The 56,475-nt window shown below is 57.7% G+C and carries 53 protein-coding genes and 3 pseudogenes (1 of these 56 only partly in view); 30 read left to right on the top strand and 26 right to left on the bottom strand.

The features are described from left to right. Positions 1-175 precede the first annotated feature (175 nt). Positions 176-451, bottom strand: a complete 276-nt coding sequence (locus CKW14_RS25735) for a DUF2798 domain-containing protein (RefSeq protein WP_095126385.1) — start codon at positions 449-451, stop codon at positions 176-178. A 124-nt stretch (positions 452-575) separates the two neighbouring features. Here CKW14_RS25735 and CKW14_RS25740 point away from each other — a divergent pair, with 124 nt between their 5' ends. The 7 genes from CKW14_RS25740 to CKW14_RS25770 all read left to right on the top strand — a co-directional run bounded on the left by CKW14_RS25740 (position 576) and on the right by CKW14_RS25770 (position 8,253). After that, positions 576-1,502 carry a LysR family transcriptional regulator gene (locus CKW14_RS25740; RefSeq protein ID WP_095049962.1) on the top strand — a complete coding sequence of 309 codons (927 nt, stop codon included), beginning with the start codon at positions 576-578 and terminating at the stop codon, positions 1,500-1,502. 88 nt (positions 1,503-1,590) lie between these two features. Next, complete coding sequence (locus CKW14_RS25745) at positions 1,591-2,667, top strand: alpha/beta fold hydrolase (protein WP_095126386.1); 1,077 nt, start codon at positions 1,591-1,593, stop codon at positions 2,665-2,667. A gap of 2 nt (positions 2,668-2,669) precedes the next feature. Then, positions 2,670-3,080, top strand: coding sequence for a GFA family protein (locus CKW14_RS25750; RefSeq protein WP_095049960.1), 411 nt, complete (start codon positions 2,670-2,672; stop codon positions 3,078-3,080). A gap of 48 nt (positions 3,081-3,128) precedes the next feature. Continuing rightward, positions 3,129-3,512, top strand: coding sequence for a hypothetical protein (locus tag CKW14_RS25755; RefSeq protein ID WP_095049959.1), 384 nt, complete (start codon positions 3,129-3,131; stop codon positions 3,510-3,512). Between the two features lie 106 nt (positions 3,513-3,618). Beyond that, the gene (gene yghU, locus CKW14_RS25760; RefSeq protein ID WP_095049958.1) at positions 3,619-4,458 is read left to right on the top strand and encodes a glutathione-dependent disulfide-bond oxidoreductase; all 840 of its coding nucleotides are present in this window, start codon (positions 3,619-3,621) and stop codon (positions 4,456-4,458) included. A 286-nt stretch (positions 4,459-4,744) separates the two neighbouring features. After that, positions 4,745-6,922: a TonB-dependent siderophore receptor gene (locus CKW14_RS25765; RefSeq protein ID WP_095126387.1), complete on the top strand. Its 2,178-nt coding sequence runs from the start codon at positions 4,745-4,747 to the stop codon at positions 6,920-6,922. 137 nt (positions 6,923-7,059) lie between these two features. Then, entirely contained in the window at positions 7,060-8,253 is a 1,194-nt protein-coding gene (locus CKW14_RS25770; protein WP_095049956.1) for a GAF domain-containing sensor histidine kinase, read from the top strand. Here the strand turns inward: CKW14_RS25770 and CKW14_RS25775 are convergent. From CKW14_RS25775 to CKW14_RS25785, 3 genes are all read right to left on the bottom strand, one after another. Further along, positions 8,250-8,891, bottom strand: a complete 642-nt coding sequence (locus CKW14_RS25775; protein WP_095049955.1) for a LysE family translocator — start codon at positions 8,889-8,891, stop codon at positions 8,250-8,252. The two genes, CKW14_RS25770 and CKW14_RS25775, sit on opposite strands and share 4 nt — an antisense overlap. Positions 8,892-9,633: 742 nt before the next feature. Then, on the bottom strand, positions 9,634-9,975 hold the full coding sequence (locus CKW14_RS25780; protein WP_095126388.1) for a hypothetical protein: 342 nt from the start codon (positions 9,973-9,975) through the stop codon (positions 9,634-9,636). Positions 9,976-10,061: 86 nt separating this feature from the next. Then, positions 10,062-10,706 carry an ATPase gene (locus CKW14_RS25785; protein WP_095126389.1) on the bottom strand — a complete coding sequence of 215 codons (645 nt, stop codon included), beginning with the start codon at positions 10,704-10,706 and terminating at the stop codon, positions 10,062-10,064. 171 nt (positions 10,707-10,877) lie between these two features. Here CKW14_RS25785 and CKW14_RS25790 point away from each other — a divergent pair, with 171 nt between their 5' ends. The 3 genes from CKW14_RS25790 to CKW14_RS25800 all read left to right on the top strand — a co-directional run bounded on the left by CKW14_RS25790 (position 10,878) and on the right by CKW14_RS25800 (position 12,955). After that, entirely contained in the window at positions 10,878-11,126 is a 249-nt protein-coding gene (locus CKW14_RS25790; protein WP_093433206.1) for a hypothetical protein, read from the top strand. A gap of 147 nt (positions 11,127-11,273) precedes the next feature. After that, positions 11,274-12,431 carry a GGDEF domain-containing protein gene (locus CKW14_RS25795; protein ID WP_095126455.1) on the top strand — a complete coding sequence of 386 codons (1,158 nt, stop codon included), beginning with the start codon at positions 11,274-11,276 and terminating at the stop codon, positions 12,429-12,431. Between the two features lie 8 nt (positions 12,432-12,439). Continuing rightward, complete coding sequence (locus CKW14_RS25800) at positions 12,440-12,955, top strand: PaaI family thioesterase (RefSeq protein ID WP_095126390.1); 516 nt, start codon at positions 12,440-12,442, stop codon at positions 12,953-12,955. A 283-nt stretch (positions 12,956-13,238) separates the two neighbouring features. Here CKW14_RS25800 and CKW14_RS25805 read toward each other — a convergent pair whose 3' ends face one another. Beyond that, positions 13,239-15,437, bottom strand: coding sequence for an OsmC domain/YcaO domain-containing protein (locus CKW14_RS25805; RefSeq protein WP_095126391.1), 2,199 nt, complete (start codon positions 15,435-15,437; stop codon positions 13,239-13,241). Between the two features lie 221 nt (positions 15,438-15,658). Here CKW14_RS25805 and CKW14_RS25810 point away from each other — a divergent pair, with 221 nt between their 5' ends. Then, positions 15,659-18,271, top strand: a complete 2,613-nt coding sequence (locus tag CKW14_RS25810) for an EAL domain-containing protein (protein ID WP_095126392.1) — start codon at positions 15,659-15,661, stop codon at positions 18,269-18,271. 44 nt (positions 18,272-18,315) lie between these two features. Here CKW14_RS25810 and CKW14_RS25815 read toward each other — a convergent pair whose 3' ends face one another. After that, positions 18,316-18,531 carry a hypothetical protein gene (locus tag CKW14_RS25815; RefSeq protein ID WP_095126393.1) on the bottom strand — a complete coding sequence of 72 codons (216 nt, stop codon included), beginning with the start codon at positions 18,529-18,531 and terminating at the stop codon, positions 18,316-18,318. A 211-nt stretch (positions 18,532-18,742) separates the two neighbouring features. Next, a complete protein-coding gene (gene ppk2, locus CKW14_RS25820) occupies positions 18,743-19,558 on the bottom strand; it encodes a polyphosphate kinase 2 (protein WP_095126394.1) in 816 nt (271 codons plus the stop codon). 189 nt (positions 19,559-19,747) lie between these two features. On the opposite strand from ppk2, the gene CKW14_RS25825 reads away from it, so the two are divergent. Together CKW14_RS25825 and sseB are read left to right on the top strand one after the other, a co-directional pair. Next, on the top strand, positions 19,748-21,874 hold the full coding sequence (locus tag CKW14_RS25825) for a TonB-dependent receptor domain-containing protein (RefSeq protein ID WP_095126395.1): 2,127 nt from the start codon (positions 19,748-19,750) through the stop codon (positions 21,872-21,874). 236 nt (positions 21,875-22,110) lie between these two features. Then, the gene (gene sseB / locus CKW14_RS25830) at positions 22,111-22,902 is read left to right on the top strand and encodes an enhanced serine sensitivity protein SseB (RefSeq protein WP_176471340.1); all 792 of its coding nucleotides are present in this window, start codon (positions 22,111-22,113) and stop codon (positions 22,900-22,902) included. A gap of 114 nt (positions 22,903-23,016) precedes the next feature. Here sseB and CKW14_RS25835 read toward each other — a convergent pair whose 3' ends face one another. From CKW14_RS25835 to CKW14_RS25845, 3 genes are read right to left on the bottom strand one after another with little or no spacing between them, the layout of a single operon-like run. Beyond that, positions 23,017-23,994 (bottom strand): hypothetical protein, encoded by a 978-nt coding sequence (locus tag CKW14_RS25835; RefSeq protein ID WP_095126397.1) that lies wholly within the window; start codon positions 23,992-23,994, stop codon positions 23,017-23,019. Between the two features lie 48 nt (positions 23,995-24,042). Continuing rightward, entirely contained in the window at positions 24,043-24,912 is an 870-nt protein-coding gene (locus CKW14_RS25840) for a hypothetical protein (protein ID WP_095049946.1), read from the bottom strand. Beyond that, positions 24,905-25,318: a hypothetical protein gene (locus CKW14_RS25845; RefSeq protein ID WP_095049945.1), complete on the bottom strand. Its 414-nt coding sequence runs from the start codon at positions 25,316-25,318 to the stop codon at positions 24,905-24,907. The genes CKW14_RS25840 and CKW14_RS25845 overlap by 8 nt, the downstream gene beginning before the upstream one ends. Positions 25,319-25,609: 291 nt before the next feature. Here CKW14_RS25845 and CKW14_RS25850 point away from each other — a divergent pair. Beyond that, a pseudogene (locus CKW14_RS25850) lies at positions 25,610-26,116 on the top strand (TetR/AcrR family transcriptional regulator); the annotation flags it as partial. On the opposite strand, the gene msrA reads toward CKW14_RS25850, so the two are convergent. From msrA to CKW14_RS30270, 4 genes are all read right to left on the bottom strand, one after another. After that, complete coding sequence (msrA, locus tag CKW14_RS25855; RefSeq protein ID WP_095118586.1) at positions 26,079-26,585, bottom strand: peptide-methionine (S)-S-oxide reductase MsrA; 507 nt, start codon at positions 26,583-26,585, stop codon at positions 26,079-26,081. The pseudogene CKW14_RS25850 and the gene msrA sit on opposite strands and share 38 nt — an antisense overlap. A gap of 85 nt (positions 26,586-26,670) precedes the next feature. Further along, positions 26,671-26,964 carry a hypothetical protein gene (locus CKW14_RS25860; RefSeq protein WP_095126398.1) on the bottom strand — a complete coding sequence of 98 codons (294 nt, stop codon included), beginning with the start codon at positions 26,962-26,964 and terminating at the stop codon, positions 26,671-26,673. A gap of 174 nt (positions 26,965-27,138) precedes the next feature. Next, complete coding sequence (locus tag CKW14_RS25865) at positions 27,139-27,393, bottom strand: hypothetical protein (RefSeq protein ID WP_095126399.1); 255 nt, start codon at positions 27,391-27,393, stop codon at positions 27,139-27,141. Between the two features lie 140 nt (positions 27,394-27,533). After that, positions 27,534-27,914, bottom strand: a complete 381-nt coding sequence (locus CKW14_RS30270) for a hypothetical protein (RefSeq protein ID WP_095126400.1) — start codon at positions 27,912-27,914, stop codon at positions 27,534-27,536. 157 nt (positions 27,915-28,071) lie between these two features. On the opposite strand from CKW14_RS30270, the gene CKW14_RS25875 reads away from it, so the two are divergent. Genes CKW14_RS25875 through CKW14_RS25885 form a run of 3 tightly spaced genes read left to right on the top strand, consistent with a single transcriptional unit; the run spans position 28,072 to position 29,970 of the window. Continuing rightward, complete coding sequence (locus tag CKW14_RS25875) at positions 28,072-28,521, top strand: hypothetical protein (RefSeq protein WP_095126401.1); 450 nt, start codon at positions 28,072-28,074, stop codon at positions 28,519-28,521. 46 nt (positions 28,522-28,567) lie between these two features. Next, entirely contained in the window at positions 28,568-29,365 is a 798-nt protein-coding gene (locus tag CKW14_RS25880; RefSeq protein WP_095126402.1) for an enhanced serine sensitivity protein SseB C-terminal domain-containing protein, read from the top strand. Further along, positions 29,362-29,970, top strand: coding sequence for a hypothetical protein (locus CKW14_RS25885; protein WP_095126403.1), 609 nt, complete (start codon positions 29,362-29,364; stop codon positions 29,968-29,970). The genes CKW14_RS25880 and CKW14_RS25885 overlap by 4 nt, the downstream gene beginning before the upstream one ends. A 31-nt stretch (positions 29,971-30,001) precedes the next feature. Here CKW14_RS25885 and CKW14_RS25890 read toward each other — a convergent pair whose 3' ends face one another. Further along, positions 30,002-30,865, bottom strand: a complete 864-nt coding sequence (locus CKW14_RS25890) for a M24 family metallopeptidase (RefSeq protein WP_256587306.1) — start codon at positions 30,863-30,865, stop codon at positions 30,002-30,004. Between the two features lie 569 nt (positions 30,866-31,434). Here CKW14_RS25890 and CKW14_RS30275 point away from each other — a divergent pair. The 4 genes and pseudogenes from CKW14_RS30275 to CKW14_RS25910 form a co-directional block, all read left to right on the top strand. Further along, positions 31,435-32,007, top strand: a pseudogene (locus CKW14_RS30275) (fimbria/pilus outer membrane usher protein); the annotation flags it as partial. After that, the gene (locus tag CKW14_RS30280) at positions 31,984-32,286 is read left to right on the top strand and encodes a FimD/PapC C-terminal domain-containing protein (RefSeq protein WP_371857764.1); all 303 of its coding nucleotides are present in this window, start codon (positions 31,984-31,986) and stop codon (positions 32,284-32,286) included. The pseudogene CKW14_RS30275 and the gene CKW14_RS30280, both read left to right, overlap by 24 nt. A gap of 413 nt (positions 32,287-32,699) precedes the next feature. Further along, complete coding sequence (locus tag CKW14_RS25900) at positions 32,700-33,062, top strand: DUF6124 family protein (protein ID WP_095118579.1); 363 nt, start codon at positions 32,700-32,702, stop codon at positions 33,060-33,062. 711 nt (positions 33,063-33,773) lie between these two features. Beyond that, positions 33,774-34,487, top strand: coding sequence for an NYN domain-containing protein (locus tag CKW14_RS25910; protein WP_095126404.1), 714 nt, complete (start codon positions 33,774-33,776; stop codon positions 34,485-34,487). A 71-nt stretch (positions 34,488-34,558) separates the two neighbouring features. Here CKW14_RS25910 and CKW14_RS25915 read toward each other — a convergent pair whose 3' ends face one another. Beyond that, on the bottom strand, positions 34,559-34,855 hold the full coding sequence (locus tag CKW14_RS25915; protein ID WP_176471341.1) for a hypothetical protein: 297 nt from the start codon (positions 34,853-34,855) through the stop codon (positions 34,559-34,561). Between the two features lie 272 nt (positions 34,856-35,127). Next, complete coding sequence (locus CKW14_RS25920; protein WP_095126406.1) at positions 35,128-35,931, bottom strand: 2OG-Fe(II) oxygenase; 804 nt, start codon at positions 35,929-35,931, stop codon at positions 35,128-35,130. A gap of 267 nt (positions 35,932-36,198) precedes the next feature. Between CKW14_RS25920 and CKW14_RS25925 the strand changes: the two genes are divergently transcribed. Then, on the top strand, positions 36,199-37,170 hold the full coding sequence (locus CKW14_RS25925) for an AraC family transcriptional regulator (RefSeq protein WP_095126407.1): 972 nt from the start codon (positions 36,199-36,201) through the stop codon (positions 37,168-37,170). Positions 37,171-37,879: 709 nt separating this feature from the next. On the opposite strand, the gene CKW14_RS25930 is transcribed toward CKW14_RS25925, so the two are convergent. Then, the gene (locus CKW14_RS25930) at positions 37,880-39,799 is read right to left on the bottom strand and encodes a tyrosine-protein phosphatase (protein WP_095126408.1); all 1,920 of its coding nucleotides are present in this window, start codon (positions 39,797-39,799) and stop codon (positions 37,880-37,882) included. Between the two features lie 484 nt (positions 39,800-40,283). On the opposite strand from CKW14_RS25930, the gene CKW14_RS25935 reads away from it, so the two are divergent. Beyond that, positions 40,284-41,867 carry an EAL domain-containing protein gene (locus CKW14_RS25935; protein ID WP_095126409.1) on the top strand — a complete coding sequence of 528 codons (1,584 nt, stop codon included), beginning with the start codon at positions 40,284-40,286 and terminating at the stop codon, positions 41,865-41,867. A gap of 63 nt (positions 41,868-41,930) precedes the next feature. On the opposite strand, the gene CKW14_RS25940 is transcribed toward CKW14_RS25935, so the two are convergent. Further along, complete coding sequence (locus CKW14_RS25940; protein ID WP_095126410.1) at positions 41,931-42,197, bottom strand: hypothetical protein; 267 nt, start codon at positions 42,195-42,197, stop codon at positions 41,931-41,933. Positions 42,198-42,339: 142 nt separating this feature from the next. Between CKW14_RS25940 and CKW14_RS25945 the strand changes: the two genes are divergently transcribed. Next, positions 42,340-42,780, top strand: coding sequence for a TspO/MBR family protein (locus CKW14_RS25945; protein WP_095049923.1), 441 nt, complete (start codon positions 42,340-42,342; stop codon positions 42,778-42,780). Further along, positions 42,780-43,781, top strand: a complete 1,002-nt coding sequence (locus tag CKW14_RS25950) for an alpha/beta hydrolase (protein WP_095126411.1) — start codon at positions 42,780-42,782, stop codon at positions 43,779-43,781. The genes CKW14_RS25945 and CKW14_RS25950 overlap by 1 nt, the downstream gene beginning before the upstream one ends. A 299-nt stretch (positions 43,782-44,080) precedes the next feature. On the opposite strand, the gene CKW14_RS25960 is transcribed toward CKW14_RS25950, so the two are convergent. Beyond that, positions 44,081-44,389, bottom strand: a complete 309-nt coding sequence (locus CKW14_RS25960; protein WP_095126413.1) for a hypothetical protein — start codon at positions 44,387-44,389, stop codon at positions 44,081-44,083. A gap of 41 nt (positions 44,390-44,430) precedes the next feature. Next, positions 44,431-44,625: a hypothetical protein gene (locus CKW14_RS25965; RefSeq protein ID WP_093433302.1), complete on the bottom strand. Its 195-nt coding sequence runs from the start codon at positions 44,623-44,625 to the stop codon at positions 44,431-44,433. 235 nt (positions 44,626-44,860) lie between these two features. Between CKW14_RS25965 and CKW14_RS25970 the strand changes: the two genes are divergently transcribed. After that, positions 44,861-46,720 carry an ABC transporter ATP-binding protein gene (locus CKW14_RS25970; RefSeq protein ID WP_095126457.1) on the top strand — a complete coding sequence of 620 codons (1,860 nt, stop codon included), beginning with the start codon at positions 44,861-44,863 and terminating at the stop codon, positions 46,718-46,720. A 284-nt stretch (positions 46,721-47,004) separates the two neighbouring features. On the opposite strand, the gene CKW14_RS25975 is transcribed toward CKW14_RS25970, so the two are convergent. Then, positions 47,005-50,088 carry an autotransporter outer membrane beta-barrel domain-containing protein gene (locus tag CKW14_RS25975; protein WP_176471342.1) on the bottom strand — a complete coding sequence of 1,028 codons (3,084 nt, stop codon included), beginning with the start codon at positions 50,086-50,088 and terminating at the stop codon, positions 47,005-47,007. A 275-nt stretch (positions 50,089-50,363) separates the two neighbouring features. Here CKW14_RS25975 and CKW14_RS25980 point away from each other — a divergent pair, with 275 nt between their 5' ends. Continuing rightward, positions 50,364-50,549, top strand: coding sequence for a hypothetical protein (locus CKW14_RS25980; RefSeq protein ID WP_095049917.1), 186 nt, complete (start codon positions 50,364-50,366; stop codon positions 50,547-50,549). A 175-nt stretch (positions 50,550-50,724) separates the two neighbouring features. Here CKW14_RS25980 and CKW14_RS25985 read toward each other — a convergent pair whose 3' ends face one another. From CKW14_RS25985 to gabP, 3 genes are all read right to left on the bottom strand, one after another. Next, entirely contained in the window at positions 50,725-51,138 is a 414-nt protein-coding gene (locus CKW14_RS25985; RefSeq protein ID WP_095049916.1) for a PaaI family thioesterase, read from the bottom strand. A 134-nt stretch (positions 51,139-51,272) separates the two neighbouring features. Then, positions 51,273-52,373: a GlxA family transcriptional regulator gene (locus CKW14_RS25990; RefSeq protein ID WP_095049986.1), complete on the bottom strand. Its 1,101-nt coding sequence runs from the start codon at positions 52,371-52,373 to the stop codon at positions 51,273-51,275. Positions 52,374-52,461: 88 nt separating this feature from the next. Next, complete coding sequence (gene gabP, locus CKW14_RS25995) at positions 52,462-53,862, bottom strand: GABA permease (protein ID WP_095126415.1); 1,401 nt, start codon at positions 53,860-53,862, stop codon at positions 52,462-52,464. 303 nt (positions 53,863-54,165) lie between these two features. On the opposite strand from gabP, the pseudogene CKW14_RS26000 reads away from it, so the two are divergent. The 3 genes and pseudogenes from CKW14_RS26000 to CKW14_RS26010 all read left to right on the top strand — a co-directional run. Beyond that, positions 54,166-54,402 (top strand): annotated as a pseudogene (locus tag CKW14_RS26000) (MBL fold metallo-hydrolase); the annotation flags it as partial. 129 nt (positions 54,403-54,531) lie between these two features. Further along, positions 54,532-55,584, top strand: coding sequence for a hypothetical protein (locus CKW14_RS26005; RefSeq protein ID WP_141231829.1), 1,053 nt, complete (start codon positions 54,532-54,534; stop codon positions 55,582-55,584). A 252-nt stretch (positions 55,585-55,836) separates the two neighbouring features. Continuing rightward, entirely contained in the window at positions 55,837-56,085 is a 249-nt protein-coding gene (locus CKW14_RS26010; RefSeq protein WP_077572547.1) for a DUF6555 family protein, read from the top strand. Between the two features lie 137 nt (positions 56,086-56,222). Here CKW14_RS26010 and CKW14_RS26015 read toward each other — a convergent pair whose 3' ends face one another. After that, on the bottom strand, positions 56,223-56,475 hold the 3' portion of the coding sequence (locus CKW14_RS26015; protein ID WP_095049913.1) for a hypothetical protein. It continues 65 nt past the right edge of the window; the window shows 253 of its 318 coding nt (coding positions 66-318); its start codon lies off the right edge, out of view; the stop codon is at positions 56,223-56,225.

Below are 56,475 nucleotides of genomic sequence, written 5' to 3' on the forward strand. Positions count from 1 at the left end.
CAGATGCATTCTTTATCGGCGCTTGGGTGAAAGGAGGAGGGGCGAAATCTCCCACGGTCTGTGCTGCGTCAACAGTCAGAATCGAGCCTTGTCCCTCCTCCTCCCTTCAAGTCCTACCATACAAGCGAGCCTGCTCGCGAAGGCGCCAGAACAGTCACTGCTGAGGCGGGGCCTTTCAACGATGCGGATGCACCGTCCATGCGACCAGTTTGATCACGATCGGCCGCACGACCAGGATGCACAGGAACGCCACCGGCATCGCCAACTTATAGGCGTGCAAGGCATTACTCAGGTAGTTGTTATCAATGCCCGAATTGGCAGCGGTGATCACCAACGACATCAGGAATGCCATGATCGTCGCCATGTACAACGCAAACACATACGGCGTGGCGCGCGGCGACAGCTTGCGTCGGCTAAGGATCAGGGCTTCGGAGCTTGTCGGTTGATTCATAAGGCGTTTCCATCCATTGACAGGGAGACCGCACGTTAGCAAAGCCGGTCTGCCGCAACTAGACGCTCAGCCGCAGGTACTTTATAAAGCAGAACTTACGAATCAACCCACGACGGGACGATGAATGAATCTGTTAGCGGCGATTGCCAGTTTTATCAAAGTGGTCGAAGCCGGCTCGATTGTCGGCGCCGCCAAGACCCTCGGCGTCAGTGCGGCAGCGGTCAGCCAAACGCTCAATCGGCTAGAAGCACACCTAGGTGTACGGCTGTTGCAACGCACCACGCGCAGCATGGCACTGACCGAAAACGGCGCGGTGTACTACGAGAAAGTCCGCCGGATTGCGGCGGATCTGGAATCGGCGCAAAGCTTGATCAGCAGCGATGAAACCGAGTTGCAGGGCCGGCTGAGCATCGCCTCGACATCTGCTTTTGGCCGCCATGTGCTGGCGTCGCTGATTGCCGGCTTCACCGCACAGCACCCGCGCCTGCTCATCGAACTGTCGACCACCAATGGCAAGATCAACCACATTCAGGACGGTATCGACCTGAGCCTGCGGATCAAGCCGCAACTGGAGGACGGCATCGTCGCGCGCAAGATCGTTTCGCTGCCCTTCATCATGTGCGCCGCGCCGGCCTATCTTCAGCGCGCCGGGTGGCCGCAATCGCCGGATGATTTGCAAAACCATGCCTGCCTGGCCTTTCGTTATCCCCTGGACGGGCGTTTTCTGCGCTGGAGCTTTATCCGCGACGGGCAGCGTTTCGACGCCAATATCAACGCCACCGCCATCAGTGATGACATTGATGCACTGGCGCAAATGGCGGTTCACGGCGCCGGGGTCACCCGGCTGGCGGAGTTTGTCGCAGCGCCTTATCTGGCGAGCGGGCAATTGGTGCCGCTGTTTGAACACAGCGACGCCACCCACTCCGTTGTCGAGCCGATGGACATCTACGCCTGCGTGCAGGAACGTGCGGCGATGACGCCGAAGGTCAAAGCCTTTCTGGATTATTTGACAGCGCATCTGGCCACGCGCTGGCCGATGGAAAATGTTTAAGATTCTGGGTCCAAAGAGGCTCGCTGAAGCGCGCGAAATCGGGCAAAGTCCACCTCGCCCAATCGGCCCATCACGGAAGATAACAACAATGAAAAAAACGCTCACTGCCCTGCTACTGATCTGCTTGAGCAGCCACGCCTTCGCTGACGCCCAACCCGTTGGTTTCCAGTACGCTACGCTGGCGGATCCGCGCAATGAGCGCCCGGTAGAAATGGTCGTCTGGTACCCGAGTGCGACCACCGCTGTGACGCCACAATTGTTCGGCGACAACCCGGTCTTCGTCGGTGCGCCTGCGGTGCTCGACGCCCCGGCCGCCAAGGGCGAGCATCCATTGGTAGTGCTGTCCCACGGCAATGGCGGTAGCTGGATCAACCAGACATGGCTGGCCAGTGCACTGGCCCATCAAGGTTACATCGTCGCGGCGGTCAACCACCCCGGCACCACCAGTCGCGACCGCAGCCCGCAAGCAGCGGCGCAGCTGTGGCAACGCCCCGTTGACCTCAGCCGCGCCATCGATGCCGTGACGGCTCAGCCAGAAAAATTCGGCGCAGTGACCAAGGATCGAATTGCTGTTGTGGGCCATTCTCTCGGCGGCTGGACAGTGCTCGAAACCGGCGGCGCGCGCTTCGACCCCGAACGATTTGCCGAAGACTGCAAGGTCCACACGCAACTCGCCAGTTGCACCGCCTACCAACAAATGAACACTGCAAACACTGCGCAAGCGAAAGCTCAATTGGCCGCCGACTGGCGTGACAAGCGCGTCACTGCCGTGGTTTCACTGGATCTGGGCCTGTCGCGCGGGATGACCGACGCCAGCCTCGCGGCCTACCCCGTGCCGATCCTGGTGATCGCTGCCGGCGTGCCGTCGAAAGAACTGCCCGCTGAACTGGAGTCCGTCGACCTCGCCAAACGTCTGCCAAAAACCTCATCGCATTTCGTCGAGATCAGCGACGCCAGTCACTTCAGTTTCATGGCAATCTGCAAACCTGGCGCCGTGGCCATGCTCGACGAGGATGTACCGGGCGACAGCATCATCTGCACCGATGGCGACGGTGGTCGTCCGCGTGCGGTCATTCAGCAACAGGTGATTTCCCTGATCAGCGGGTTTCTGGCGCCGTCACCTGCCCCCTTGAAACAAGCCATTACCTACAAGGATTCGCAATAACAATGCTCACGCCCTCCCCTCAGACCTTCCGGGGCAGTTGCCTGTGCGGAGCGGTGAAATACCAGATCCGTTCGCGGCCCAAGGCGCTTTCGCATTGCCATTGCAGCCAGTGCCGCAAAAGCCACGGCGCGGCGTTTGCCAGCTATGGCAGCGTGCAGCGCCAGAACCTGGAATTGCTGGAAGGTGCTGACCAGCTGAAGTCGTATCAATCGTCTGAATCGGTACAACGCCAGTTCTGCACGCACTGCGGCTCGTCGCTGTTCTGGGCAAGCAATCAAGGGGAATTCAACGGCTGGATCTCGGTTGCGCTGGGCACGCTCGACACGACGTTCACCACTGAAAAACAGCAACATGTGGAAGTCACTTCGAAGGCGCCGTGGTTTGAAATCAAGGATCAATGGCCGCAGCGCTGAGGCTGAAAGATTCATTTATCAGACGTTGCTTCACCCGTTGGAGATCAGATGAAACGCTCAAAAATTGCGGCGTTGGCTGCGCTGGTAATGGCCGCAATAACTGTCATTTCACTGCAGATGTTTCTGTACGACGCCGAGATAACCATGGCTCAGGCATCCATGGGCAGCGTGCCTGTCCAATTGGTCGCACAAATCCTGATCACCATCGCCACTCATCTGTTCGTCGTCCTGATGGTGCCAACGCTCTTGATCGCCTACAGGAAGTACCTCGCCGGCTATGCGGTGCTTGCCCTGTCCCTCGCGGCCTACGCCCAGATGACCACAGGGCTGGGCGTGATCGGGCCGATGATCGCGGTCATCGCCGTCTCGATCCTGGGTTTTTATGGCTTCAGAAAAGCCAGCGAATGGGTTCGCTACCTGCGCGCGAAATGACTGATGCGACCGATCAATCGCGCTCTGGTACAGGAAGCGGGTTCTGTGGTGTCCTGTCTATGATCAGCGAGGTATTTTTTCCACTTGCCAAGATGAGGCCCCTTAGATGAGCAAAGCGCCGTACGTTCCGCCCCAGGTCTGGAAAAACGAAGCCCCGTCCGGTGGCCAGTTCGCCAGCATCAATCGGCCGATTGCTGGCCCTACCCATGACAAAACGCTGCCAGTCGGCAAGCATCCATTGCAGCTGTACTCGCTGGCCACGCCCAACGGCGTCAAAGTGACGATTCTGCTGGAAGAGCTGCTGGCGTTGGGGCACAGCGCTGCCGAGTACGATGCGTGGCTGATCCGCATTGGCGAGGGCGATCAGTTCTCCAGCGGGTTTGTCGAGATCAACCCCAATTCGAAAATCCCGGCGCTGCTCGATCGCAGTGTCGAGCCGCCCATTCGCGTATTCGAATCGGGTTCGATCCTGCTGTACCTGGCGGAAAAATTCGGCGCATTCCTGCCGAAGGATCCGGCGGGCCGTACCGAAACCTTGAACTGGCTGTTCTGGCAAATGGGCTCGGCGCCCTACTTGGGCGGCGGTTTCGGGCACTTCTATGCCTATGCGCCGGAGAAGATGGAGTACCCGATCAACCGCTTCACCATGGAAGCCAAGCGGCAACTGGACGTGCTCGACCGGCGTCTGGCCGAAAGCGCCTATCTGGCCGGCGACAGCTACACCATCGCTGACATCGCAGTCTGGCCGTGGTACGGGCAATTGGTGCGCAACAATGTCTACTCAGCCGCCGAGTTTCTAGCGGCCCACGAATACACGCACGTGCAGCGCTGGGCAGAGGAGATCGCCAAACGGCCGGCCGTCATTCGCGGACAACGCGTCAATCGCACTTGGGGCGATGAAGCGACTCAAGTGCCCGAGCGGCACCAGGCCGAAGATCTGAACTGAGCCCTCCTCGCCTCACGCTCATCCGCTGAGCGTGCCCCCATCAGCAGCGCCGGCGCAGTTTCTTGTGCCGGGCCGCTGCGCCCTGATTTGCCCCTCGCACGCCCCCGAACCCTCACACGTTCCTGCCAATCCCCCGCGGTAGAGCCTCCGGTCAATTGTGAAAAATTCGTTAACTAACTGAGCCGTACGGCTTTCTTCACCCGGAATGATCTGACACACTAATGCGAATAATTCCTACACGCACTCGCACTGGATTCGTTTTCGTATCATTTGGGGAAGCAGATTGATGTCGTTTCGCACTATTCACCGCCGCTCAAACCGTTCACCAAACCTGTTGGCACTCGCCATCTGCATGGCCAGCATCGCACCGGCACTGGCCGACGAGACAACGCCCGCCACGCCTGAAAAAACCGCGCCGACCACACTGGAACTGGACGCGACTGAAATCGGCGCAACCCAGATGAGCAGCACCACCGAAGACACCCAGTCCTACACCACTGGCCCGATGCGGACGGCGACCAAGCTGTCGCTGACCATGCGCGAAACGCCCCAAGCGGTAACGGTGATCACCCGTCAGCGCATGGACGACCAGAATATGACCAGCATCAACGACGTGGTGAAAGGTACGCCGGGACTGTTCCTCAGTCAGGCCAGCGGCCCGGGTCGGCAGACTTACAGTTCGCGCGGTTTCGACATCGACACCATCATGTACGACGGCCTGCCGAGTTCCTACTCGCCGTTCTCGATGGCGGTGCAACCGAACCTGGCAATGTTCGACCGCGTCGAAATTGTCCGTGGCGCGACCGGCCTGGTCACCGGTGCCGGCAACCCTTCGGCGGCGATCAACCTGGTGCGCAAACGCCCGACGGCCGATCAGCGTGTAACCCTCACCGGCGCCGCCGGCAGTTGGGATGACTACCGTGGCGAGATCGACGCCTCCAGCCCGTTGAACGAAAGCGGCACCCTGCGTGGCCGGGTGGTCAGTTCCTATCAAGGCGCCGACAGCTTCCGCGACAAGGAAGAAAACGACCATGGCCTGTTCTACGCCATCGGTGAAGCCGACCTCAGCGACAGCACCACCGCGACCCTCGGCTTCTCGCGTCAGAACGAACAGACCAACTATTTCTGGGGCGGCCTGCCGATCGGCACCAACGGCCACCACCTCGACCTGCCCCGCTCCACCTACCCGGGCACCGACTGGGAAAACCGCAAGCTGCAGATCGATACTGTGTTCGGCGAGGTCGAGCATCGTTTCGACAACGACTGGAAACTGCACGTCGCCGGCTCATCCTCGACCCTCGACGGCGAGTTCTCCGGGACTTACCTGTCGCGTTACGCCGGCCCGCTGGAAACCACGGCCTATCAATCCCATCACACCGACAAGCAGCGCTCGCTCGACGTGTTCGCCAGTGGTCCGTTCGAAGCGTTTGGCCGCAGCCACGAACTGGTGGTCGGGGCCAGCAACCGGGTGTATGACGCGACCACCAAGGAATACGATCCGTACACCACGGCCTGGCCGATTGGCGCACCCAAGCCTGATTTTGTACGGGACGGCAAAACCCGCAACGTCACCACCCAGGACGCGGTGTACCTGACCACTCGCCTGAGCCTGGCCGATCCGCTGACGCTGATCCTCGGCGGCCGTCTCGACTGGTACGACTACGATGACCGCACGGCCGATGGCGACTACAAAGTCACGCGCAACCTCACCCGTTATGCCGGCCTGATCTACAAACTTGACGACCATCACTCGGTGTACGCCAGCTACACCGACATCTTCACCCCGCAAACCCAGAAGGATCTCGGCGGCAAGGTGCTCGAACCGATCGTCGGCGAAAACTACGAGGTGGGCATCAAGGGCGAGTACTTTGACGGCGCCCTCAACGCCAGTCTGGCGGTGTTCCAGATGGACCAGACCGGCCGCGCCACCCAGGCCGACAATCAGTTCGGCTGCCCGGTCCTGACCTGCTACGGCTCATCGGGCAAGGTACGCAGCCAGGGCGTGGACATGGAACTGCAAGGCGCGCTGACCGACAACTGGCAGGTCGGCGCTGGCTATACCTATACCCGCGCGCACTACATCAAGGACGAAAACCCGGCCAACAACAATCAACGTTTCGAAACTGACACGCCGGAGCATCTGTTCAAGGTGTCCACCGTCTATCGCTTCCAGGGTCCGCTGCAACACCTGCGCGTGGGCGGCAACGTTTACTGGCAAAGCCGCATGTACAACGACGTCGCTCTGGCCAATAACGGTAGCTACCGCCTTGAACAGGGCGGCTATGCGGTCACCGACCTGATGGCCGGGTACGAGGTCAACAAACACCTGGATCTGCAGGTCAACGCGAACAATATCTTTGATCGCGTCTACTACTCCGCCATCGGCTCCAATGTTACGTGGGGCTCCAACGACAACTACGGCAACCCGCGCAGCTATATGCTGACGGCGAAGTACAAGTTCTGAGTCGCTGACCTTCTAATCAGTAACAAACAAGGGCGCCGGGGAAAGCCACGGCGCCCTTGTACTTTCTGGCCTCTTCATTAGTCATGAGCAGCAATAACCGTTAGTCTCTGAGCGAACTCTTCACGAAGCATCGCGCCATGACCAATCCGGCCTTTACCCCTGATATCGACGCGATCCGCAGCATTGACGCGGTGCCAGTCATCCTGAGCATGGTCAAACACCTCACCGGCATGCGTTTCGCCGCAGTCGCGCGGGTCACCGAAAGCAACTGGGTGGCATGCGCTGTCGATGACTCCATTGATTTCGGGCTCAAACCCGGTGGCGAACTGGTACTTGAATCGACCATCTGCCACGAGATCCGCCAACATAAGCAGCCGGTGATCTTCGGGCACGCCAGCGCGCACCCGGTCTTTTCGTTGCACCACACGCCGAAAACCTATGGGCTGGAAAGCTACATCTCCATTCCCATCGTCAAAGCCAATGGCGACTTCTTCGGCACGCTGTGCGCCATCGACTCGGTCCCGGCCAATATCGACGAACCGGCCATCACCAAAACACTGACCCTGTTCGCTCAATTGATCGCCATGAACCTGGACACGCAACGCCATCTGGAAGCGACCCAGATCGAGCTGAACAACGCCAATGAACTCGGGCGCCTGCGCGAGCAATTCATCGCCGTTCTCGGCCACGACTTGCGCACACCACTGAGCGCGGTGCGCATGAGCGCCGACTTGCTGGAAAGCAAAACCGAAGACAAGCGTTCGCTCAACCTGATTGCGGCGATTCGCAACAGCTCGGTGCGCATGGGCGTGTTGATCGAAAACATCCTCGACTTTGCCCGAGGACGTCTGGGTGGCGGGATTCCGGTGCAGCGCAAGTTGGTGGACGACTTGCAGCACACCCTGCAATTGACCCTCGCCGAGGTACAAGCATCCCATCCCCAAGCGGTGTTTATCCATGAACTGGATGTGCCGGCGGGCATTTATTGCGATGCGCTGCGCATCAGCCAATTGCTTTCCAATCTGCTGGGTAACGCGGCCACCCATGGCTCGAACAGCGCGCCAATCGTCCTCAAGGCGTATGCGGAAAATGACGAGATCGTGATCTCCCTGACCAACCAGGGCACACCGATTCCAGCGCAACTGATGCCACTGCTGTTTGAACCGTTCTCCCGGGCCGAGGCCGGGCAACGTTGCGAGGGTTTGGGGCTGGGGCTGTATATCGCCTCGCAGATCGCGATGGCGCACAACGGTACCTTGAGCGTGACCTCAAGCGCCGAGTCGGGAACCTGCTTCGTGGCGAGATTCCCGGCCCGGTACAAATGGCTTTAAGCCGCCTGCCGCCGCATTGTCAGAATCGCCGCGCCAAAACCGATAAAGGTCGAACCAACCACACGACTGACCCAACGGGACAACGCCGGACGGGTCAGCACGCCCTTCGCGCGCGAAGCCAGCGCGGCATAGACACTCAGTGACGACACCGACAACGCCATGAAGATCGAGGTCAGGATCAGAAACTGCGGCAGCAGCGTCGCGCCCTGATCAATGAACTGCGGAAACAACGCAGTAAAAAACATCGTCGCCTTGGGATTGGTCACCGCCGTCAGGAACGCCGACTTGTACAGCTTGCCGCGAGTCGGTCGCACTCTGCCCGCCTCACCTTCAATCCCATCCGGCAGCATCGGCCCCTTTTTGAACAATTGCTTGACCCCGAGGTAGAACAGATACCCGGCCCCGATGATCTTCACCGCGTTAAACAACACTTCAGAACTAGCCAACAACGCCCCCAGCCCCAACATCGCCGCCGCCGACAGACAGAACAGACCGCTGGCATTACCCAGCGACGACCAGATCGTGCTGCGCTGCCCGTGAGCCAGACTGTTATTGATCGCCATCAACGTCGCAGGCCCCGGGCTGGCGATAGCAATCGCCGCGACCACAGTGAAGGTCAATATCGAGTGAGAATCCATTTTCGCTGCTCGCCTAAGTGAAGTCGCCGCATGTTACAGCAACCGGCTGCATAGCCCAGATCAAAAGCCCCTCACCCTAGCCCTCCCGAAACGTCGGACCGCCCGTAGGGAGAGGGAACTGACGGTGGTGTTTGGGAGAGTTACACCGACGTGCGATACCGCGTTGAACTCAGGCTGTGAAAAGCCCACAGATCGGCCCCCTCTCCCTCGGGAGAGGGCTGGGGTGAGGGGAAGCACCACCACAAATCCAAAGCCGACCACGCCCCGCTCTTCACCACTCAATAGGCCGAGTGTCAGCTCGCCTGCTTTTGATCTTGATCTGTAAGGCGACGTCGGAAGGCTGAGTGGAGGGATTGATCCGGGGGTGGGAGCGTAGCGACCGTTTGGCGCAGCCAAACACAGCGAGAGGAGGTGCAGCGAAGCAAACCGTAGGCGCTGCGCCCGGATCGATCCCGCAGCGAAGGAACCCCGAGCCCCAGCGAGCGGGCCGCACGTAGGAGCAAGCGTTTTTTGCTTACTTTTTTTGGCGTTTGAAAACAAGTGAGTCGCCGTAAGGGCGAAACCGTAATAAGCCATCACCGCAGCAACGGATATTCACAAAGAACACCCCGAGCATGGTCGGCCCAAAGGCCGCCAAGCCCAAACAAAAAAAAGCCCCGCAGCCACATAAGGGCGCGAGGCAAAAAATTGGTTGGTTGCGGCCAACCAAAGGAGCTCAGTCAAATCCGTACAAAAGCCAAAATCAGATGCAATCCTGCGCCGCCCGCTCAAAACTCGAAGGCAAAAGATTCGAAGCCAACAAATGGCGCTCATAGATAAACACCTTGCCGCCATTACCGGCTTTATAAGCCTCCAGCACGTTGTCAGCAGAAATCTTGCTCGGCACCACAATCCGATAACTACGCTGAGTCTGCGAAACCGTCGGGTTCAACGCACTGCCCTGCAACTTCGGCACTACACAATCGGCGTACTGCGCAGGCGTCTTACTGGTCTGCAGCGTCAGGCTCGGATTGTTCGGCGCCGAAGCGCAACCGGCGAGCAGCAAAGAGGCAACGGCCAGAGCTGGCACAAATAAAAGACGCATCGGTGTCATCCTGAAAATAAAGGTTCGGTTCAACCGGCAACGGTTCAGCCTCACGGAGCCGCCGTTGCCATTTATGTTTTAAGTGTTCAGCTCGACGCCACCAACGCCTTGAGCGACACATCGAATTGCTTCAAGGCGTTGAGTTGCAAGTCACGCTGTTTATCGATCTGCGCAGCGATGGCCGGTGCCGCCTGGTTATGCACCCAGACCGATGGCAACTGTTTCTCGACAGCACCTTCAGCCTTGCCGATGTATTGCAGGTCGGCGTCGTAGAAACGCGCGGTAAAGCGTGCTTCGACCAGGCTGTTTTGCTGCGTCAGCAAGCGATTGAAGGTGTCGAGTTTCACCACCACGTCGGGATGCGCCTGCACCAATGCATCGAGGTTGTCGTAAACGGTCACCGACAAGAACTGTTGTTGCAGCGAACTCACCAGCCAGTCGATGGCCAGTTCCGGATCGGAACTGCTGACAAAGGCTTCACGAATTCGCGAGTCGAGCGCATCTTTCGCGCCGTTGACCGCCATGTCGTGGTAACGCTCAAGGTATTGCAGGTTGTCCAGGGTGTTCTCGCTGAGCAACACGCCGACGGTTTGCGAATGCTGCAATGTCGCGCTGCTGCCGGTGAGGGTCTGGAAGTGACACGACCCGGCATCGGCTGCGTAAGTCGGTGCAGTGAAGAGTGCTCCGCCCGTCAGCAGGGCGACCAAAGCCAGTCGGGTCAGGGTGTTCATCGCGCAAATTCCTTGAGCTGCGTGTTCGATGGAAGCGATTTTCCGCCGATTGCCGACAAAGCAGAACTTGCGTTTCGTGATGGTCACTATTACTTCTAGCAATAGTTGCGTGACGTGCAGACTGATACACACTCAACCACAACGAGAAAAACAGCCCATAAGGAGTTCGCCTTGAGAACGTTTGACCTGATCCGTGACGCCGTTCTGCCCGATTTTCGCGAGCGTGTGGCCGAATATCTGGTTCAGTACGAAAGCGTATTGCTGGACAAAGGCATTACCGACCCGCAGCTCATCCAAGACACCGCCAACCAGTTGCGCGGTTACCTGCGCGGGCTTAACACCACCCGGGTGCTGGGCATGGCCTATTGGGAAGAGCTGGATCGCCGAGTCGTCGACACCTGGCTTGAGCCCAAGCCATGACCGATCGGCACGGCGGTCAGGGTGGCGGCGAGCGACCGCGCCTTCCCCGCTGCCAATGATCTGCGCGGCAACACGACCTCTGCGAAAAAGCCGCCCGAACGCTTACAATCGCCGGTCAAACTGCCACTCAGACAGGCTCATCAAGAAATGCCGCTCGACCCACCTACGATGCTGACCCTTTCCATCGCCCTCGCAGCCGCCGCAGCGCTGTACCTGGCGATCGAATGGCGCAGCATTCGTGAGCCTTCGCTGCTGTTCTGGAGCGCCGGTTTTGCCACCATCACCGTCGGCTCCACCCTGGCCCCGCTGCGCAGCAGCGGCTTTTTGCTGATCGGCATCTGGTTCGCCAACGGCCTGCTGGTGACCGCGCATTTCCTGTTTCTGCTCGGCGTGGCGCGCTTCACCCAGATACGCTTGTCGACGGCCTGGTACCTGATCTTTGTCACCTGGCTGGTCTTGCTGCTGTTGCCGGAGGGGCCGCTGTGGTCGAAGGTCATGCTGGCGGCCAATTCGTTGCTGGTGGCGCTGTCGACCCTCAAGGCCAGCTCGCTGCTGCGCCCCCATGGCAAATCGTTGAGCGTCGGCGCGGTGCAGTTGCGCTATGTGCTGCTCGGTCACGGGCTTTTCTACGTGGCCAAAGCCTTGACCGTGGTGATCCCCGGCACGCTGATCGATCTGGCGGTGTTTCGCGGCGAGATCATTCAGATTTCCCTGGTCGAGGGTGCGATGGCAATCATGTTGATCGCCCTGTCGATGACCGGCACCGAGCGTTATCGCCGCGAAAAACAGATCGCCCGCCTCGCCGAGCGCGACCCGCTGACCGCTTTGTATAACCGCCGCGCCCTGGAAAAACGCGCGCCGCGCCTGCTTGAACAGGTTTCGCCGGCGCATCCCGGCGCCTTGCTGCTGATCGACATCGACAACTTCAAACTGGTCAACGACCAATACGGCCACACCGCTGGCGATCGTTTGCTGATCGCCTTGAGCGAGATGATCCGCTCGGTGCTGCCGCGCAATGCGCTGACCGCACGCCTGGGCGGTGATGAGTTTGTCATTTTGCTCAGCAGCACCTCGGGTGAGCGCGTCATGGAACTGGGCAACGCGTTGCGTGAGCAGTTTCTGAGCATGACCTCCCAGACGTTCCCGACCACGGCTGCGGTGACCCTGAGCATCGGCGCCAGCCTGTTCGACAAGCCGCCCGCGCACCTGACGGCGCTGATCGAACAAGGCGACGCCGCTCTCTACGAATCGAAACGCGGCGGACGCAACCGCTTGCGCCTGACCGGACTCAACCCTCCAGGATAATAAAAACCATGTCCAGCCTCGTTACCCCTTTGCAAGACCTCGCCGCACCTGAAGGCGTCTGCTACGGCTGCGGTGGCCGTAACCCGCACGGTCTGCACGTCAAAAGCCGCTGGCACGAAGACGGCGTTCACGTGATCGCCGAACACCTGCCCGACGCCAAGTACTGCGGCTGGCCGGACCTGGTCTACGGCGGCCTGCTCGCGATGCTGGTCGACTGCCATTCCAACTGGACGGCCATGGCCTACCACTACCGCGCTGAAAACCGCGAACCCGGCAGCCTGCCACGCATCGACTGCGTCACCGGCAACCTCGGCATCAAGTTCATCAAACCGACGCCGATGGGCGTGCCGTTGACTCTGCGCGCGAAAGTCGAGGGTGACGTCGGGCGCAAGACCCGGGTGATCTGTGAGGTGTTTGCCGGGGATGTGCTGACGGCCGTGGGCGATTCGGTGTTTGTGCGAGTGGATACCGGGCAACTGGCGAATGCGGCGCATGGGCGGAAAAACCAAAGCCCCTTACCCTAGCCCTCTCCCAGAGGTAGAGGGAACTGACCGAGGTGTCTGGTTGAAATACGCCGACCTGAGATATCGAATCGAACTCTGGATTCGAAAAACCCTCACCCCTGCCCTCTCCTTGGAGAGAAAAGACTGACCGAGTTGTCTGGTTGAAATACGCCGACCTGAGATATCGAGTCGAACTCTGGTGTTGAAAAGCCCACAGATCGGCTCCCTCTCCCTGGGGAGAGGGCTGGGCGGGCGGCGTTCCGATGAGGGGTGAATTCACCACCGAACCCGATGTGAAACCGGCTTAGACCTGTTTCACATTCGCCCGCGCCGTATGCAGCTTTTTATAGCTCTCAATCAAGCGCAAATGCCGATCCAGCCCTTCCAGCTTCATGCTGGTCGGCGTCAACCCGTAGAAACGCACGCTACCGTTGACCGAACCAATCGCCGCATCCATACGCTCGTCACCGAACATCCGGCGGAAGTTGGCTTCGTAGTCTTCCAGTTGCAGATCCTCGTCCAGCTCCATCTCCAACACCACGTTGACCGCTTGATAGAACAAGCCGCGCTCGACGGTGTTGTCGTTGTATTGCAGGAACGCTTCGACCAGGTCTTTAGCCTGTTCGTACTTCTGCAGCGCGAGGCAGATCAGCAGGCGCAGTTCCAGAATGGTCAACTTGCCCCACGGCGTGTTGTCGTCGAACTCGACGCCGATCAGTGTGGTGATCTCGGTGTAATCGTCCTGCTCGCTGTTTTCCAGGCCTTGGGCGAGGTTGCGCAGACCGACCTTGCTCAGGGTGTGCAGGTTGAGGATGTCGGCGCGGAATTCCAGGGCTTTGTTGGTGTTGTCCCAGATCAGGTCTTCGACCGGGTAGATCTCCGAGTAGTCCGGCACCAGGATGCGGCAAGCCTTGGCGCCGATGTGCTCGTAGACCGCCATGTAGACTTCTTTGCCCATGTCTTCGAGGATACCGAACAGCGTCGCAGCTTCTTCGACGTTAGAGTTTTCGCCTTGGCCTGAGAAGTCCCACTCGACGAATTCGAAGTCCGGTTTGGCACTGAAGAAGCGCCACGACACCACACCGCTGGAATCGATGAAGTGCTCGACAAAGTTGTTCGGCTCGGTCACGGCCTGGCCGGAGAACGTCGGCTGCGGCAAGTCGTTCAAACCTTCAAAACTGCGGCCCTGCAACAGCTCGGTGAGGCTGCGCTCCAGCGCCACTTCCAGGCTCGGGTGCGCGCCGAACGAGGCGAACACGCCGCCAGTGCGCGGATTCATCAGGGTCACGCACATCACCGGGAATTCACCACCCAGCGACGCATCCTTGACCAGAACCGGGAAGCCCTGCTCTTCCAGGCCTTTGATGCCGGCGAGGATGCTCGGGTATTTCTCCAGTACTTCTTGCGGCACGTCTGGCAGGGCCATTTCGCCTTCAAGGATTTCGCGCTTGACCGCGCGTTCGAAGATTTCCGACAGGCACTGCACCTGCGCTTCGGCCAGGGTATTGCCGGCGCTCATACCGTTGCTGAGGTAAAGGTTTTCGATCAGGTTGGACGGGAAGTACACCACTTCGTTGTCGGACTGGCGCACAAACGGCAGCGAGCAGATGCCACGCTGGGTGTTGCCGGAGTTGGTGTCGAACAGGTTCGAGCCACGCAATTCGCCGTCACGGTTGTAAATCTTCAGGGTGTATTCGTCGAGAATTTCGCTCGGCAACTCGTCCTTAGGGCCTGGCTTGAACCACTTCTCGTCCGGGTAATGCACGAACTCGGCGTTAGCGATTTCTTCGCCCCAGAACTGGTCGTTGTAGAAGAAATTGCAGTTCAGGCGCTCGATGAACTCGCCCAGCGCCGAGGCCAGTGCGCCCTCTTTGGTCGCGCCCTTGCCGTTGGTGAAGCACATTGGCGAATGCGCATCGCGAATGTGCAGCGACCAGACGTTGGGCACGATGTTGCGCCACGAGGCGATTTCAATCTTCATGCCGAGGTCGGCGAGGATGCCCGACATGTTGGCGATGGTCTGCTCCAGCGGCAGGTCTTTGCCGGCGATGAAGGTGCCTGCGTCCGAACCGCCCACCGGCATCAACAAGGCCTGGGCATCGGCGTCGAGGTTTTCGACTTCTTCGATGATGAATTCCGGCCCAGTCTGCACGACCTTCTTCACCGTGCAGCGATCGATGGAACGCAGGATGCCCAGGCGATCTTTCTCGGAGATGTCCGCCGGTAATTCCACCTGGATCTTGAAGATCTGGTTGTAGCGGTTTTCCGGGTCGACGATGTTGTTCTGCGACAGGCGAATGTTTTCCGTCGGGATGCTGCGCGTGTCGCAGTACAACTTCACAAAGTACGCCGCACACAACGCCGACGACGCCAGAAAGTAGTCGAACGGCCCCGGTGCCGAACCATCGCCCTTGTAGCGGATGGGCTGATCGGCGATCACCGTGAAGTCGTCGAACTTGGCTTCAAGTCGAAGGTTGTCGAGAAAATTGACCTTGATTTCCATGCGGGATTACCAGAATACGGCTAAACGAATGGCCGCCATTATCCGGTTTTTGCGCGGGAAGTCTTGCCCTTTCGGGATTGGCCGCTGATCGGCGCGCTGCACTTGGGGAGGCAAATCACGCGGGTTTCACTACGCTTTCAATGCAGTCCCCCAGAAGAATCTGAACATTGCGCCCGCGCCGTGGTTCTAGATTCAGAAGACAGCGGATCAAGGACGAGCACATGGACCTTTCCAGCTTTGCAGCCCCGCTTCCACCGCGCCAGAGCGCCGTCACCCGCCGCCTGGCCTTCGCGGTCGGTGCGCTGTTTGTCAGTGGCGTGATTGCCGCCGCCGTGGCCTTGCTCGGCATTGCCGAACGCCTCGACAACGACGAGATCAACAAAACCCGCTTCTATTCCGCTCGCGCGCTGGAAAACCGCATCACCGCCTCGAAAAACTACATCACCAGCTACGCCTACTGGACCACGGCCTACGAGCATTTGAGCGGTCAGGTCGACACCGACTGGGCCTACACCGAGCAGAACCTCGGCAAGACCCTGTTCACCACCGACGGTTATGACGGCGTGTTCGTGCTCAACCGTGAAGGCACCCGCTACGCGGTGGTGCGCGGGCAAATGGTCGATGCCGAGCTGTCCGCGTTCGTTCAGGTGAGCGCCACGGAGTTACTCGATCAAGCGTTGGGCCAAGGTGATCTGACCAAGCCGGTCAGCCGCTATTCACTGTTCGAAGGCTGGCCGGCGCTGGTCTCGGCGGCAGCGATTATTCCCAACGATGAGCGACCACTCGGCGACCCGCAGAAAACTTCGGTGCTGGTGTTCGTCGACAAACTCACGCCGACCAAATTGCGTCTGATCGGCAGCGGTTACGGCTTGAATAACCTGACCCTGGCGCCGGACGAGACCATCGACCCGCAGCGCCCTCGGGTGCCACTGGACAACACCGGTTACAGCCTGATCGCCGATCTGGAGCGGCCCGGCCAACATTTATTGTGGTCACTGTTGCCACCACTCGGCGCGACGATAGTGGTGCTAATGCTGCTGACCGCGTACTTCTTCCGCCACGCGTTGCGGTCATCGCAGTACGTCGATCAGAGTTTTGCTGTCATGCAAACTTCCAATCACGCACTGGAGAACGCCAACCGCGAACTGGAAGCCAGCGAAGAACGCTTTCGCGCGGTGGCCGAAGCCGCGTCGGACTGGATCTGGGAAGTCGACCGCACCCTGGCACTGACCTACCTTTCGGCACGTTTTAGCGAGGTAACCGGTTACCCGCAAACCCTGTGGCTGGGGCAAGACATCGGTCAACTGCTGTTGTGCGACACCACGCCTCTGGAACTGTGGCTGAGGAATCTCACCGAGCAAGACAGCGCCAGTGACTTGCGTTGCACCTACCGTGACCACGCCGGCCAGCATCGCCACTGTCGGCTCTCCGCCCGGCCGATCTTCGACAAGCACGCGGTTATCGGCTATCGCGGCACCGCCAGCGACATCACCGACGAAGTCGCCGCCCATGCGCAGATCCAGCATTTGTCGATGCACGACGCCCTCACCGGCCTGCCCAATCGCAATAAACTCGCGCGTTATCTGGATGAAGCGCTGCTGCTCAAGGAGCACGCGCCGCCGCTGTCGCTGCTGATGATCGACCTCGACAACTTCAAACCGATCAACGATTCGCTCGGCCATCCGGCCGGTGATGCCGTGCTGCAGGAAGTTGCCGTACGCCTGCGTGAATGCACACGCGAACTGGACATCGTCGCGCGTCTGGGCGGCGATGAATTCATCGTGGTGCTTAATGGCATGGACAGCCATCACGAAATCGACAAGTTCTGCACCCGCCTGATCGCCAGCCTGCATCAACCGGTGGTCTTCGAGCAGCATCCGCTGCACATCGGCGCCAGCATTGGCATCGCGCTCAGCCGGCGCCACAGTTATGTGCCCAGCGACCTGATCCGTTACGCCGACATTGCCCTGTATCAGGCCAAATCCGAGGGCAAGAACACCTGGTGCTATTTCGAAGCGCACATGAGCGATCAGATCCAGACCCGCCGACAACTTGAGGATGACCTGCGCCATGCGCTCAAGCACAACGAATTCATCCTGCACTATCAGCCGCGCTACAAGATCGATGGCAAGCACATCGTTTCGGTCGAAGCGCTGGTGCGCTGGCAACATCCGACCAAAGGCCTGCTCGGCCCTGACCTGTTCATTCCGTTGGCGGAGCAAACCGATCTGATCGTTCCGCTGGGTCGCTGGGTATTGCGCGAAGCCTGCGAAACCGCGCTCGGCTGGCCGGAAGACATCCTGCTGTCGGTCAATCTGTCGCCGGCGCAATTTGCCCTCAGCGATGTGGTCGAGGATGTTCGCGAAGTGCTGGTACAGACCCGTTTCCCGGCCAGTCGCCTGGAACTGGAGATCACCGAGAACGTGATGCTCAACGACACCGACTGCGCGCTGACCACCATGAATGCCCTGAAGGAATTGGGTGTGCGCCTGAACATGGACGACTTCGGCACCGGTTACTCATCGCTCGGTTACCTGCGCGCTTACCCGTTTGACGGGATCAAGATCGACAAGCGCTTTATCGCCTCGATCAGCAGCGGCACTAACGATCGCGCGGTGGTGCAGGCGATCATCGGCCTGGGCAAGGCCATGGGCCTGACCGTGACTGCCGAAGGGGTCGAAACTGAAGAACAGCTGGATATTCTCGGGGTCGATCAATGCAATGAGGTGCAGGGTTACTTCATGAGCCGGCCGATCGACAAAGCAGCGTTTGCGCGGTTGCTGCAGGATTCCAGAGGTGCACAGTTGAAAGCGAAGACAGGTCGAGTGACCTGAACGGCTACAGGGCGGATCCATCGCTGTAGCCGTTTGCGGCGGGTTCAACCGTTTGATCGCCCCGTATCCCCGATGAACACATTGCCCGCATCCCGCACCAGTTGCCGCCACTCGGCGCTGGTGATCAGTCCCTGCTCCTCCATTTCATCGGCTGCCTTGAGCAGTTCGTCGTACTGTTCCTCTGGGTCCAGACGCATCTCCGATTGCGTCGCCAGCTTTCGCCATGCCGCCAGTTTTTCTTGTTTGCGCTGATCGAACATCGGGGATGATCTCGTGAGGGACTCCCTTGATAGAAAGAAAGATCATCGCAGTGGTTCAGCGCAGTCGACGGATGGACTGTTTGCTTTGGATACACCACCGAACCCTGTAGGAGTGAGCCTGCTCGCGATAGCGGATTGTCTATGGCGGATGTGTTGGCTGAAACACCGCTATCGCGAGCAGGGTCACTCCTAGAGGGATTGAGGCAGTTTGTCAGAACTTCTCGGCCACGCGCCGGTATGGGTAATCCGGATCCCGGTACTTGCCCGGTTTCTGCCGTTTGGGCAGCTCGATTTTCTCGCGTTTCACATCCTCATACGGAATGCGGCTGAGCACATCGGTGATGATGTTCAGCCGTGCGCGGCGCTTGTCGTTGGAGTCAGCTACCAGCCACGGCGCGTGTTCGGTATCGGAGTGTTTAAACATTTCATCCCGTGCCCGTGAGTAGTCGTACCAGCGGCTGTAGGACTTCAAGTCCATGGGTGTCAGTTTCCAGGTCTTGCGACCATCGTTGATTCGCGCTTCGAGCCGGCGGGTCTGCTCTTCGGGGCTGACTTCCAGCCAGTACTTGAGCAGGATCACTCCGGACTGGACGATGGCGTGTTCAACCAAGGGAATCGATTTGAGAAATTTGTCAGCCTGCTCGTCGGTGCAAAAGCCCATCACCCGCTCGACACCGGCGCGGTTGTACCAACTGCGATCGAAGATCACCACTTCGCCCGCCGCCGGTAGATAAGGCAGATAACGCTGCACATGCATCTGGCTTTTCTCGCGATCAGTCGGTGCCGGCAACGCCACCACGCGAAAGACACGCGGGCTGACGCGCTCGGTCAACGCCTTGATCGTGCCGCCCTTGCCGGCGCCATCGCGCCCTTCAAAAACGATGCAGACCTTGACGCCCTTGGCGATCACCCATTCCTGCAACTTGACCAGTTCGACGTGCAGTTTGCGCAACTGGTCGAGGTAATCCTTGTTTTTCAGCTTCAGACTTTCAGGCGCTGTGGCGGCCTTCTTTTTGCCTTTTGCCATGACCTTGGCCCTCTCCAATAAATGCAGAAACAGAGTGTTGATTGACGGGATACACCAGACACGTGAGGTTAGTTCATGCCGTGCTGTTTGCCATTGCCGGGCAAAAAGCAAAATTGCCATGTGTTTCGTTCGTTCTTTGTTGCGTCGCACTGTTCATTGCCCTGCCCTTGTCTGCCTGGAGTTTTCTCGATGCCCGCGTCCAAATCCCTGCCCGCCGCCCTGCTCGGTCTGGCTCTCGCCGGCCCGGCAATGGCCGAGACTCAAGGTCTGGAACTGGGGCAAGTGCTGATTTCGGCCGAGGATCGCAACGGCAGTGATGTCTCTGTTGAGGAAGCCAAGGCCCGCCTCGATCAGGTGCCCGGCGGCACCAGCGTGGTCGACATGCGTCAGCCGTTGCAGGGCCGCGTGGCGAGTAATCAGGATGTACTGGCCTATCAGCCGGGCGTTTATGCGCAGTCGGCGGGCAACGAAGGCGTGAAGATTTCAGTGCGTGGCTCGGGCATCAACCGCGCGCCGGGCGCTCATGCGTCGGGGCTGTACACGATGCTCGATGGCCTGCCGCTGACCGGCCCGGGCGGCACGCCGTATGAGTTGCTCGAACCGCTGTGGGTCGATCACGTCGAAGTGCTGCGCGGCGCCAACGGCTTTGATCGCGGCGCGCTGGCACTGGGCGGCGCCATCGATTACGTCAGCCACACCGGCTACAACGCGCCGAAACTGCAAGTGCGCTATGCCACCGGCAGCCACGGCTATCAGCAGCGCCAGGTCAGCTCCGGGCAAGTGCTCGGCGACTTCGATTACTACGTGTCGCTGACCGATGCCAACGCTGACGGCTATCAGGATCACACCCGCAGCGAGAGCAAAGGCCTGATCGCCAACTTCGGTTATCGCTTCAACCCGAACCTGGAAACCCGCTTCTATATCCGCTACCGCGAGACCGACAACGACCTCGCAGGGCGTGTGACCAAGCACTCCATCGAGCACTCGCCTCGCGCGGCCAATCCGTCCTATGTGGCACGCGATGACAGCCGCAAGCAACCGGGCAGCACCTTCATCGGCAACAAGACTACGTTCTATATCGACGACGACTCGAGCATCCAGACCGGCCTCGTCTATCACGATTACCCGATGGACCTGCGCGAAGGCCCGAATCGCTTGAAAGTCGCCTACACCGACGTCAGCGGCACCTTCGACTACAAACGCCGTGACACTATTTTCGGCATGGAAAGCCGCAGCAACGTCGGCCTGCGCGTGACCAAACACCTGCCCAACGACGGCGCCAGCGAGTTCGTGCGCATTCCCGGCGGCAACACCGCCAGCTACGTGCCGGGCACGCGCATGCGCAATTTCACCTATCAGGGTTCCGACACCGTTCTGCACGCTGGCAACGACCTGGAAATTGCCGATGACCTCTGGCTGACCACTGGCCTCGCTGCGATCTACACCCGCCGCGAAAGCGCCGTGACCTACCCGCAAAGCGGCGGCAAAACCAGCATGAACGACTGGGACTACGCACCGCGCCTGGGCCTGCGCTATCAGCTCACGCCGGACGTGCAAGTGTTCGGTAACCTCAGCCGCTCGGTTGAAGCGCCGCACCCGTGGTCGCTGATCTACAGCTCCAACGTGCGCTTTGCGCCCGGCAACGGCCCGGCGACCGGCACGCAAAAAGACCCGATCAAACTGCAAAACCAGACCGCGACCACACTGGAACTCGGCGGTCGTGGCGACAGCGCCGTCGGCGAATGGAGTCTGGCGTGGTATTACGCGCAGGTGCGGCATGAATTGTTGTCGGTGTTGCCGGATGCCAACGCCGTTACACCTTATGAGTTGAACGCCAGCCCCACGGTGCACCAAGGCGTTGAAGCGAGCCTGAACAGCAAACTCTGGTCGGCGGCCGATGGCCGTCAGCTGAGTTTGCGTCAGGCGTATACCTTCAGCGATTTCCACTATCGCGCCGATGATCGTTTTGGTGACAACCGCTTGCCGGGATTGCCGATGCACTACTACCAGGGTGAGCTGCGTTACGACTGGCCTCAGGGATTCTTTGCGGCAGTGAATACGCAACTGGTATCCAAAGTGGCGGTGGATTACGCCAACAGCTACTACGCCGATCCTTACGCATTGTTTGGCGCGACGCTGGGCTACAACGCGCCGAAGGGTGACTGGCAGACATGGGTGGATATGCGCAACCTGACCAACAAGCACTACGCGGCCACGGTCACGCCGGGGTATGACGACAAAGGACTGGATGCCGCGCGGTCTACGCCGGGTGAAGGGATGGGGGTTTATGTCGGGGTGTCGTGGAGTTTGCTCTGACACCTAACCCTGTGGGAGCCAGCCTGCTGGCGATGGCGGCGTATCTGTTGCGAAGAAGCTAGCTGACCCACCGCCATCGCTTGTAGGCAAGCTCCCACAGTGATTTGCGCTGTACCTGAATTTTGTGATCTATACACAAACCTGTGGCAACAGGTTTGCCCGCAAAGGCGTCAGCCGAACACGCGTCGATGTAACTGTTCTATGCCCTGTTTCAGAACGAGTCACGGATGAAGACCATGGATACCCAACCAGAAAACCTGCTGGAAAAAAGCCTCAAACGGGCCGCTGACGAACCGGCACATCGTCCGGAGTTTTTCAACACCCTGTTGAATTCGAAGGTTTACATTCTCGGCACCGCCGGAGGGGCAGACGGCCACGTCAATCTCGAAGCCGGCAGCAACATCAGCATCGCCCATTGGCAAAAACCGGACGGCACCCCGGTCATCCCGTTTTTCTCGTCACTGCAAACACTGCAACAGTCCATCGACAGCGAGCAGTCCTACCTCGAGATACCCGCCCGATCGTTGTTCGAAATCACACTCGGCGCCCTGCTCTGCCTGAATCCGAAGTCGCCGTACGGCAAAGAGTTTTTCCCGCAAGAGGTGCACAATTTGCTCGCCGATGCCGTTGGCCAGACCGCCACGCAACGCACGGTCGAGAAAGAAACCAACGTGTTGCTCGGCCAGCCCACCGAATACCCATCCCAAATGGTCCACTCGCTCACGCAACTACTTGCCAAACATTCCAATGTGAAGCGCGCGTTTCTGGCATTGATGCATGACACCTCGGTGGACGAAAAACCGCACTTGATCGTGGGCATTGAGGCGGACGGTGATATTGAGCGGGTTATGCGTGAGGCGGGCAATGTTGCCGGGGATACCGCGCCACAGGGCGAGCCGGTTGATTTATGCCGGGTGTCCCAAGGTGAAGCGGGCCTGAGTGATTACTTTCTCAGGGAGACCACGCCGTTCTATGAGCGCAAGTGGGGCAATAAACTGCGTTCTTTTCTGGGATTTGGCAGTGCCTGATCACGTTCGGTTTTAGCAGTGCAAGCCCGTGCGATCGGGCTTGCTTGTCATGGCGGTGTCATGAGAACTGAAGCAGCTTGGATGCACGGTTCTCAATCTTTAGTGGCTACCTCGTCAGATCGAAAGGATGTCCTCGAAGAAAGGTTCTGCCTGCTCCCACTTCCTACCGGATTTGATCATGTTCATGAAGTTTGATGTTTCCTGGATGGCTTTCTCGATATTGGCTTTGTTCATCTCGTAACCTCCATCGAACATGCAGTGCTGCGCACGGTTCTTATCATCGTACCGGTACATTTCCATCAATTTTCCGGTGCCTCCGACCCGTCGTGTGTGCCCGGCACTGTAACTGTCCTGAATCACATGGGCGATAGCGCCAGTCGCTAGCTCCTGCAGAGTCAACTGAAGCATGGCCGGGCTTGCCGGTTTTCCATTCTTGACTCGAAAGTGCAGCTTCATATCGTAAAGATCCAGAACTGTGCACCTCCCACCCGGCGAGGGGCATCCGACTTTTGCAAAGAACTCATTGTAAGGAGTGCTTCTTCGCAGAGTGTTGTAAGGCACTTCGCCGATTGCCACTCGGTAGGTGTACTCCAACCATCTGCGAAGTCGCTGCAAGGCTATGGTCTGGTCGGCATCACTTGGCAACATCGCGTGCAAGAACTGCAAATCTCCGTAGTGCGACCGGTTCATGATGGTGGTGCCTTTTTCCTCCAGAGCAATCTTGCGTCTGAACTCCAAGGCGTTCCGCCAGCCACCGTAATAAAACGCTTTGCGAAGCAGTTCTTCAGGATCGTCATTCCACTCCACGCCCCCCAGTAGAGGTGAAAGCCAAGTCTGCTCTTTTATCGTTGAACCGTAAGCCTTCAGATAAGCGATCCTGATGATGGCCTCGTGGATGGGCTGACCTTTGCCATCTCTCACATAGTTTTTGTCCTTTAGGCAGCGGTTCGCCAGATTGTTGGAGTAGAAGTAGATGTTGGACACGCTCGACAGAGGATCATAGGCCCCACCATCAAGGCTTTCCGGGCGAATCTCGAAGGCCCCCAGATTCGTACAGATCAGTAAAGCAACCGCAGTCACGATACTTCGCATAGAAGCTCCTTCCTCAATCGACTTGAGTCGAAAGCAAATCGTTAGCCGCTAAGGTTCCGCAATTGGGTTGGCGGCACCGGTCGAACGACTGCACATTGCAATCAGATCTTTTTTCTGTGCTGCGTCCGCAGTACTTTTGATCAGGTTCAGGCACTGCTCCAACACGGCATAACGCTGAAGTCCCTGCGTCAGGTTTTGAGCGGCGACTCCGGTGGAAAACATTTTCCCCAATTGATGCGAAACACCAGATGTCCCTTCGCTTTTTAGCCCTGAATCAAAGCTGCCGAACACCGACATCGCGTCACGCTTGCTGATGCTCAGTACTTGAGCGATCTCTTTTTTCGTTTCGCCCGCTTCGACTTCTTTCTTATTGATACCTTCGGTCACGCTGCCGACAGTTTCCTTCACTTGCGTTGGAGTGAGTACTTGCTTGGACTCAAGTTTGGTTTCTATGTCTGGGGGTAAAATTAGCAGTTCGGACAACTTTTTAGACAGCGGCTTTGAGTCAAGAGAAGTTTTATTGTCAATTAGTGTTTTGTGCTCGATAAGCTGGGTTCTCGCCGACTTCAGCAAACTCACCTGTTGTTCTTTTACGACAAGGTCTTTTGTCAGCTTCGCTACTGCCTGTTGTTGCTCCGGGGTTGCAGCAGCCCGTTCAGCTTGAGGTCCCTCGCCATACGTTGCATAAATTTCTTTTATTGGCGTAATAACACCTTCGGTCTCCTTCGACACAGCCAATGGGACATACGCGGCATCGATGTTCTTGAAGCCAAGGTTCATGCTAAAACCCGTTGATTCAGTCGTAGGCGCTGAAATATCAATGCCCAGTACTTGTTTAGAGGTATACACCAGAGGTGCTTGCTGCAACGGTGAACATCCACCGATCAGAAGAGTTGTGGTCAGAATGTATTTATTCATGGAAGGCTCCTTGGGCGGGATAGATGCACAGGGTATTGACATCGACCCCGGCGGATTCAAGAGTCGCTCTTAATGTGTTGGCAGCTTCGGCACTGGTATTGATGAAAACCGCTACGCATTTACTGGTGGGCAGGCTTAGGAAGGTCTCTCTGTTGTAGCCGATAGATAACCCGGTCGGGCCACTAATAATTCCGACACCGCGGCTTTCCAAGAAAAGAGTTTTTTGCGCTTGGGTCGAATCGATGGTGTAAATGGGTAACCCGTAATACTTTTGAACCAATGTGCCCTCGTCATAAACATTAATAACGCTGCAGCCCGATAGCGTCGCCATTGCCAATAGGAGTGTGACGATCGCAATGAACCACCCTCTTCCTGGAGCGAACTTTGTGTTCCGACTATTGAGCATCGAGCATCCTTGCTTGGTGAAAGGTTACAGGGGCTCCACGCACTTCGCGTTGCCCTAAAAACCAATATAGACGTGTTTTCTGAGACTGCTACCAGCACCGCATATTTCTTTATGCAATGTTGTATGTAATGCAATGAAAACTCTGCTACGGCGTCACTGATCAAAAATATGGCGCCATTATTTTGCAGAGGTGAGTTATCAGGGATTCAAAACTTGGAAACTAGTGAATAGTTGCAATTAAGAACCTGTAATGAAAAGAGACTGCTTCGACCCGTTTTACCATCACACGAGTCGCAGCATCAGGACTTCTCCAACAAAGCGGCAATCCTGTTCCGCTTGCAGAGCGATGAGTGGCTGCACACCACGCAGATGTTGCAGCGGATTCTGCAAGACTTTGAGCAGCCGCCACTCACTCGCCTGCGCACGCTGGTGCAGGCATTCATTCGTTCAGAGTGCGACGAAGCGCAGATGCGCGGCGCACTGAACGACGCTGCTCCGCTCTACCGCAACGCTCCTGAGGCCCAACAAGTGCGCGCGGCCGGGCGGCAGATTTTCGCCACGTTCACGGAAGAATTGCTGCCCGAGGTCGGTGAGCAGATCCGTACCGCAGCGTGCGATCTGATCCTGACCAGGCTGAGTTCGGTCGGAAAGGATTTTTCCGCCAGCCCGCGTACCGAGGAAGAAATCTCGGTATGCGCCGACGGGCTGGCGGATATGTTCAGTGCTTATGTGCTGGCGCTCAATGAGCGGCGCGCGCCCCTCACCCGCGCTTCGGCAATTTCCAGTTCGGCCGAATGAAATGGCAGGTGTAGCCATTCGGAATACGCTCAAGGTAATCCTGATGCTCCGGCTCCGCTTCCCAGAACGGCCCCGCCGGTTCGATTTCGGTCACCACGCGACCTGGCCACAGTTTTGAGGCGTCGACATCGGCAGCCGTGTCTTCAGCGACATCGCGCTGTTCTTCGCTGAGGTAGTAAATCGCCGAGCGATAGCTGCGACCAAGGTCGTTGCCCTGCCGGTTGGGCGTGCTCGGGTCGTGGATCTGGAAGAAAAACTCGAGGATCTGTCGATAGCTGATCACCGCCGGATCGAAGGTGATTTCGATAGCTTCGGCGTGGTCACCATGATTGCGATAAGTAGCGTTCGGCACGTCGCCGCCGGTGTAACCGACGCGAGTCTGCAACACGCCGGGATAGCGCCGCAGCAGATCCTGCATGCCCCAGAAGCAGCCGCCGGCGAGGATGGCGGTTTCGGTTTGAGTGGTCATGGCGTGTCGTTCCTCTTCGGGGTGTTGGGTATAGCGATGGTTATGAGGGCGGGTTGGCGGATTCCAAGGGGCTGAGCCAATAGAACTATTCCTGCGCAGAAACCTGATTGGCTTCCTCAAGCAAAGAACCCGTAATCCTTCGGCCGCTGTAATCACTGACAAAGTAATTGATTCGGTTAGCCAGATACTGAATCGATAACCAGCCCAAACCGTGGTAGTCACGCATCTCCTCGGCGTTGAGCTTGATCATGGATTGGTACCCCACAAAAGACGCTTCACATTCAACGAGGATGTAGACAGAACCATCTTCAGCCTTGAAAAGTCGCCAATAGCTGTCGTCGGTGTGATATTGCGCGGGGGTGAGTCGAATCCGTTCCATGATTTTAATTCCGTGGATTTTCTCTTGGTTTTGAGACCTTAACATGGCTGCAAAGCCACAATTTAGATGAGGTGTTTCTGGCCGGTTGCCGGCGTTAACGACATTCAGCTTCGGGTCCAAAGCGCCAATCGCGGATTGAAGAGACAAAAGTTATGACAACAGCACATTCACCCGCTAAACACCATTAGACGCGAGCTCCAGCAACCTGGTGAATTGAGCAATCGCCCGATGAATCTCATCCTGAGTATCACCATCCCAATCCTCAACGGTCGCCAATTCAGCCTTAAGCGCGTCAATTCGATCGCGAATTTCAGCAATCTCTTCATACCCACACTGGTGCGCAATTGCCGCCCACTTCTCATCCGAAATACGCTGCTGTACGGAAAGGCCCACATTCGCTTGCGCGATCATTGCTGACAGTTTGCTCATCAAATATCCCTCCTCTATTCCTTGCAGACAGTCGGCCCTATGCCCTCACCGGAAATGGGCATGATGTCATTGGCCGTGCTGAGCCTCAGCGCTTTATTACTGAACAGACGCCCAAATCAGCGGGCTAAACGAGACCGGATCTATGCCGACATACGGTCCGGGGATACCTCAACGTAACTCGACTCCCCGCCTCCACTGGCACCGGACAACCACCCCCACACAAAGCTCAAAGTCGTTCGTCCCGCGTCATCCACCCCGACAATGCCACGGGACCAACCGGACAAAACCTCGTCCTCAGTCGTCAGGCAATGAAACAGCAACTCAATGGTGTCAGGGCCGGTCACGCGCCCCACTTGGTGCCCCATACGAATCCGGCCGCCCTGGTAAGTGCTGGAAATGCCCGAACCCTCAACACAGTAATGAAACACCTTGCCGCGACCCGACAGTCCCTGCGTATTATTCGCTACCGCGAATCGGCGATCGTGCAAACGTTCGCTGACTTGAGAAAAAAGGGTTCCCATAAATATCGCGTCCTTGATGTAGAAGGCTATTCCAGTGTGTGAGCATCCTACCCCATCGAATTTTGGATTTATCAGCCGGCTTTTCTGAAAGTTTTTTCAGGCGCGTAAAAAACTGCTCAGGGTTCTGCCGGGCAAGCCGTTACAACAAGGGAGGCGTATGAAAGTAAGTCGCGACGACAGGCCTGAAGCATTCCAACGTTTGGAACACCTTCTATACGGCTTCAACTATCAGGTATGGGTAAACGTCTATGGCCCGCTCGATGCGAGTCAGCCATTAGTTGATGCCCTTGAAAACGCAATCTCGCCGCGCAGTGTGGTCGCCAACATAACGACCACATCCATTGCCGAGGTGCAAAAGGACGTGATCGAGTTACTGCTATATCCCGGTGAGCCAGGGATTGGTCCGATTGAGCTTGACGTTAAGCGCGAAGAAATCACGCGACTTGCCAACGAGATGATGCAACTTGCACATGTCGATGAGGCTGACCAGATAAGCGCCTTCAGATACGTAAAGGGGCACCCGGGTTATCCGGTGTTCTGGGAGTTTGCCTACGACGTACACGCTCAAGGGAAACGCTGGATCCTGCTAGGGTGCAGCAGCGACTGATCTACTCTTTGCCATTCATTTTTTGTCTGTTTTTATGGAACCACCGATGGACATCAGTAATACCCAGGAAGAGAACACCCTAGAACAATCGCTCGAGTTGGCTGCGAAAGAACCTGCCCGCCGACCTGAATTTTTTAAGACGCTGTTGAACTCAATGGTTTATGTCCCGGGCTCGACCGGCGCGGGCAAGGGACACATTGACCTTGAGGCTGGCAGCCAAATCAGCATCGCACATTGGGAAAAGCAGGACGGCACGGCAGTCATCCCGTTTTTTACCTCGCTGCAAACGCTGGAACAGTCCATAGCTCGTGGCGAGTCTTACCTGGAAATTCCGGCCAGATCCCTGTTTGAAATGACACTGGGCACTCCGCTGTTCCTGGAACCGAAGTCGCCCTATGGCAAAGAGTTTCTCCCGGGAGAAGTGCAGAACCTGCTGTCCGCCGAGATTGGCCGGACCACACAACGCACATTGGAAAAAGACGCCCACGTGCAACTCGGGCAGCCCGCGCAATATCCAACAAAAATGGTTAACGCGCTCACGCAGCTATTCGCCAAACATCGCAACATCAAACGTGGGTTTCTGGCGCTGATGTACAACGTAACGACGGATGAAAAACCTCACCTGGTGGTTGGCATCGAAGCGGACGGCGATATTGAATTGATCTTGCGCGAAGCCAGTCAAGTTGCTAGGGACACCGCACCCGATGGCGAAGACGTTGGCCTGTATCGCATTCAGGAAGGCGAACAGGACCTGAGCGATTACTTCTTTACACAAACCACTCCGTTCTATCAGCGGACGTTGGGCAGCAAACTGCGTTCATTGTTTGGTTTTGGTAAAGCGTGACCGAGCTCAACCCCAAACTGACCGCAGATCAGGCCTGCGCAATCGTGCTCGCGCTGTTTGACGGTGTGATGAGAGATGGCAAACCCGAGCGGTTTGTCATTCAGCACTGTGAGCTGTCCGCCAACGGTGATTACTGGGTCATTCGCAGTAACAGCGAGGACTGCGTCGTCCACGGCATGACAGAGTTCTGCTACGTCGGTGTCAATGCACACTTGATCAATGTGGTGACCGGCGAGCGCGAGACGGTCGCCAATTGCTTTAGTGTCGAGGAGTATCTACAGGACAAATACGACCTGACCGCGGCGGCGGGCAAACAGTACGTACTGACCCCGCAACTCGACCGGGCCAATAAACCGGCACTGATCAATCTGCGCCGGAAACTGCAATGCACCTACCCGCAAACCCTCGCGTTGCTGACGGGCCCGCAACGGCTATGGCTCACGGGTACACACAGACGTCTGCAAGACGCACAGCGACTGCTTGGCGAGCAAGGCATCATCACTCAAATCGAGTTAGTGCCTGATGCCAGTGAAGCCGTCGCCATCGGCGTCGAAACCTGGTACATCGAGGCGGTGCTGAAGGCGGTGCGCAAGCGCTTGAGTTGAGCGGCGAATGACTCGTCGCGCTCAGTCAGACTCAGTCGATCAACTTGCTCAGGACTCGGTGCCCATCCTCCGTCACCTCGACCATCGCCGATAGCATCACGCTATCTGCACCGTCCCGGGTGAGCACGGTCCAGAGTTTCGGCGGCAGAAACCGCACGCCGACGCGACCGGACTTTGCCACCACATAAACGTTTAACACCTGCCCGGTCTCCATCAAGGCTGCATCAGCGTACTCGCCCTTGTAACCGAGCACGTGAGGTGCCTGAACCCGCATCTGGCCCATGGCATAACCCGACAGCTCCTGCACGGCGACCGCATCGCCGGCATCAAGCTCCTGTTGAATCGCGCTACCGATATTCGATACACGCTCGCCGGCCCGAATCTGAGCGATACCACTTTGCAGCGCACGGCGCGCCGTCATCAACAGTTGCCGCTGCTGTTCAGTGGCATCGGGGGTAGCGAATGTCCATGCCTGGGCAACATGGGCTTGGGGTGATGCGGCGATCAACTCCACTTTGACCAATGCAGCCTCGGGGAAAGGCTTGTCAGTGGGAGGAGCGTTGCCCACCTGGTTATTCACTGATACCGGCACTGCCTCCGGGTACCCCTTGTACCCCACGGCCATCGGCCGCCAGCCGTATTGCGAAAACTGCTTCAGTAAAAAGTCCTGAATCGCGATACCGCTACCGCCCTCGCGGATCATCGGTTTGACCTTGAGCAGAAGGTCACTGGCCATGGGGGCGAGCAGTGTTTCCTCAGCCAGAATTGTCCCGCTATCCAGCTGAGCAATGCGCGCACCCAGTTTTCCGTTACCGGCGGCGTATTGGTCGTAGCGCGACTCGGTGGCAATCACATTGGTACAAAACAAAAATGAAAATATTCCAAGCTTTTTCAAATCGTCGCTCCTTGGACGCGAATGACGGGGATCAAGGATCGAAGCCTGCATCCTCGCCACAGATTATTTTTCGTTTAGCTTGTATCGGCTCAGTGAGCAGATCTTGAACCAGCCGTGGCCGAGGCAACGAATTCACTGCAAGTTGACGGGATCGAGCTGCGCTGGAGCGTAAAACGAGATTCAACGTTAAGTTGATTTTCGGCAGTTTCGAATGACTGCATCAGCAATGTTCGCTGATCAACATCAAGCCGATGCAATTACCTCGAGAAACACGCCTTGAATCTCGTCGCGACCGAAACCTCTGGGAAATTTCCTACACGCCAACGGGAAGCCGACTATTCGATGCATGCCTCGTGATCCTGATAATTCAGCCCTTCGTTGGCCGACGCCAACAACGTCCAGATGCAGTCAGCCTGCATTGAATGGCCGTTTTCTTCTCAGGAGGGCACACACCATGAAGATCGGGTTACGGATGCTGGGCGGGCTTGGCGCATCGGCGTTGATGCTGACGGCAGCACCGGCGATGGCGGCTTGCACCTGGGCGACACGGCAAGGCCTCCGAGACCGGCACCTCGGTACGCTTCGCCGGGTATCGCTATTCCACCGAAGGCTATCGCGACTTTGATGAAGCGGTGCGTCTGCAAGAGCCGAACGAATTCAACACCTTCTCCAAGCGCAGCAAAGTCGAAGCCAGCATCAACCAGGCGCTCGACAGCTACGGCTCGTTTTACATGAACATGAGCAAGCAGAACTATTGGGGCACCTCGCGCGAAGACAAACAGATGCAATTGGGCTTCAACACCCAGTACAAAGGCGTGACCTACGGCGTTTACGCGAGCAAGACCCTGACCGACAACTTCGGCCAGAACAATCAAGTGGTGTTCAGCGTGTCGATGCCCATCGGCCAGACGCGCAGCACCGGCACCTACACCGTCACGCGCAATAACGACGGCAGCCTCGACCAGCGCGCCGGCCTGAGCGGGCGCGACGGCAACCTCACCAACGCCAAGGGTTACGCCCTCGTGCCGTACGTCACGCCGTACCGCAAAAACCGCGTGGCCCTCGACACCGGCGAGCTGGATAACAACATCGACATCGAAGAAGGCGTGACCAACGTCGTGCCCCGTCGCGGCGCCGTCGTCAAAGCGAGCTTCGCCGCCAGCCGCTCGGAAAAAGCCCTGCTCAGCGTGCGCCTCAAGGACGGCAAACAACCGCCGTTCGGCACCCCCATCACCAACGAAAAAGGCGCCAGCGCCGGCGTCGTCGGCCAAGCCGGTCAAGTGTTGCTGTCAGTGGGTGAAGGCAAGGTCTACCAAATGAAATGGGGCGAAAAAGCCGAACAAAGCTGCCGCATCGAACTGGACGTGAGCAAAGCACCGCTGGTGGATGGTTATCGCGTGGCGGATGCCGTGTGTAAGTAAAACCGGGGCTTGATGCGCGGTGATGATCGACGCTGTTTAAGGATGCCAGGCCTCACACGCCTGGCATTTCAACGACGGGTTTAAAAACGTTCCGAGATACGTCCGACAGGCTACAACGCCTTGCGCCGTTGCCTACGACTACGCCAGAATCCGCCGGCTTGTGCGCCGGGTGGGCGGGTTCTATCGTGGGTCGGTCACTGAATAGCAGTGATCGGGTTTGGTAGCCCGGCATACCTGTCGCATCGCAAATCTATTTGCACGGACGTCTTCGTCCGCTGTTTATGGTGGCCATGCGTAGGGCGTCTTCGGACGCGCCGGGTATCCAGGTGACCGGTCTACCAACCTGCGTTTGGCCACCACCCTCGTTTGGTAGCGAAAGTGATGGCTCCATTTTTCATCCTGGAGTTTCATCTATGTTCAAAATTACGCCGAATCCGCCAGAAACCGATCCAATCTCAGGCGACGAATCCCCCGACGCAAAGAAATTCAACGAAGCCGTCGACCGCGCCCTCTCCCATTACCTCGGCCCTGCCCCGGAAATCATGCTCACCCCGTACCAAACCAACAAGATGTTTATCGCCAACCCGAACACCAAGACTGAGGAACTGCTGGTGAATGCCAGTGAATCACTCGGTTCGGCTTCGGTGATGCTTGGGGATGTTATCGGGCTGGTGCAGGGACCGGCACGCAAGACACTGCAAGGCATTGCGCAGGTGGTGATGCTAGGGGAGTTGGCGGTGAATCGGGCGTTGGATAACGTAGTGCCGACGGAGTAACGAAAAAACCTCCATGACGGTTGGGATGCCGTCATGGAGGTTGATCAGACAGGCCCACCAAAACTGAAAATAAATTCGTCCCCTTTTCTACTTTACTCACCGAAGCCAGGTGCGGAATGAAATATTTCATACTCGCTATTTTAACGTCGCTGCTACTCATTCTGAATATTGGCTTCTACAACGAAGTCTCTGATGCCGAGGTCAATAGAATATTTTTCATTAAAAAGCATCCAACGTTTCGAGTGCAGTTTTTTAACATTCACGCCAATGATGGCAATCATCGACGCATAGAAAAACTGACGAGCGAGCAGAGACAGGACATCATAGATTATTGCAAATACAGATTAGGTATCGATTCAGATGTTACGACCCAAGCCGATATCGAAACGTGTGCGAAGAGGTAGGCAAATTCAAAAATGTCTTTTTTCCCCCGCATCGAGGCTACAACGGGGCGCGCTTTTACCTACAGAATTTGCGGAAGTAGCCGGCTTGTAGGCTTCTCCGCTGAGCTTTATTGTTTCCCCCGTCCCTGCCTTCCAGCAAAAAGCGTCAGGCATACAAGATCCAACCAAAGTTGTTCAAACCGAAAAGGTGTGGTTGACGTCGATGTTGGCTCCACCTAATCTGCTCCCATCCCGCCCAAGGCAGTAAGCAGTCCTAATCATCCAGGACGCGCCAAACCCTTGGGCGTTTTGTTATCAGGAAGAAAGCATGCCCACAGCGGTATTGGTCGATGGCGCTTTTTTTATCAAACGCTTTCGAAGGATTGAACCTCAAAATGCGTTCAATGCTGAACGTGCTGCCGACCTTGTCCATCGATGGGCAACCGCCCACCTCCTTAGCAAAAATACTAGTCGCCCGCTCGGCCATCACCAGGATTTAACTCAGCGCCACAGGAAAGAACTGTACCGGATCTTCTTCTATGACTGTCCTCCGCTGGATACCAAGCAACACAATCCGATATCCAAGAAAGCCGTGGATTTTTCCAAGTCTAAAGAGGCGGTATTCAGGAGGGAGCTTCACGCAAGACTGCGTAGTAAACGCAAAATGGCACTGCGGCTCGGCCACTTGTCGAAAGATGTGAAGTGGACAATCAAGCCTCTAAAGATCGCAGAGCTCCTGAAAGGAAAAATTCAGATCACAGACCTTACAGAGCATGACGTAAGCATCGAGACCCGACAGAAAGGCGTTGATATGAGGATAGGTGTCGACGTTGCGTCCTTATCGTTTAAACAACAGGTCGATCAGATCGTGTTGATTGCAGGTGACGCGGACTTTGTACCTGCAGCAAAAATGGCCAGGCGTGAAGGCGTTGATTTCATACTTGACCCAATGTGGCAGAACATCCCTGATGGATTGATGGAGCATATCGATGGATTGCGTTCGACATGCCCGAAACCAACTCTAAGGACAAGTGTCCTGTAAATGATCAACGGGGACAGGGGGAGGATTTGAAATAGTCGCTTGAGAGTAAACGTACTCGATGTAACACCTGCTCACTCATAAAACTTCCCAGCCAACAAAATCTCCGCGCATCTCTGCCAGACATCAGAAGCGGCAGCATCCACCGGACTATTCTTCGAAGTAGCCACCGCCCAGGCAGCCGCCGCATCAAGAAACGTATCGACCGATCCATTTTCCCAGCCCGACGCACCCGCCTCATATGGAGACGATGGCGTAGGCTTCTCCAACGCCCGCTCCCGGGAGAAGTCAGCACCCAGCGCCGCGACGAACTCAATGAACGATTGCTCATCTGTGACACGTTCCAGCAACTCATCAAGATCTACAGACATGGTCATCCTTGCATTGAAAGATTAGTGCCGAGCAGCACGCGATAATCAAAGGTTGATAAAAGGGACGGATTTAATTTCTTTACTCAAAACGTCCGCTTTTGGCCGATTGCTGCCTGTTACGACCCACCGAATTCGGCTGAACGCGGCGCCTCAATTCAGGGATATTCCATTCCGTCCGTAAAAACCATTCAGAAATGGCCGAAAACTGAACCAGCACTAGCTGCTCACCACTCAGTCCAAAAAACGGCGGCTTCCCTGATTGCGCAGCCTCCTCACCCCGTCTTTTTGAACAATTTATTCAAGTAGTACTTCAAACTCCACCGATCCTTCGGCCGCGGCTTATAGTGCGTTTTATTCCTCTGCCCCGGCTCCCCGCCCACCCCACTCGCCGTATAGTAATAAAGCGCAATCGACCGCCGAGTGATGCCTTCCGGCGTAGTCAACGGCTCCGGATGCCCGTGATTGCTGTCCTTATCCGTATTGAAAATCACACACCGGTTATAAATCGGCAGCACCTTCTTCAGGCACTTCTTCATCCCCACATCCCAAAGCTCCAGGTTCCCGCCGTACGCCTCCTGCCAGTCCTCGGTCAGGTAAATAATCACGTTCAGCCGTCGCTCAACATTGAGTTTCTTGTTCAGCCGAAAATCCGAGTGCACGCCGAGGAAGCCGCCGGTTTTGGTTTCGTGCAGGCCGCCGCCGGCGAAATAAGGATCGGGAATGAGCCCTTGAATGCCGGTGAGTTTTTCGAGGAATTCCAGCATGGGTGCGGAGTTGAAGGTGTTGAAGACGTTTTTCAGGTACGGGCTGCAGGCGTTGGGGCTGATCTGGCGTTTGAGTTGGCCTTTGTAGCCGCGCTCGTAGATTTGTTCGTTGTTGGTCGGTTCGACCGGGAAGTGTTCGCGGATGCTGGCGATGACGTCTGCTTGCAGGAAGTTGTCGATGACGATGTGCGGGAATGGCGTGGCTTGGGTGTATTCGCTGGTCAGCGATTCGCCGAAAGCGCTGGCGGCGGTTTGGTCGAAGTCGAGTTCCGGGGTCAGGGTGATGGGGAGTGTTTGTGTGTTGGCTTGCATTGCCGCTCCAATTTACTTGAATGCTTTCAGGTCTCGGTAAACAAGGCTGGGCGCTCGGCGCGATGCCTTGGTTTTTTTGCTGAGTACGGATGCGAGCAGGTTGCCATGTCGGCCATGGCCTGCCGAGTGTCCGTTGCGTAAACGTGGGGCGGCGCTGTAACGACATGTTTCCGACTGTCACAAACGCGTCATATTGCCTCTGCTAATCTGCTCGGCACCCTGCCCTACACCCCAGTCCTAGAGCCCCCAACCGAAGGTGCCGCCAAGGTGTTTCCGACTCCCGTTCGCCAGCCAATCATCCTGCGCTCCGACAATCTCCGTTCCGATGACTTCGGCGCGCTGTTTTCCCGATTCTTCGGCAACCGATATTCCGACTCCCCGCCGCTGCCGTCGAACATCATTATCGGCGGCGTTTACGGGCGGCACGATGGTGTCAGTTTCCGGCGCATGCATTACCACGGCGATTTCAGCGTTTCGTTTCCCGATCCGCAGGATGAGATCACGTTTGTGATCCCTACGGCGGGCAAGATTGTCTTCAACCACGCGACCGAGTCCATCGGTGTGACGCATGTGGGCCTGGCGGTTGATAAGGCCGACATTCGTTCGATGCGCTTTGTTGATGATCATGCGCATCACGGCATGTCGATCAATCGTCATCAACTCACCGAGCGGTTGTCGATGCTGTTGGATAAACCGATTCTGCAGAAGATCGTTTTTGCACCCAGCGTGGACCTGAACACTGCAGCGTTTCAGGGGATTCGGGCGTTGATTGATCTGGCGACGGGGGCGGAGTTTGATCTGTTGCTCAACAGCGGGACGTTGATGCCGTCACGGTTGCGCGAGATGTTGATTGATGCGGTGCTGGAGGCGTGGCCGCATAATTTTTCCGAGGCATTGCACCGGCCGACGGCGATGGTTGCGCCTCGGCATGTGAAGTTGGCGGTGGAGTTTATTCAGGCGCATCCGGAGCAGTTGGTCAGTGGTGTGGATCTGGCGCGGTTGAGCCATGTCAGTCAGCGCGCGTTGCAGGAGGGATTTCGGCGGTTTGTCGGGATGTCGATTGTGGCGTATCAGCGGCAGGTGCGGCTGGAGCGGGCTTATGATGCTTTGAAGCGGCGGGGTTCGGGGTCGGTGACGGAGGTGGCGTTGCGGTTCGGGTTTAGTAATGTGGGGCGGTTTTGTCAGTATTTTCAGAGGGCTTTTGGGGTGAGTCCGGCGGAGTTTCGGACTCGGGGGTGATTGGGTAACAGGTTTGCTAGGTAACTTGTGGTGAGAAGATTTAGCTAAACGTCGCACCACGCCGATGGGTCGCTAAGCGTGGGGATGGCACGCCGGCGCGGTTGATCGAGGAGTGGGCGCGGAGGCGTTTGACCGAGTTGGCCAGTTGATTTTGCGTTAACTGCTTTCCCCTCACCCTAGCCCTCTCCCCAAGGAGAGGGAACCGAGCCGGGGATATTGAAGATCTACACCGACCTGAGAGTCTTGCTTTGAATCCATAATCGCCTCGATCTTTCAGGTCGATGCATGACGCAAGACGCCTCGGTCAGTCCCCTCTCCCACAACTTCATATACAAGCGCAAGGGACACTTGCAGGTTTTGTGGTGGGGCCGCCCCTCATCGGAACGCCGCCCGCCCATCCCTCTCCCGAGCGAGAGGGAGCCGATTGGTGGGCTTTTCAAAATTTGAGCTCGACTCGGTATGCCACGTCGGTGTAGCTCTTCCAATCCACGCGGTCAGTCCCCTCTCCCTTCGGGAGAGGGTTAGGGTGAGGGGCTTTTGATTGGCTGCTATTGGATGGAATCAAATTTGTGGGAGCGAGCTTGCTCGCGAAGGCGCTGGGTCAGTTGATGTTGATGTTGACTGGTCTGGCGCTTTCGCGAGCAGGCTCGCTCCCACATTGGGTTTTGGGGTGTTTTTTATTGGGGTCATCCTTGATCCCGTGTGTCTTTTAGAAGGCGTAGCTGGCCTTGAGGCCGCCGTTGAAGCCGTGGCTGTCGCCACCGCCATTGGCGCCGACTTCTGCGCCGAGGCTGAGGGCGCCGAGGCTGGCCATGAGGTTGACGCCGCCGCTGAACTGGTCGCGATTATCAAACGCGGCGCGTTGTTCGATGTCGAGGCCCAGCAGGTGGCTTTGGCTGTCGACTTGGTTGTCGCCCAGTGTGCGTTCGTAACCCACTTGCACGCTCGGCACCAGTTGCCATGCGCCCATCGCCACCGGGGCGAAGGCGACGTTGAGGTTGGCGACAGCGCTGCGGCGGGTGGAGGTGTTGTCGTCGACGTCGAGTGACAGTTCGCTGCCCTTCTCTTTGAAGCCGTTGAGGTCGAGGTGGCTGATGCGCAAACCGAGACTCGGTTCGAAGGTCATGCCGTTGACCGGGGCGCGGTAACCGAGCGCGACTGTGGCGCCGCTGAGGTTACCGTGGGTATCGCCCTTCGCGGTGCCGAGGCCGCCGCCGAGGTCGCGTTTGCTGTCGTAGTCGATGTAGCCGGCGCTGGCGTTGGCGTCGAGGAACAGGCCTTGTTCAAGGCTGGTGAAACCGTAGCGGGCGCCGATGTTGAGGAAGGTGAAGTCGGTGTCGGCTTCACCACCCGCGCCACCGACCGTGCCTTTGCTGTAGCCGAAGCCGCCGCGTGCACTGAGTTGTTCGCTGAAGCGCTGGGTGATGCCGACCATCAGGCCTTGGCTGTGTTCGTTGCTGCTCTCGGCGTGGGCCGAGCCGTCGGTGCCGAGGTAGCCGGCGAGCGCGGTGGTCCAGAGGCGGTATTGGCCGACCTTGAGATCAGTGCCGCTGGCGAACGGTGCGGCGGCTTGTTCGATCACTGCGTTTTGGCGCAGCAGGTAGCTGGCGGCGTCGGCGTGAACCTGGCCGCCGACCTGGGATTCGACACCGCCGAGGGTGCCGGCATCAATGGCCGATTGCAGGTAGTAGTTGTAGGCGCTGTAGGTGCCGGACAGGTTGGTGTTCTGCAATTGGCGAAGCAGTTCGGCGCCAGCGGCGGCGTTGCCGATCAGCCCGGCCTGACCCGGCAGGCTGTTGTATTCGACCAGTTTGCCGCGCAGGACGTAAATGGTTTCCTGCGACAGATCGAGACCTTGTTTGAGGTAGTTGTCCATGCTGCCGTATTGCGCGGTGACTTCGTCGAGGCCGGCCTGCAGGTAGCTGGCCTGCACGCCGAGCAGCGGCTCGTAGATCGCGGCCATGCTCGGCGGCAGCGCTTTGAGCGTGGCGGCGACGCGGGCGGCGGTGTAGTCGTTGGTCGCGAGGTAGTTGGCCATGATGGTCGCATCGTCGACACCGGCGATGCTCTGCAACACAGCGGCGGTCCAGCCGGTGCGGTCCTTGCCGGCGGTGCAGTGGAACAGTTGCGCGGCATCGACGCTGGCCAGTTCATTGAACAGTACGCCGAACTGGCCACGCATGCCGGCGTCGCTGACGAAGGCGCGGTTGGTTTGCTCCATCATCGCGATGGCGTCGGCGGCGCTTTTGAAGGAGATGTTGGTGATGTTCGCACCGGAGGTGGTGCTGCCGATGATGTCGATGTTCTGGTAGGTCGCTCCGCTCAGCATCGTGTCCGGGGTGGCGGCGATTTCGCTGGGGGTGCGCAGGTCGTAGACGGCTTTGATGCCGAGGCTGTTGAGGGTCGCCAGGTCGGAGGCCGTCGGAGTTACCGCGTTGGCGCGGTAGAACACGCCAGCGCGCATGGTGCCGTCGTGGGCGGTGGAATACGCGGTGGTGGTGCCGGCGACATCGCGGAAATTGTCCATGCCCTGAAGGCGCGGCGTGTCGAGCAGCACGGGCTCGGCAGCATGGGCGGCGGCGATGGACAGGCTCAGTACGGACAGCGAACACAAAAGACGTTGAAACACGGTGCAGCCTCATTTCGGTTAGCGTAGGGCTGCCTACTATCTGCACTGAACTGACACGAAATATGACAAATTCGCGTAGCACGAAAATGCCTGCGCGAATGGGCCGTGGGGTGCGTGAATTGTCCATCGGGTCGGATGGTGGAGTTTGAGCGGCGACACTCTAGGAGCTCGGGATTGCTGGATATCCTGAATTTGACACAAATTTTGTAGGAGTGAGCCTGCTCGCGATAGCGGTGGGTCATTTAGCAATGATGTGGCAGATAGACCGCGATCGCGAGCAGGCTCACTCCTACAGGGTTCTTTGGGCTACTGGAGATCTGTGGTTTGCCACAAACCTGTGGGAGCAAGCCACAGGGATTGAAGGCCGGCATTGGAATAGTTGATCTACAACAATATCCGCCGATCCCGGCGGCGGTATTCTGAACGGGCTGAAAACAGCCGTGCTGTGCGCACGTCACAGGCCTTGTGGCCAAGGTGGCGCTAAATGAACAAAAAACGCATTGTCTGGGGGAGCATTCTCCTGGGCCTTCCGTGTGTCTTGCTTCCGGTACTTTTGATGGGTTATGTCGCCTGGATGTTGAATCTGGTGGCTGCGCAGCAACGTCTGGAAACCCTCGCGGCGGTGGCCTCCAGCCGCGCCAATGGCACCTTCAGCGAAGCGGCCGGTGCGCTGAAGAGCGTCGCCGGCTCGAACCTCGCCCCCTGCACGCCCGAGAGCATCGACGAGATGCGACTGCTGACCATCAACACCCTGTCAGTGAAGTCGATCGGTTACGTCGAAGAAGAGATTTACGCCTGCGGTTCGTGGGGTACGGTCGGCCAGCATGCGGCGCCGTGGCAGGAAGACTTCATCACCTCCGACGGCGTGCGCGTATCCCTCGGTGTGCAGTCGCGCATCGTCGCGGCCAAGCCGATGATGGCGCTGCAATACGCCGCGTTCAATGTGCTGGTCGATCCCCAGCAGTTCCTGCATGTAACGCTCGATGAGGATCTGCATCTGGCCGTCGGCACCGCTGCCGGGCAACTGGTCAGCGCCTCGCGCCCCGGCGCGGAACACTTTCTCGCTCGGGTGCATTCGGGTCCGCACTCGGGGCTCGACGACGGCTACCTCTACACCCTCGTGCACAGCGGCGACTGGGTCGCCATCGCCGCGCTGTCACGCCATGAGTTGATGCAGGGCTTGGTTCGCCGGGAAATGCTGATGCTGCCCATCGGCGGTTTACTCGCCGGCCTGCTGGTGTTGCTGATCGTGCGCCGCACTCGCCAACGCCTGTCGCCGCTGGCCGAATTGCAACTGGCGGTGCGTAATCGCGAGTTCGTCGTTCACTATCAACCGATTATTCGCTTGGACGACGGCGCCTGCGTTGGCGCTGAGGCACTGGTGCGTTGGCAGCACCCGGACGGTACTCGGGTCTGCCCCGATGCGTTTATCCCACTGGCCGAGCACAGCGGTTTGATTCTGCCGATCACCGATCAAGTGATTGACCACGTGATGGACGACCTCGGTCCGCTGCTGGTCAAGGAACGCAGTCTGCACGTGGCAATCAACCTGGCGGCGAAAGACGTCAGCAGCGGCCGCTTCCTGCCGAAACTGGAGGCCGCGCTGGACCGGGCCAACGTGCAGCAGCATCAGATTTGGCTGGAGGCAACAGAGCGCGGTTTTGTAGAGATCGACGCCGCTCGGGCCACGGTCAACCATGCCCGCGAGCTGGGTTATCTAGCGGCCATCGACGATTTCGGCACCGGGTTTTCCAGCCTGCAGCATTTGCAGCAACTGCCGCTGGATGTGCTGAAGATCGACAAGTCGTTCGTCGACAATATCGATCAGGATGCCGCGACCGGCACCGTGACCGGCCACATCATCGAAATGGCCAAGAGTTTACGTTTGCAGATCGTTGCTGAAGGTATCGAGACCGAAGCGCAGCGCGATTACTTGCGCCGTCAGGGTGTGCAGTTTGGGCAGGGTTGGCTTTTTGCCAAGGCGATGCCGGCGGAGGAGTTTTTACGGTTCTATCGAGAGTGCGCGCAAGTGGAGCACGATGCGCAGGAAGCAGCGATGCCGGTTTAAGCGCGCATAAACACGCGGGCAAACCCATCTTCGGTCGCGCGATGGGTTTGCCGTCAGCCTGCTTCAATTGGTCTGGCTGAAAACCTCAATCTCCGTAATCCCTACTCGCTCGGCGTGTTCAAGAATCTGCTCGGGCGTTGAATCCGCTGTAGGCATGATCAAGCCGTTTTCCGCATCGCCCAGATGCAATTCCAGCAGATGCATCGCAGCCTCATGCTCGGCCAACTGCTGCTCCTTGAGTTCAAGCAGAAAAGTCCGAGGCTCGCCGTTGAATAGATATTTGATGTGATAGGTGTACATGATGTCATCCACGTCAGTAGGAAGAGGCACTGATTATCCTGACGCGATGGTCAGTTTTTAGTTCAAATTGAATCGCCTCTCTGGCCAATCTGGATTTCATGGCAAACTTTTTCCTTGCCGAGGCGTCCCTTTCTTAAACCCCTTACCGGCTGATTTCAGCCAAGGACTGGCGATGACCTTTTTCATTTTTCTTCTGGCCTGCGCTGCGGCGGCAGCCACCGGCGTGATGTTCAAACCAGGGCCGTGGTACGAAGGGCTGAACAAACCCGGTTTCACTCCGCCCAATTGGGCGTTCCCGGTGGCCTGGACGATTATCTATCTGCTGCTGGCCTGGGCCGGTTACCGCTTGAGCCTGATCCCCGGCAGCCAGACCGTGCTTGCGTTGTGGGCGGCGCAGATTGCGCTGAACACGCTGTGGACGCCGGTGTTCTTCGGTGCGCATCAGGTGTTGGCAGCGATGGTGATTCTCACCGTGTTGTGGCTGGTGGTCGCGGCGATGGTGGTGCTGGCGATACAACTGGACCTGATCACTGGCTTGATCCTGTTTCCTTATCTGGCGTGGCTGTGTGTGGCGGCGGCGTTGAATTTTTCCATCCTGATCAAGAACCGCTGATGAGCAGTGCCAATCGGGGCAGTGCAACGCCATGGCCGCAGGGCGAGCGCGAGTTGGCGCAGGTGCGCGCCTTCAACAGGAAGCTGGCCTGGCTGCCGCGGTTCAAGATCCGCAACCGCCTGACGCCACGCTTGATTCAAGCGCTGTTGCGCGTCAGCCAGATCGGCGGCTCCGGCGTGTTGCGCAAATTTGGCCTGACAGCTGAGCGCCGACTGATCGATAAAGTGCCCGTGCGGATCATCCGCCCCAAGGGCCCGGCGAAAGGCGTGGTACTGGATTTTCACGGTGGCGGCTGGGTAATCGGCAACGCGCAAATGGACGACAACTTCAACGCGGCCATCGTCGACAGCTGCCAGGTCACCGTGGTCTCGGTGGATTATCGACTGGCGGTGTCCACGCCCATCGAAGGACTGCTGGAAGATTGCCTCAACGCCACTCGCTGGTTATTGCACGAGGAGGAGTTTGCCGGGCTGCCCGTCGTGGTGGTCGGTGAATCGGCGGGCGGTCATCTGGCGGCGGCGACCCTGTTGGCGCTGAAACAATGGCCCGATCTGCTGCAAAGAATTAGCGGCGCACTGCTGTACTACGGCGTCTACGACCTGACCGGCACGCCAAGTGTGCGCAGCGCGCCTGCCGACACGCTGGTGCTGGACGGCCCCGGCATGGTCGAGGCGTTGCGCCTGCTTACGCCTGAGCTGACTGACGAGCAGCGCCGTCAGCCACCGCTCTCTCCGCTGTACGGCGACTTCGCCGGTTTCCCGCCCGCGCTGCTGTTTGCCGGCGAACTCGATCCACTGCGCGACGACACCCTCGACATCGCCAGGCGCTGGGCGCAATCGGCGCCGGTCGAAATGTATATGTTGCCCGACTCGCCGCATGGCTTTATCCACTTTCCCACGGCCATCGCTCAAGGTGCGCTGGCGTACAGTCGCAAGTGGATTTCGGCGCGGGTAGAGGCAGTTGGTTCGCAACAAATGCGAGAAGCTTCCGCGCCTCGTTGAAAGGGGAACTTCGCGCGATATTTTTTGCTGCTCAAGCAAAGACAGCCAGGATTAAAAGTCCTGCCGCTATCGCAAGCCCACCGACAACTTTCCCTGCGCCTGCCCACTGATAATAACGGCGATTATCCCTCTGCTCCTTGGTTAGCAACTGTGCAGACTTCAATTGCGCTCGTTCGGCGTTTACGGACCTGGAATACCCGAACATATCGGATGCATACAAAATCAGCCCCACGCCTATCACCAACAGTGCGGCCCCCAAACTCACCATATCGACCACCTCTATCAAAACGAGCCAACAATTAACGGAACTTCCCACTCCAGCGCTTGAACGCCCGCCGCCCGCGCAAAACACCCCAGCACAACCACAGCCCCGCGCCAGTCGAGGCAATGAAAACGGCAATGGTCATCAGCAGATAAAAACCGAAGCGCCACGGCTGTTGATCGAAGACCAAGTGCTCGCGGACTTTGGAAACGCCCCGCCCCGTCGTGACGTCGAACTGCCCAAGGGTGCCGGCGTTGTGCAACTGTTCAGCGCAGGCCAACGTCACAATCAGACAAAACAGCGCACCGATGCAACAGTAAATGCGAATTCGATAATTCGGGATCACGTACGTTTTTCCTCTCCGTGGAAGGCTGACGATCACCACGCTCAGGCGATATAGAAGAAGTACAGCGCCAAGCCAAGCAACTGCATGAGCAGCAGAATGGAAAGCAAATGATTACAGCCCTTCCAGACGTTGCTCACCGGTTTGTTTCTGGCGACTCGGTAACGCAGGTAACTGTCGAGCGAAAGCGACGCCGTGGGGATCAACACGAACAAAAACGTCAAAAAGAAATTAAACATTTACTTTGTCCATCGACTCCCAACATGAAACCGGATTTGTTCGCTGCATCGCGCGCTGCTCAAGTCGTCTGAGCAAACAGCTTAGCTGATCGGCATGCCCCCGGAATCCGTGGGGTTCTCCGCCGCAGTGATCCCGGGCAACGACACTCGATGGGGACAAGTCGGTGACATGCAAACCCGCAACACCGCGATTCAATGGCAGAATCCCCTGACCCTGATGATTTCGGAGACCACAATGCTGCGCGTGTTTGAACAACGGCTCGACCCATTTCCTCCCGACGAAGCACCGCCTCCGCCCGTCGGCCTGATGCGGTTCCTGTGGGCCTGCACGCGCGGTGCACGCGGTTATATCCTCGCGCTGGCGCTGCTCAGTGCCGGCGTGTCGATCTACGAAGCCTGGCTGTTTTCCTTTCTCGGCCAGGTCGTCGATCTGCTCTCGACGTGGCAGGCCGGCGGTGGAGTCAACGCGCAGGAAAGTCGTGTGCTGTGGGGCATCGGCATCGTGTTGTTCATCAGCATCGGGCTGGTGGCGCTGCGCACCATGGTTCAGCACCAGATCCTGGCAATCAATTTGCCGTTGCGGCTGCGCTGGGACTTCCATCGGCTGATGCTGCGGCAAAGCCTTTCGTTCTTTTCCGATGAGTTCTCCGGACGGGTCACGACCAAGGTCATGCAGACCGCACTGGCCGTGCGCGAAGTGTTGTTCACCCTCATCGAAATCGCACCGGGCATCGGCGTTTACTTCATTGCGATCATCGCCCTGGCCGGCGGCTTTGCCCTGAAACTGATGCTGCCGTTCATTATCTGGGTCGCGTTGTTCGGGTTGGCCATGGTGTACTTTGTGCCGCGTCTGGGCCAGGTCGGTCAGGAGCAGGCTGATGCGCGATCGTCGATGACCGGGCGCATTGCCGACGCCTACACCAACATCACCACGGTAAAACTGTTCTCGCACTCCAAGCGTGAAGCGCACTTCGCACGCGCGGCGATGGAGGATTTCAAACTCACCGGGTTCCGCCAGATGCGTCTGGTCAGCCAGTTCGAGATCGTCAATCAGACGCTGGTGGTCGGGCTGATTATCGGTGCCGGCGGCTATGCCCTGTGGCTGTGGCATCTGGGTCAGGTCGGCACCGGCGCGGTGGCGGCGATTACCGCCATGGCGCTGCGCATCAACGGCATGTCGCACTGGATCATGTGGCAGATGACGTCGCTGTTCGAAAACATCGGCACCGTGCAGGACGGTATGGCCACCCTCACCCGTGGCCCCAAAGTGCAGGACGCACCGAACGCCGGCGTGCTGGTGCCGGCGGGCGGCGCGGTGACGTTCGACAAGGTGAACTTCAACTACAACGGCGAACGTCAGGTCCTCGACAACTTGAGCCTGAGCATCCGCGCTGGCGAGAAAATCGGCCTGGTCGGCCGCTCCGGTGCGGGCAAATCGACGCTGATCAATCTGCTGCTGCGCTTTTATGATGTCGACAGCGGTGAAATCCGCATCGACGGCCAAAACATCGCGCACGTGACGCAAGACAGTCTGCGCAGCGCCATCGGCATGGTCACCCAAGACACGTCGCTGCTGCACCGGTCGATTCGCGACAACATCGCCTACGGCCGCCCGGACGCCACCGACGAAGATATCCGCCGCGCCGCCGCGAACGCGCAGGCCGACGGCTTCATCAGCCAACTGAGCGACAAGCAGGGCCACAGCGGCTACGACACGCTGGTCGGCGAGCGCGGCATCAAACTCTCCGGCGGCCAGCGCCAACGCATCGCCATCGCCCGAGTGATGCTGAAGAACGCGCCGATCCTGCTGCTCGACGAAGCCACCAGCGCGCTGGACTCGGAAGTCGAAGTCGCCATCCAGGAAAGCCTCGATGAAATGATGCAGGGCAAAACCGTGATCGCGATTGCCCATCGGCTGTCGACGATTGCGGCGATGGATCGACTGATTGTCATGGATGAGGGGCGGATTATCGAGCAAGGGACGCACACTGAGTTGCTGAGCAGAAACGGTATTTATGCGCGGCTCTGGCAGCATCAGAGTGGTGGGTTTCTGGGTGAGGATCAGGGCGTGGCGACGGCGATGGATCAGGCTTGAGGGTGTGGGGCTGAGTGGGGAGCAGTCGCTTGTGAGCGACTGCTATCGGCCATTATCGGAAAGTGGTCTAAACGTCCAATGGCCAACAAAAACGTCAATTGCATATTAGTCATTTGCCCCAATTGCCTCAGGTGCGCTTACTTTCCTGGGAAGGAATCGTTTCTTGTTTGAAATAACGAAATGAACCTGCCGATTGTCATCAACAAAAATACAAACGAACAAGACCCGAATTCAAAGATCCGGGTCCTGTTCGCTTTATCTGAAACTGCCTTCAGGAGAGGCTTTTACCAAGCGTAGCGGTAGCCGAGGTTCACCGAATAAGGCTGTTCGATACCATCGCCTGTGGTGTACTCCGCGTCGATGAAGAACTTGTGCTTCTCGGCGGTTTGCAGGATTGCCCCGCCACCGATTTCCGCCCGCGAACCTGGCAATTTGCTGTCCAGACTTACATCGTTGACGCTCACGTGGCTGTCACCGGCATGCTCGGTAATCCACGATGCTTTGGCGTATGGCTGCACAGTCATACCGTTATCCAGCTTCATGTTACGACCGAACAGGCTGCCAACTCGGCTCTGAACAGAAGTAACGGCATCCTGTTCGACTTTCAAGCCATTGCTTGCGGTGTAATCGCCACTGCCCACACGGAACGCTTGCAGTTCCAGTTGTGGCTCAACGAACCAGCCTTGTCCAAGATCGATTTGCTTGCCAACTTCTACACTCGCCGCTACTGCGTGATTCTTGTATTTACCGTCGACCTTCTGGCCCATATTGCTGGTGATATCGACCTTGTTGTCCAAGTGGGTGTATTTCAGCACGCTGTCAACGTACACGCCGTTTTGGTCGATGTAGGTTGCATAGGTGCCGAGCATGGCGCTGTCGATGTGGCCTTTGCTGCCTTCGCCGAAGTTCTGACGAGCCTCACCTTGTCCGGCCATACCGCCGAGGTACAGCTTGCCGTTGTAGAAAGGAATGGCCTTGTCGGCGCCGATCTCGAAACCGTTGACCTGCTGCTCAAAGGCACGGCTGGAACCTGTATCGATGCGCTGCTCCTTACCGAAGCCACGTGTCCACAGACCGCCCTCATCATTACCCATACGCAACTCGCCCAGTCGTTTGGTCAAGGCGTTCATCTGCGCACCGATGAGTCCCGTGGCCGCCGCCTGTTGAGCGATGGCAGCGTTCGCGCCCTTACTCAGGTTCTCTGGTTGAGGATTGCTGATAATGGGATCAATGGGCGCAACGATGTCTCCGGCACCGCCAGCGGTATCACCCACTGGCTCCTCACCACCGCCCGCATCCTGTGCAGTACCAGCCAGGTACCAGTCATCGCCACGCTGTTCGAGGCCATAACGGAAGGCACCCACGTCGACTTTGCCGCCGTACAAATCGAACTTGCCCGCGCCGCCGTTGGTATCCACCAGCATCAGTGCACCACCTTGGGCCTGGTGGCCGGAATCGGCAACGATCAGCGTGTGCTCCCCGTCAACTTGTCCTTCAACCTTGAGCAAGTCGCCTTGCAGCGTTGCCAGGTCAGTGTTGAGCAAGAAGCTGCCATTGCCGCTCAAATTGCCCACCGTCAGCGTTTTGAACAAGCCGTTGGCGTGGTCGAAATTGACACGGCCGTCGTTCAACGAAAGAGCACCCAACGAAGAGTCGCCAGTCATTGTCCAGGCGCTTCCACTGTTTACACCCAGTTTATCCAGCCATTGCGCTGCACCTTGCCAGGTCGAACCATTTTCAAGGTTGATGCTGCTGTCTAGCGTGTGATCATGATCGATCGACACGTCGCCTTTCAGTCGCGACCCATTGGTGGCGGCCAGTGTCATACGTTCGATTTTCTTGCCGCTAGTCTCCACGCTACGGGAGCCCATCAAGATGTTGCCTTCAATTGTTGAACCGTCAGCGGTCACATCAACACCGGCGAGAACCCCTCCTTTGATGGCATAGTCATTGGAGCTGACCAGGCTGTTTTTGAGATGAACGCTATGCTGGCCCGATGTCAGAGCGGCGATCCCGACAGCGGTCGTGCCATTGACCACAACACGTGAGTCTTCGAGGCTCAACGATGAACTGACGTCCGTGCCTACATAGACACCGTAGCTGCCATTACCATTGAGAGCGATATCGACATTCTTACCGATGACAGTACCCCCAGATGCAGAGTAGAGACCGATGCCGCCGTGCTCACCGTGGATGCGGACATTATCGAACGTTGCTTTCCCGCCATCGATTTTGCTGCTCCAGAGGCCGTGTTCCCCTAAATCCACTTCACTGTTAGTCAAGTTGAGGGTTGAGCCTGCAGATGCCCGGAGCATAGGCCCTGATCCGTCGCTGGTGATCTTCACATTGTTCGCATTGACCACACCTCCCTGTTTGGCCGAGATGGCAGTGGCCGTTGAGTGCAGGTTTGACGACTCAACATTCACCGTCCCTCCAACATCAGCAAATACGGCTTCGGCGTTAGAGTTGATGTCCATGTTCTTGACATCAACGGTCGCCCCTTGGGATGCCTGAGCACCATAGGCGTACCCTGATCCGGTGGTGGTTATGCTGCCGCCGTCCAGACTTATGTAAGCCCCCTCTCCTGAGGCCAGCGCTCCACGACTGTTGCCCCCTGAAGTACTGATCGCAATATCGTCCGCCACCACCGTCCCGCCTGCGGTGGCGTATATTCCATAGCCCCTGCTATTGGTGGTTTCAATGGAGCCTCCGCGAACGTTGACGTTGCTGGTCCCCGTTGTTGCAATTCCATACCCGTTGGCTCCGAGGGTAACGATATCGAGATTGCTGACATCAGCCGTCGCATTCGTCACGAGCAGGCCCGAACCTGTGCTATTGATCTGCACATTGTTACCACTTAGCTGGCTTGCTTCTTTGATATCCAACGCGACGCTGTTGCCCAGCGTAGCGACCTCGGTGTTTTGAAGGTTTACCTTAGAGCCACCAGACGCCACCAACCCAGGCGTATTGGCCATGAGGGAATTCACGGTCATGCCGATCAAGTTCAGCGTGGAGTTGGTTTCTACCAGCACAGCGCCCAAGCCAGTGCCTGAAGTGCTGAGAATACCGTTGCTCCAAGTCGCATCACCGACATTCATAACCCGCAATGCAGGGTTGTTGTCACCTGATGTCACCATTTTCCCGGTACCGTTATAGATCGTACCGTCGACGAGCACACCAGTGACGTGCCCCATGCTGGAAAAGGCCAACAACAAGCTGGCAGACAACGTGCTCAAGGGAAAAGCCGGGGCTCTTGAAGATAAGCGCGCAACGCTGTTTCGCGATTTTAGTTCGCCAGACGCCGACTCCGACGGCACCGTAAAATAGGTGCACGTGCGATTCCATATAGTTCGGTAGATGCTGTTCATAAATCTCTCATTCATTGATTTTTTTCAGGACAGGCTTAAACAAGCCGGCGCTCGAAAGTCACTGGGGAGAAATTTGAACAGGAAATTTAGCGGCAAAAATTCAGGCTTTTCCGACGGAAATGTAGGACTTTTCCTACGAGTGAGCTGATCTTTTTGGCACTCAGCAACTCGTATCACCGTCTACTTCCAGATGAACCTAGCGGAATCGAGTGGTCAGTATTGGTCGGGAGTGGACGTTCTGACGTTTCATGGAAAACGGCAAGGAGAAACGGTCAATGGACTTCATTATCGATTTGATAGCTCATCGAATTGGCGTGTTTGTGTTGGGCTTACTGAGTGGCGGCCGTTTCAAGGGTGAGAGTGGTTTTGCCTGGGGCTGGGCAGTTGTCGTCGGTGGACTGATTCTGCTATCTCCATTCGCAGCGCTAATAGCTGTGCTCATCTATACCAGTGGCCAATGAATTGATGTCTGTAATGGGTCAGAAGCTGCGTTTCTCGAACGGTAGCTTCTGGCCGACAGCAGTCATTCGTGTGCGGATATCGCCCAGAAGCAATTATCCAAGACGTGGAAACATTTACCCGCTATTCGTCAAAACGCACTCCATCGATGACCTACCTTTTGATGGACACACATTTTCAACCCATTGGCACCGCAAACACCGCACTGGCCCGCGCCACCGTGCGCTCCCCAACATGCAAACTGACAGCAGCAAACGCCAACTGCCGGCCTTTTTTCGAGTACTCCAAACGCACTTCCAGCCACTCGTTCATCTGCACCGCGCCGAGATAATCCAGGGTCATGCTCGCCGTGATCAATGGCTGTGGAGGGTCGCTGGAAAACGCCATGGCGTAACCCATCCCGACATCGGCCAACGTCGCCAATACCCCGCCATGCAAGGTGCCACGGCCATTCGCATGGCGTGAGTCGGTCAATAAACCCAGTTCCAGTTGCAGCCCGCTGCCCCTCGCGTAGATCGGGCCCAGCAAATCAAGCAACGGGCTGCTGCGGGTAAACGCGGTGAAACCTTCGGGAATTGCGATGGCGTCCATGGTCCCTCCTGGTGCCGGTGACTCACCGGCTTCATTGACCTTAATGGGAGGGTTTATTGGCAATCGTCTGATGGAGCAAGAACTATACGGATGCGAAATCTCCAGTGATCAACTGTCGAAGCAGGACCGACCGATCATCCCGTGGACGCCAGATCGCCACGTTCCATCATTCGAACACTGGCAAACGTCGATTCGTTGCGCGCTTGGTCGAGCGTCGTCAGCGGCTTGATTGTTGACGGCTGCGCTACCGGTTTGCGACTCATCTCAGAGCCGGAGCGCTCATCACTCGGCGGCACGCCAAAGTGCTCGCGGTAGCATTTGGAGAAATGCGGCGTTGAGACGAACCCACACACGTACGCCAGCTCAACGATCGACAAGGACGTCTGCTTGAGCAGTTGTCGTGCGCGAATCAGCCGCAACCGCAAGTAGTAGCGCGACGGTGTGCATTGCAGGTATTTCTGAAACAACCGCTCCAGCTGTCGCCGTGACAGGTCGACGTATTCGGCCAGATTATCCAGATCGATCGGTTCCTCGAGATTGGCCTCCATCAACGCCACCACTTCTTGCAGCTTGGGCTGGTGCGTGCCGACCACATGCTTGAGCGGTACGCGTTGGTGATCCTGCTCATTGCGGATGCGCTCGTAGACGAACATCTCGGAGATGGCGGTGGCCAGTTCACGACCATGATCGCGCGCAATCAGGTGCAGCATCATGTCCAGCGGCGCGGTGCCGCCGGAGCTGGTGAAGCGGTTGCGGTCGAGGGTAAACAGACTGGTGCTGACGCTCACACGCGGAAAAGCTTCCTGCATCGCCGCCAGAAATTCCCAGTGCACGCTGCACTCATAGCCGTCGAGCAACCCGGCTTTGGCGAGCGCCCAGCTACCGGTGCAGACCCCGCCCAAGCGCTTGGACTGTCGCGCCAAAGCTTGCAGCCACGTCGTGTGCTCGCGGGTAATTGCGCTCTGGATGCCGACGCCACCGCAGACGATAACCGTGTCCGCCACGGAGGGATTGCTCCACGACCCATCCGGGGTGATCGGCACGCCATCGCTGGCCCAGACCGCCGCGCCATTGGGGCTGAAGGTATGCCAGCGATACAACGTTCGCCCCGTCAGTTGATTGGCCATGCGCAAGGGCTCGACGGCGGACGCCAATGACATCAGGGTAAATTTGTCCAACAGCAGAAACCCGACGGATTGGGTTGCACCGTCGGCTACGGAGGGGGTCGATGACATCATGGCCTCATAAAAATCGGTCGCGACGCAGGCGTCTGCCATTCCCTCCGACATACGTGGAGGGAGTAATCAGGTTCGGCGCAAACGCCTACCCCACCGATGTGACCCTCGCCGTCGGCGCAGGATGACGCGACGTCAACAGGCCAATAAAGGAAATCCCCAGCGCCAGGCCAATGGTTGTCGTGACTTCAGTGCGGTGTTGCGGGGTGATCATCATCACCGCCAGCGCGGCGCAGATGAACACGATCACCAGCCACGTCAACCAGGGAAACAGCCACATGCGGAAGGTCAGCTCGACGTTGCGCTGTTGCAATATCCGCCGCATGCGCAACTGCGACACCGCGATGGCGAGGTACACCAACAGGGCAATCGCTCCGGAGCTGGCCAGCAGGAATTCAAACAGCCCGGCAGGCATGAAGTAGCTCCACACAGTGATCGACGCACCGAGCACGGTGCTGGCGATAACCGCTGCGCGCGGCACACCTTCGGAAGAGGTCGCCTTCAGCGCTTTCGGCGCATCGCCACGCCGGCCCAGCGAGTACAGCATCCGCGAAGCAATGTAGATCGAGGAGTTCATGCAACTGGCCACGGCAATCAGCACGACGACGTCGACCATGAACTTGGCGTGGGGAATGTTCATGATTTCCAGAGCGCGCTGATAAGAGCCGACCGAGGCCAGCAACGGATCATTCCAGGGCACCACGGAGATCACCACGAAGATCGACAGCAGGTAAAACACGCCAATGCGCCAGATTACCGAACGCGTGGCCTTGGCAATGTTTCGCGACGGGTCGTTGGATTCGGCGGCGGCGATGGTCACCGCTTCGGTACCGATGAAGCTGAACATGATGGTGATGAAAGCGCCGACCACCGCCGACAAGCCATTGGGCGCAAACCCACCGTGCTCGGCCATCAACCCACTCAAGCCGCTGACTTCACGATCCGGCACCCAGCCCATCAACACGGCAAAACCGACGCCGATAAAACCGATGATCGCCACGACCTTGGCCATGGCGAACCAGAACTCGAATTCACCGTACTTGGACACGCTGAACAGGTTGGTCACCACCAGCGCAATGATTGAGCCCAACGCGAACAGCCAGGCATCGACCTGCGGAAACCATTGGTTCAGCACATGCCCGGCGGCGAGCGCTTCGATGGGAATCACCAAAACCCAGAACCACCAGTAGAGCCAACCGATGGTGAAACCGGCCCAGCGTCCGATGGCCTGGTCGGCATAGGTCGAGAACGAGCCAGTGTCGGGGTTAGCCACCGCCATCTCACCGAGCATGCGCATGACCAGCACGACGAGCAAACCGGAGAACAGATAAGCCAGCAGAACCGCCGGCCCCGCCGCCGCAATGGCATGTCCTGAACCTACGAACAATCCGGCGCCGATAATCCCGGCAATGGACAACATAGTGACGTGACGAGGCTTGAAGCCCTGCGCCAATTGGCTACTCGAATCCGTTGAGTTCGGGCTGATCATTGGTTTTTTTATTCTCTGCTGAACGACATTCAAGCGAGTTGACCAAGGCAATCGAGCACTGTCCGTTGCCTGCCGAGCCCCCGAAAGAAGCCCCCCTTCAACCGCCGCAGTTCTTATCAACCCCATGATCTGGATGGGATTATTTTGATGTGAAGACGCGTCACCTTACCCGGCCTGTCAGATGATTCAGTAGCCTGATTGCGTCATGGTTGTGTCTGATATCGACATTCGAGAACTGCGCGTTCACAGAGGGAACCGTCGAGTCACCGAGCGCACACTGCAACCTATGCCCGCCGCAGCTCCTCCGGCGAAGAACGTCTGACCTTTGCTGGCGACGCCTTGTTTCCGGTGGCCTTCGACCAACCGGACTGGCACATCGGCTTCGAGCATGACCCCGATGAAGCGGTGCGCGTACGCGTGCGCTTGCTGCAGGAAACAGCGGCCAGTGGCGAACTGTTTGTCGCCACGCACCTGCCCTTCCCGTCGGTTGGCCGCCTTGCCGTCAATGGTGAAGCATTTCGCTGGATTCCGGCGATCTGAGATTATTGATCGCAGTAAGGGCGAAGGTGCGAATACACAAATGCATGGTTGTCGTGTGGAGTGCACACGCGAGGTCTAGTAGCCTACTGCCGTTTCGAAAAACTCATCTCTCAGCATTTGGAATGGCTAATGGCTCTGCACGACGCAATCGCCCTTGAAATCCACGCCGGCGCACTCCCGCTACATTTCCGCGCCGCAGACCTAAAAACCACTGAACGCAGGGTTTACCTAAGCCCCACTGCCACCAGCCAACGCTACCGCGTGGGTCTGGATTTCTTCGCGGCCAGCACGATCAGTACACAATTGGCAAATCTGTGCGAACACACCGGTTTCTGGACGCGTAACGGTCAAACAGCACGTTACCGGCGGGTAGCCGACGGCGTATATGAGTTGCTCAGCCTTGATGAGATGCATGAGCTGACGACGGAAGTAGAGCCAGATTGCGAGATACCTGTATCTCCGAACTGCCGGAGTCTGAAACCCTTGGAAGCGCGGTTTGCCTGTTACCTTGAACAGGAACCCTTTCAAATTTACGATCGCCGCCGCCGCAAGCTCTATCCAGCCGAGGCGGTCGTTGGCCTGGATGCGCGATTGAGCAGCTACTTCTGGCCCTCGCCGGGAGTGAGTTTTACAGCCACCGAACGTTTGTTGGAGGGTTTTATTGAACAGGCGCAGAAACTCATTCCTGATCTTGCCGGTAATGCCGACGCAGTGCTGGCGTTGTTCGCATCCATTTGCAAGTGGGGCGGAGTGCGCGTGCCGACACAAGATGCCAATGCAGTAGTCGCCAACCTGCAACGGGCGGCTAACCGTAACGCTCAACAGCCAGCCGCAATGAACAGTGCATGGACGAAGCTGTACGCCATGTTTTACCCAGATGACTTTGTGATCTACGACTCACGCGTAGCCACTGCATTGGTGGCTATTGCCGAGGCCGTACTCGACGATGCCGAACTCGATAACTTCAAATCGCAATATCCTGACCTGGGCCTGATTGGTGGGCGTGGCGGTAGTCGCCCACGAGCGACCCGTGCCGGGTGGCGCAATGCCTACATGTCCTGGCCGGCGCAGCTAGACGCAAACCGCCTTGTCGCAGCCATTGTGCAGGCGCTGAATGTGCGTTCGGGCTCGGCGTATAGCGCCCGCCAACTGGAAGCGGTGTTGTTCATGGAAGGTTATTGAGCTGTAAACAAGGTCATTCACTGAGGGGATGGATACGCTGGCACAGTCAGTCATCCCCATCTGAAGCGGACGTACAAATCAGTACTCAAAAAAGCCTGCGCCGACGCACTGGCATGTCACAAACCGATGCCCTATTTGAATACGCTCGGAGTAAAACAACCGTCTAAAAAAACCTCTGACACAAACCCCGAAAATCCTTTGAATTTTTTTCGTCGGCAAAACTCATTTGCGTATGAGCGTAAGGAGGAGCGCATGAGTAACGTCGACATCTTCGTCATCGAATACAAACTTCACGGCCAGCCAAAGTCATTCGTCATCCGCGCAAAAACCATGCGCAACGCTGACGCATGGCACTGGGCGAGTTGCGACGCCGGCATTGCGCCGATTCCAAAACCCGGCAAGCCACCGTTGAAAGTCATCTCCAAACCCCAGGCCGAACGGTTTGGCATCACCGAGGTGAAATGGCGCGAAACGGCGACGGTGGACTGGACGGAGGCTTAATCATACTCAAACAGATCGGTAATACGCTTGGTGGGATTTGGCAGTCGCCGTGAGGATTCTCAAGCGCCACGCCGACGCCTGGCGGATACAAACCCGGGCATCCCTCGGATGTCTCGGGCTGGCACGTAAACTAGACATTAGCGCGTGATTTTGGGTGGCCCATAGAGTTCGGTTTCCCAGTCCTCAAAAGGCGGTTTGACTTCGAAAGACCGATCGCAGTATGACCGTAGGTAGTCAGTCGCCCTTTTTTGCGCGTAAGTGAAATTGAGGACATTGCCTTCGTCGTCCATCTCTATGACATTCGCAAATATCGCAAAGACCTGTTCAATCGCACTGGGCTCTGAGCCATACATATCGAGGTACTTCACGTCCTTAAGCATGTAGTGGCTT

The organism is Pseudomonas sp. Irchel s3a12, assembly GCF_900187485.1.
Lineage (GTDB): Bacteria > Pseudomonadota > Gammaproteobacteria > Pseudomonadales > Pseudomonadaceae > Aquipseudomonas > Aquipseudomonas neuropathica.

Coding starts and splice junctions, on each gene's coding strand:
- CKW14_RS25900 (WP_095118579.1), top strand. CDS start 32,700: ATGTTCAAAATTACGCCGAATCCGCCAGAAACCGATCCAATCTCAGGC.
- CKW14_RS25880 (WP_095126402.1), top strand. CDS start 28,568: ATGGACATCAGTAATACCCAGGAAGAGAACACCCTAGAACAATCGCTC.
- CKW14_RS25825 (WP_095126395.1), top strand. CDS start 19,748: ATGCCCGCGTCCAAATCCCTGCCCGCCGCCCTGCTCGGTCTGGCTCTC.
- CKW14_RS25970 (WP_095126457.1), top strand. CDS start 44,861: ATGCTGCGCGTGTTTGAACAACGGCTCGACCCATTTCCTCCCGACGAA.
- CKW14_RS25815 (WP_095126393.1), bottom strand. CDS start 18,531: ATGTTCGATCAGCGCAAACAAGAAAAACTGGCGGCATGGCGAAAGCTG.
- CKW14_RS25920 (WP_095126406.1), bottom strand. CDS start 35,931: ATGCAAGCCAACACACAAACACTCCCCATCACCCTGACCCCGGAACTC.
- sseB (WP_176471340.1), top strand. CDS start 22,111: ATGGATACCCAACCAGAAAACCTGCTGGAAAAAAGCCTCAAACGGGCC.
- CKW14_RS25915 (WP_176471341.1), bottom strand. CDS start 34,855: ATGTCTGTAGATCTTGATGAGTTGCTGGAACGTGTCACAGATGAGCAA.
- CKW14_RS25980 (WP_095049917.1), top strand. CDS start 50,364: ATGGACTTCATTATCGATTTGATAGCTCATCGAATTGGCGTGTTTGTG.
- CKW14_RS25775 (WP_095049955.1), bottom strand. CDS start 8,891: ATGGATTCTCACTCGATATTGACCTTCACTGTGGTCGCGGCGATTGCT.
- msrA (WP_095118586.1), bottom strand. CDS start 26,585: ATGACCACTCAAACCGAAACCGCCATCCTCGCCGGCGGCTGCTTCTGG.
- CKW14_RS25840 (WP_095049946.1), bottom strand. CDS start 24,912: ATGAATAAATACATTCTGACCACAACTCTTCTGATCGGTGGATGTTCA.
- CKW14_RS25805 (WP_095126391.1), bottom strand. CDS start 15,437: ATGGAAATCAAGGTCAATTTTCTCGACAACCTTCGACTTGAAGCCAAG.
- CKW14_RS25765 (WP_095126387.1), top strand. CDS start 4,745: ATGTCGTTTCGCACTATTCACCGCCGCTCAAACCGTTCACCAAACCTG.
- CKW14_RS25780 (WP_095126388.1), bottom strand. CDS start 9,975: ATGCGTCTTTTATTTGTGCCAGCTCTGGCCGTTGCCTCTTTGCTGCTC.
- CKW14_RS26010 (WP_077572547.1), top strand. CDS start 55,837: ATGAGTAACGTCGACATCTTCGTCATCGAATACAAACTTCACGGCCAG.
- CKW14_RS25785 (WP_095126389.1), bottom strand. CDS start 10,706: ATGAACACCCTGACCCGACTGGCTTTGGTCGCCCTGCTGACGGGCGGA.
- CKW14_RS25795 (WP_095126455.1), top strand. CDS start 11,274: ATGCCGCTCGACCCACCTACGATGCTGACCCTTTCCATCGCCCTCGCA.
- CKW14_RS25810 (WP_095126392.1), top strand. CDS start 15,659: ATGGACCTTTCCAGCTTTGCAGCCCCGCTTCCACCGCGCCAGAGCGCC.
- CKW14_RS25740 (WP_095049962.1), top strand. CDS start 576: ATGAATCTGTTAGCGGCGATTGCCAGTTTTATCAAAGTGGTCGAAGCC.
- ppk2 (WP_095126394.1), bottom strand. CDS start 19,558: ATGGCAAAAGGCAAAAAGAAGGCCGCCACAGCGCCTGAAAGTCTGAAG.
- CKW14_RS25735 (WP_095126385.1), bottom strand. CDS start 451: ATGAATCAACCGACAAGCTCCGAAGCCCTGATCCTTAGCCGACGCAAG.
- CKW14_RS25965 (WP_093433302.1), bottom strand. CDS start 44,625: ATGTTTAATTTCTTTTTGACGTTTTTGTTCGTGTTGATCCCCACGGCG.
- CKW14_RS25945 (WP_095049923.1), top strand. CDS start 42,340: ATGACCTTTTTCATTTTTCTTCTGGCCTGCGCTGCGGCGGCAGCCACC.
- CKW14_RS25865 (WP_095126399.1), bottom strand. CDS start 27,393: ATGAGCAAACTGTCAGCAATGATCGCGCAAGCGAATGTGGGCCTTTCC.
- CKW14_RS26005 (WP_141231829.1), top strand. CDS start 54,532: ATGGCTCTGCACGACGCAATCGCCCTTGAAATCCACGCCGGCGCACTC.
- yghU (WP_095049958.1), top strand. CDS start 3,619: ATGAGCAAAGCGCCGTACGTTCCGCCCCAGGTCTGGAAAAACGAAGCC.
- CKW14_RS25950 (WP_095126411.1), top strand. CDS start 42,780: ATGAGCAGTGCCAATCGGGGCAGTGCAACGCCATGGCCGCAGGGCGAG.
- CKW14_RS30270 (WP_095126400.1), bottom strand. CDS start 27,914: ATGGGAACCCTTTTTTCTCAAGTCAGCGAACGTTTGCACGATCGCCGA.
- gabP (WP_095126415.1), bottom strand. CDS start 53,862: ATGATCAGCCCGAACTCAACGGATTCGAGTAGCCAATTGGCGCAGGGC.
- CKW14_RS25755 (WP_095049959.1), top strand. CDS start 3,129: ATGAAACGCTCAAAAATTGCGGCGTTGGCTGCGCTGGTAATGGCCGCA.
- CKW14_RS25800 (WP_095126390.1), top strand. CDS start 12,440: ATGTCCAGCCTCGTTACCCCTTTGCAAGACCTCGCCGCACCTGAAGGC.
- CKW14_RS25910 (WP_095126404.1), top strand. CDS start 33,774: ATGCCCACAGCGGTATTGGTCGATGGCGCTTTTTTTATCAAACGCTTT.
- CKW14_RS25770 (WP_095049956.1), top strand. CDS start 7,060: ATGACCAATCCGGCCTTTACCCCTGATATCGACGCGATCCGCAGCATT.
- CKW14_RS25875 (WP_095126401.1), top strand. CDS start 28,072: ATGAAAGTAAGTCGCGACGACAGGCCTGAAGCATTCCAACGTTTGGAA.
- CKW14_RS25835 (WP_095126397.1), bottom strand. CDS start 23,994: ATGCGAAGTATCGTGACTGCGGTTGCTTTACTGATCTGTACGAATCTG.
- CKW14_RS25990 (WP_095049986.1), bottom strand. CDS start 52,373: ATGTCATCGACCCCCTCCGTAGCCGACGGTGCAACCCAATCCGTCGGG.
- CKW14_RS25745 (WP_095126386.1), top strand. CDS start 1,591: ATGAAAAAAACGCTCACTGCCCTGCTACTGATCTGCTTGAGCAGCCAC.
- CKW14_RS25985 (WP_095049916.1), bottom strand. CDS start 51,138: ATGGACGCCATCGCAATTCCCGAAGGTTTCACCGCGTTTACCCGCAGC.
- CKW14_RS25935 (WP_095126409.1), top strand. CDS start 40,284: ATGAACAAAAAACGCATTGTCTGGGGGAGCATTCTCCTGGGCCTTCCG.
- CKW14_RS25975 (WP_176471342.1), bottom strand. CDS start 50,088: ATGAACAGCATCTACCGAACTATATGGAATCGCACGTGCACCTATTTT.
- CKW14_RS25860 (WP_095126398.1), bottom strand. CDS start 26,964: ATGGAACGGATTCGACTCACCCCCGCGCAATATCACACCGACGACAGC.
- CKW14_RS25845 (WP_095049945.1), bottom strand. CDS start 25,318: ATGCTCAATAGTCGGAACACAAAGTTCGCTCCAGGAAGAGGGTGGTTC.
- CKW14_RS25750 (WP_095049960.1), top strand. CDS start 2,670: ATGCTCACGCCCTCCCCTCAGACCTTCCGGGGCAGTTGCCTGTGCGGA.